Here is a 57,671-nt window from a genome sequence, read left to right on the forward strand (position 1 = left end):
GAGGAAGCCAGGAGAGCCAGCATGGATGCTGGCGAAAGGTGCAGCCGGGACAGGGAAAGTCCCGTCTGTGCCGGTCCGTCAGGCTGACGAGTGAAGTGAAGGTACCGCGTCAGCGGCGCGAGGACAGCCAGCCCAGAGCGGCACCAGACTGCGTTATCGCCCTATGCTGAATGGCCAAGCATGCGTGATTAACACGTGATTTTGTGAATAACTCGAGGAAGCAATTTAATCGTGAGGTAAGGGCGACCCAGCGGCCGCCCTGCGGAGTTAGAACGACATGGTTACGCCAGCATAATAGGCGCGGCCCGGTTCGTTATAGGTGATTGCACCGGTCGCTTCGCGGTAAATTTGTTTATCAAACAGGTTGGTGATACCTGCATTCGCGCGAAGATTTTTAGTGATGTCGTAGTTCACGTTAAGGCCGACCACGGAATAGGGCTTGATTTCTTTAGTGGTCATGTTGGTCACATCCGTGTTCGTCTCAGCAAACTGGCGCGGTTTCTGACGGCCATACTGCGTCCAGTTGATGTTCGCACTCAGATCCTGCGTTGCTTGCCATTCCAGCTGCGAGTTGATGGTGAACTCTGGAATGATAGAGAGCGGATTACCGGTGTCTTTACTTTCGGAACGGAACATATAGGTTGCGTTGGTGCGCCATTCCAGCGTATCGGCAACTAATGGAATGGTTAGGTTACCTTCCAACCCTTCAACAATTGCTTTACCGCCGTTTTCCCAGCGCAGCACGTTGTAGCCCGCCTCAGAGTAGACAGGATCAGTGCCCGCGACGATTTTGTTTTTGTAATCGTTACGGAAGTAGGTGATGCCCGCCACATAGCCTTGGTTGCTGAACTCAATGCCAATCTCTTTGTTAACGCTGGTTTCCGGATCCAGATCGCCATTGCCCAGCAGATAGCATTGCGTCAGACCGATTGGGCAACCGTTGCCGCGTGTAGAAAGTAAATAACCCGGCGTTGATTGATAAAGGTTTGGTGCTTTAAAGACGCGCGCGATACCGGCTTTCAGCGTGAAGTTGTCGCCGAGTCCCTGAGAAATGTTAAGGCTTGGACTCCAGTTTGCACCAAACTGATCGTGATAATCGAAGCGAAGCCCAGGAATTACCTCGGTGCTCTCAGTCGCAGCGATATTGTCCTCGAAGAAGAGCGAACTAATGGTCGCGTTGTTTTTGCTGCTGCGCTGAGATGGATCGCCAGAGCTGCCAGGAAGCGTGACGCCGGTTGCGGTTTGCGTGAGCATTGAAGCCGGATCGTTCAGCTCATCACGGTTCCATTCCGCTCCGAGGGTGACGGTCTGATCCACCAACAGTTGCAGCGGGAAGCTGACCTCTCCACCGGCGCGGTAGCTCTCCAGTCGGCTGGTGGCAAACTCATCGGTGTTAATCATCCCTTCAGTACGGCCCGCAGTCCCTTCCTTAAGGCGTGTATTATTGGTCTTCTCGTAATTGAAGTTTAATTTCGAGGTTCCCCAATCCCAGATGCCGTTATGCGTTATGCCGTAGGACTGGCGATAAAGGCGATTGGTTTCTGCGCCATACAGCGACTCTACCAAACCATCAGCGCTGGCATTACTGTTGCTGTTCTGCGTGTCACCGGCGTATATGTTGCCTTGACGGCTATAGCCATAAGAGAAATCAATAACCTGCAATGGCGTGATTTTCCATGACAGCACGCCGTTGATGTCTTTATTGCGTACGCCTTCACGTCCCGCTGCGTATGAACCATTTTCAGCCGTGTTGATGTCAAACGCATCTGCATCGGTGCGGTTGATATTGCCATAAAGACGCATGGTTAACGCGTCACCCGCCAGTGGGCCACTCAGGTTAAAGTTGGCGCGACGCGTGTCACCCTCTTTACTGTTTTCGGGCTGATTGGTGAACAGTGACAGCGATCCATGCCAGTCGTTGGTCGGGCGCTTAGTGATGATGTTCACTACGCCGCCCGCCGCACCGGAGCCATAACGCGCGGCGGCTGGGCCGCGAATGACTTCGATACGTTCTACCATCTCCGCTGGCACCCAGTTGGTATCGCCACGCGAGTCACGTTCGCCACGCCAGCTGTAACGCACTGAGTTACGTGAACTTACCGGCACGCCATCGATCATGATTAAGGTGTTTTCCGGGCCCATGCCGCGAATATCGATCTGACGGTTATTACCACGGCTTCCGCTGGCGCCGTTGCCGGTCAGATTGACGCCAGGCATTTTGCGGATGATGTCGGAGAGATCGTTAACCGGCGGGCTTTTCTTGATGTCTTCAGCGGTGATGGTGGAAACGCCAGGCTGCTGTTTCAAACCCTGTTCCGCCGTGACGATCATCGATTCATCGTCAGCCAGTTTTTCCGTGGGTTCTGCGGCATAAGTAGGTGAGTTGAGTAGGGCTGCCACAATCAAAGCAAGCGGGCTCTTCCTGACATACAAAGTTACATTCACTTAAATCTTCTCCCTGAAGTATTAACACTTGTAAGCAAATGCGCATGATAATGAGAACGCTTATCATTGTATATGCTGTGTTAGGCGCTCTCCTTTATTTCTCCATGATTGGTGAACTTTGTGGGCGAAGCGTGAAGAAATGTAAAGTGAAGAGAAAATGGAAAAAAACATCAGGATAAAGCCGAAGACTTAAGTGTGAAGTAGGGAATGCCCTACAAATCAATATGATGTTAGCAGTGGTAACGCACGGTAATTATCTGGTTTTACGCTTAAGATCGTCTCAGTGTCAGAAATGGACGCTGAAAACTGTCGATAACTAAGGAGAAAGTGTGCGCCAGATCATACAAACCTTTACATTCCTGATCATCATTTTGCAGCCTTTATCCCTCGCCGCTATGGCCGAGAAAATGGATTTTTGGTTACAACCCCAACATGGCGGTAACAGTTTTAACCGCCTACCTCCTCATCAAGACTATTTCGCAACACTGCATAACTACGGTGCTTCTTGGGTGCGATTATCCTGGGATAAATGGCCGACGAAGCAGCGTGATTTCCTGCTGGGTAACGCTGACGGCTATCAAGGATTAGTTAAAGAAGACGTGGCTACGCTTAAAACCGTGCTGGATAATGCGCAAGCGGCTGGGCTAAAAGTGGTGATTACACCTCTGTCGTTGCCCGGTATGCGCTGGTCGCAGAACAATAGCGGCCAGTTTGATGATCGCCTTTGGCAAAACAAGCGGTTCTGGCAACAGAGCGCACATTACTGGCGTGACTTGGCTGAAGCGTTAAAAAACCATCCCGCGATTGCTGCTTACAACATCATCAATGAACCCGCCCCAGAGAAAATGGGCGGACTGGCAGAACACGCTTCCACTGCTGACATGCAGAAGTGGTATCAGCGAAATCAAGATGGCGCGCGCGATTTGCCTGCCTTTTATCGCGAGGTTATTGCTGCCATTCGTGAAGTCGATCCACTCACGCCGATCATGGTGGATAGCGGCTGGTTTGCCGCAGCCGATGCTCTCAGCTATTGGCCGCAACCGTTAGAAGATAAGCGAGTACTGTACAGTGTGCATATGTATGAACCCTATGCCGCCACCAGTGCCCCTAATGCGAAGCGAAAAACACCTTGGCCTTATCCGGGCACAGTACCTTACGCTGGAACTCAGCAAAAGTGGGATGCGCAACGTGTAGCGGAATACTTAGCGTTGCCGTTTGATTGGGCGAAAGCGCAGGGTATTGCCAAGCATCAGATGGTGGTCGGTGAGTTTGGCTGCATTCGCAGCCTGGCAGGATGCCCGCAATATCTGGAAGATGTGCTCACCGTGCTGGACAAGCAACAAGCTCACTGGGCGTTCTACAGTTTTCGTGAAGATAGCTGGGATGGTATGGATTATGAATTGGGAAGCCAGAAAGTACCGTGGCAATACTGGCAGGCCGCGGAGAAAAATTTGCCCGATACCGTGCCACGTCGTGCTACGAAAGAATTTGAGCCTATTCGCAAACGCTTAGACCAATAGCGTCTTGTTAAGAAGAAAACGGTCGATAGCCGCGGCAAAAGCAGGCTATTGACCCCTCTGGTAAATCCGAATATCCCTTCGCATCCCGCGTAACGCCTGACGTACGGAACCATTAAGCTCAAGCTGTCGCGTTCTATTCCCGAAATCCGGCAATAGATATCCGTTTTTCGCATTTGTGATCGCTGCATATCTTACTGAGAATGGCAGCGGGACGTTAAGAGGATGAAAATTCCTTTCAGCCGTAAGGTGAGAGAGGAGAAAAATACATCGCTACCTCAACGCCTTTTCCCTGTTGGGAAACATTTTATATATCAGGAGAAAGGTTCCAGTGAAACTCGCTAAAGGTATCACCTTGCTTGCACTTGCGCTGAGTGCGCATACCGCGTTTGCCGCCGATCAATCCGTCCCGACCGACAGTTCACTCCATGTTCAGGCCGATCCTGCGCTGAAAAGCCTGGTGCCAGCGGATGTGCTGAAGCGTGGCTATATCGTGGCAGGAACCAACCCTAACACGCCGCCGACCACCTTCTATAAAGAAGACAACAAAACATTGGCCGGTCGTGAAATCGATATTATGAATGCCGTGGGTGAGCGCTTAGGGATTCAGGTCCAGTGGCGTGACACCGGCGGTTTCGACAACATTATTCCTGGCCTGAAAACGGGTCGTTATGACGTGGCGCTGTCTAACATCAATGCCACCGCGACGCGCGCTAAGATCATCGATTTTGTCAGCTACTACGACGCAAGTCTGCTAGGCATCATCTCGCGTAAAGATGCCAACGTGGCACCGTTCAAAACCCTGGATGCCGTGTGCGGCTTGGAAGTTGGCGCTGGTTCAGGCACCACGCAGGTAACGCGTCTGGAAGAAGCCAGCAAAGCTTGTGAAGCCGCGGGTAAAAAACCGATCAAAGTATCCGTATTCCCGGACCGTCCAGCCGGTGTTCAGGCTGTCGTCAGTGGTCGCGTGCCGATGTTCCTCGGCCCTTACGAAGGTCTATTGTGGCAGGCGAAGGTGATTAAACCCATCACCCTGAGCGGCGAAATCACCGTGCATGACGCGCCGGTTTCTGTGGCTTTCCAGAAAGATTCTGCGCTAGAACCTGCGGTGCAAGCGGCGCTTAACTCTCTGATCAAAGATGGTAGCTACAAGAAGATCCTCGACAACTGGGGCATTGGCTTTGGCGCGGTTAAAGAATCCAAACGTAACCAGGAAATCTTTCAATGAGTGATGTACGTGACCACACCGATGATTTGAAAATCGTCGGCAAACGTTACTACGGACGCTGGCTAAGTGCGCTGGTGGTGCTGTTGTGCGTCGTGGCGATGGCGCACTCCATGATTAACAATCCACGCTTCGAATGGGGCGTGATTGCAGAAAACTTTACCGGCGAATCGATCCTGCAAGGCGTCTTAATGACGCTGCAGCTCACGGCCATTTCGGTGGTGCTGGGCTTTGCTTTTGGTACGGTGCTGGCGCTGATGCGTCTTTCATCGAACCCGGTGCTGGTGGGCGTTAGCTGGTTTTACACCTGGTTCTTCCGTGGTGTACCGATGCTGGTGCAGCTTTTCCTGTGGTACAACATCGCCGCGCTTTATCCGACCATTTCGCTATCAATTCCGGGACTTGGCGAGTTGTGGAGTACCCAATCTAACGCATTAGTCAGCCCATTCAGTGCGGCAGTCATTGCCTTGGTGATGCATCAGTCGGCTTATGCAGCTGAGATTGTGCGTGCCGGTATTCAAAGCGTTGGCAACGGCCAGCTGGAAGCGGCGCGTGCGCTCGGCTATCGGCCTTCGCAGATCTTCCGTCATACCGTCTTACCGCAGGCGATGCGTGCCATCATGCCGCCAGCAGGTAATGAAATTATCGGCCAGTTGAAAACCACTGCTGTGGTATCGGTGATCTCGCTGCAGGATGTGCTGTTCTCCGCGCAGATTATCTATCAACGTACCTATGAGGTGATTCCGCTGCTGTTAGTGGCAACCTTATGGTATCTGCTGATGACATCGGTGTTGTCGATTGGTCAGTTCTATGTCGAACGCTATTTTGGACGCGGTGTTACGCGTCGTGAAAAACGCAGTCTGTTCAAATCCTTGCCGGGTTTCTCCGCACAGAAAGTTGAAAGGAGCGTGAGCAATGGCTGAAGCAATCGCGTTACGTAAAGTCACCAAACGCTTCTCTGGTGTCACCATTCTGGATGAAGTGAATCTCGATATTCCTGCAGGGTCCGTGACCGTGATTCTTGGCCCCTCGGGGTCGGGTAAATCTACACTGCTGCGCTGTATCAACCATCTGGAAAAACTCGATGGCGGTACCATTCGCATTGGCGGCGAAATCATTGGCTATAAGCAGAAAGGCCAGGCGCTGCACGAATTAAGTAGCAGTGAGATTGCCCGTCAGCGTGCTGAAATTGGCATGGTATTTCAGCAATTCAACTTGTTCCCGCACCGTACGGTTTTGCAGAACATCGTTGATGCGCCCATGCGTGTGAAAAAACAGAACCGCCAGCAGGCGACCACCAAGGCGCTGTCGTTATTGAAGCAGGTGGGTTTAGCCGGCCGTGAAGATGAGTGGCCGCAGAATCTTTCAGGCGGCCAGCAGCAGCGTGTCGCTATTGCCCGCGCGCTGGCCATGGATCCTGGTGTGATGTTGTTTGATGAACCGACTTCAGCACTCGATCCTGAACTGGTAGGCGAAGTGCTACAGGTTATTCAACAGTTGGCGCACTCCGGCATCACCATGGTGATTGTGACGCATGAGATCGGTTTTGCTCGCGAGGTGGCCGACAACATTGTCTTTATGGAAGATGGCAAAATTGTGGCGGCGGGTCCCACTCAGCAAGTCCTCGACGACCCGGAAAACGGGCGCGTAAGAAACTTTATTGCAACGGTGCTTTAAGCACCGTTTTTCATTTTTGACAGCCAGGAACAGTGATGACGCAAAAACCAGTTATGCATAGCGCCCACTGGGGTGCTTTTCATGCTCAGCAATCGGGCGATCAGCTCACCATTGAACCCTTCAAGGGCGATCCCGACCCGAGCCCGCTGCTACAAAATTTCCGCACTGCACTCAATCATCCCGCCCGCGTTTCGCGTCCTATGGTACGTCGCGGCTGGCTGGAAGATGGCCCAGGCCCTGATCAGCGCCGGGGTAATGATGAATATGTGGCCGTGAGCTGGGAGCAGGCTTACGAATTAGTGGCGCGTGAACTGAAGCGCGTGGGCGACACTTTCGGCCCGGAAGGGATTTTTGGCGGTTCTTACGGCTGGTCAAGCGCCGGCCGTTTTCATCATGCACAAAGCCAAGTGCACCGTTTTCTCAACACCACACTGGGCGGTTATGTGCGTTCAGTGAACAGCTACAGTTCGGGCTCTGCTTCGGTACTGTTGCCGCATATTGTCGGTGACATGAATGAGATTGCGCGACGTGGCGTGAGCTGGGAAGAGATTGCCCAGCACAGTGAAATCGTCATCGCCTTCGGCGGCCTGGCACTGAAAAACTCCCAGGTGGCAAGCGGCGGATTAAGCGAGCACACAGAACGTGGCTTTATGCAGCAGGCCGCACTGCGCGGCACGCGGTTTATCTCGGTGAGCCCGCTGAAAAGCGATCTACCTGAGGAAGCCAAAGGGGAGTGGCTGGCCTTACGTCCAGGCACCGATGCCGCTTTTATTCTCGGTGTGCTCTCGGTACTGATTGACGAGAAACTGACGGATGAAACCTTTCTCAGCCGCTATACCGTGGGCTGGCCGGAGATGGTCGCTTATATCCGTGGTGAAGAGGATGGCACGCGACGAGACGCCAATTGGGCAGCAGAGATTTGCGGCGTCAGCGCAGCATTTATCGCTGATTTTGCCCGCCAGTTACCCGGTAAACGTGTGTTGGTCACCGTTGCGCATGCACTGCAACGTTCTGAGCACGGTGAACAACCGGTGTGGCTTGGACTGGTATTGGCCGCGGCACTGGGCCAACCGGGTTTATCGGGCGGCGGTTACACCTACGCGCTGGGCGCGTTGGGTCATTACGGTAAGCATCACAACCTGGTGAGTTTCCCGGCGTTACCGCAGGGTAAAAATGGTATCGATCGTTTGATCCCGGTGGCGCGAATTTCAGACATGTTGCTCAATCCAGGTAAACCGTTCGACTACAATGGCCGCCGCTTGACCTATCCGCATATTCGTCTGGCTTATTGGGCGGGTGGCAATCCGTTCCACCATCATCAGGATCTGGCACGGTTGCGGCAGGCATTCTGTCAGTTAGATACGCTGATTGTGCATGAGATTGCCTGGACCTCCAGTGCGCGTCATGCCGATATCGTGTTGCCCGCAACCATGACACTGGAGCGTGAAGATATCGGCGGTGCGCCAACCGATCGCCATCTCTTTGCTATGCAGCCGGTCGCGCAACCGCACGGTGAAGCCAAAGACGATTACACCATTTTTGCCGAGCTGGCTCGCAGGCTGGGTTGTGAAGAGGCGTTTACAGAAGGTCGCGATACACGTGGCTGGCTGAAACACCATTACGCGCAATTGCAGCAAAAGCTGGCAACGCACCAAGTCGAGATCCCCGATTTTGAACGATTCTGGCAGCAGGGCGTGCTGGAATTGCCGCAGCTCAAAGACGGTGGACGAATGATGAATGCCTTCCGTGCCGATCCGGATGCTGCACCACTGCCAACACCGAGCGGAAAAATTGAAATCTACTCGGCGACTATCGCCAGTTTTGATTATGAAAACTGTCCCGGACATCCGGTGTGGCGAGAGCCGCAGCAAAAGCCAGATGCCGACCATCCGTTCTGGCTCATTGCCAATCAGCCTGCAACGCGTCTGCACAGTCAGTTGGATTTCGGCGATTACACCTGAGCGGCAAACGCGATGGGCGTGAGGTGTGCAGCCTGAATTCGGATGATGCAGCATCTTTGGGTATTCAAGACGGCGAGATTATTGAGCTTTACAACCCGCGTGGTCACGTACTCGCCAGCGCGCGCGTGACCGACACGGTGATGCCGGGCGTGGTGCAGTTGCCAACGGGTGCCTGGTACGATCCGGTCGATCCCACCGCGCTGAGGCCGTTATGCCGCCACGGCAATCCGAATGTACTGACGCTGGATATTGGCACCTCGTCACTGACTCAGGGCTGCAGTGGCCAGATCACTGTGGTGCAGGTGCGTAAATACGCCGGGGAACTGACGCCGGTGCAGGCATTTATCCCGCCGCAAAGTTAGCATAAGCAATGGGCGGCCGTATGGCCGCCCCAGAACATCAATCTTCTAACTGCAACCACATCACGCGCAGACGATGCCCATCAGGATCGATAGCCGTGAAGGTGTAGCCAAAATCCATCACTGCTGGCGACTGAACAATGGTGATTTCACGGAACGCCCCCCATTCGTTGTAGAGGAAATCGACATCCGCTTTCTGCTGCACTTTGAAAGTGATTTCACCGTTAGCCGAAAACTGTTGCGTATCCACCGGCGGTTGAACAGTGTATTTGGACCACAAACCCAGTTTGAATCCGTTCTCAAAAATAAACATCGCAAAAGTGGGGGTGACGTTAATCGGCTTGATATCAAACAGCGATGCATAAAAATCAGCGCTTTTGACGACGTTCGGTACATAAAGGATGGACATATCAGCAGTAAACATGGTTTTTCTCCTTGTGGGTTTACGGCTGCATAGTACGGGGCGGCTGTGACAGATTCTGTCAGTAGCCACAGGTACACTGGTTTATTCCCTTATCCTGATTCGATGACCCTTTATGCTCCGAGAGGTGAGACCCGCTAAGTGGGTCATGGTAGTGGAGTGAGAGTGAAGGAAACATCTTCTTCAAACCAGCTTAATTCTCGAGCTCATACTGAACGGAGAGCTGTCCTTTCTTCTCTTTGACTTTTACGATGCGGATTTCACCGATTCCCGAAGTTTTCTTCACGTGCGTTCCGCCACACGCATAAGGCTTTAACTCTCCCCATGTGACCATGCGCTTGCCATCTTCATCATTGAGTATCAACTCAAGGTCACGTGCCACCATCTCTGCCGCAGCGGCGGCAAAGTTCTCCGCAGTCACTGGCATGGTGAGCGCGATTGCATCAAACACAATTCGCCCTTCACCCGGACGGTGATTACCTTTGTTACCCTGCCAACCATATTTTTCGCCTGCCACGCCAATAAGGTGACCAGCCGAATGATAGCGCGTGTGGATGAGACGCAGATCCGCATCCACTGAAATATGCACGACCCCTTCTTCAACTGCGGCGTCAGTGATGTGAATGACATTGTCACCTTCCTGTACGGCCTGAATCATATTAACGCCACCGATCGTGCCCTTGTCTGAAGGCTGACCGCCACCCTGTGGATGGAACAGGGTGGCCGTGAGGATGACATTAAAACGGCCGTCTTCCTGCGGGGTACAGTTGATGACCAGTGTGTCCATCTCAAGTGTGTCGCTGTGGTAATAAATTCGATCTGTCATGCTGTTTACCTTAAAAATCAACCTTTAGCAGGGGGAGGGGGTATTAACCGTTAAAGCTGCTGAGAGAATTCACGGTTGCTGTTGAGCCGCCACATACAATGACCAGTACGTTCTTATCATTCTTCAGGTTTAGCTTTTGGCCATACAGCGGGGCGAGAGCAGCACCACACGCGGGTTCAACAAGCATACGATGATCGTCCAGGAAGGTGAGACAGGCATTGACTGCTTCACGGTCGGTGACGACAACGGGCACCACAGTACGTTTTTGCGCAAGGTCAAAGGCGCGCTGGCATACCTGCCGTGCGCCCAGTGAAGTGGCAACGCCGTTCAGTGCCGTGACTTCAACCGGTTTGCCTGCTTGCAGTGCAGCATGATAGGAAGACATACCCTGCGTCTCTGCGGCATAGACCGTTACATTATCCAGACCATTACGGCGTAGGCCTTCATCAACGCCTGCAAGCAGGCCGCCCCCGCCTACCGACAGGATCACCGCGTCTGGTCTGATACCCTCAGCAACGACTTCGTCAATCATCGAGGCGTGCCCCTGCCAGAGAAGCGGATCGTCAAAGGGGTGCAGAAATGCATCCTGATCCGTCAGCAGCGCCAGCGCCAGCTCATTGGCTTCAGACCACATTTTCCCGTGCACAATGACTTCAGCCCCTTCCAGCTGCAGCAGATGTCGCGCACGGTCAGACGTGGTTTCAGGTACCACCACGATGACGGGTACGCCAAGCTGGCGACCCGCATACGCAACCGCGAGCCCGGCATTCCCACCGGATGAAGAGATAAAGCGGCGGGCACCCTTTTCTAAATGCTGCTGGCATGCAAAGCCAATGCCGCGAATTTTAAAAGAGCCAGAAGGCTGGGCGGCCTCCATCTTCATCCATACGCGGGTACCGTTCAGCTGACCCAGCGGCAGAGACTCCAGCAGTGGGGTTTTAATACTCAGTGACATTTGTCAGCTCCAGTTAAAATTAGGATCAGGCCAGAGCCTGAACTTCCATCTCAACGTCAAGACCATAAGCCAACTGGCTTACGACAGTTGAACGTGCCGGGAAACCTTCGGGAAAGTAGGTGCGGTAAATTTCATTAAACGCGCTGAAGTGCGCCATGTCTGAAATCCACACGGTGACTTTGACCAGACGATCCAGTGAAGAACCGCAGACCTCCAGCGTCTCGCTGATATTTTTCATAATCAGGCGCGTCTGCTCTTCAATGGTTCCGGGAACCGGCTCGCCTTGGGCATTCATTGCCACCTGACCGGACAGAAACAGGAAGCCGTTAGCCTCGACAGCACGTGCAAACGGATAAGGCATCGGACTGGTATATCTTTTCATATCGTCTCCACATAACCAGCTGCCTTCAGCTGTCGGTATTTTTCAGTTCATCGAGGTAGTTATAGATGGTGTAGCGGGTCACACCGAGAGCATCAGCTGCTTTTTCCACGCCCCCCTTCATCAGAAAAATGCCCCGTTCCTGCATTTGCTGCACGGCCAGTATCTTGGCTTTTTTAACATCTGAGCGCCGGCTTCCCGGATTAAGCCCGGTCGCATTACTGATAATTTCATTCATCAGGTCTTCGATACTGTCATGGGCCTGCTCGGCATTCTGCGCTTCATCAACCGGAGCGGGCTGCTGTATTTTTACGCCCGATAATGTCTGCAGCAGCGTCAGGGCGTTCTCAATGCCGTTGTTATCAACGTTGACACACAGCGCTGCAAATGGACGGGAGTCACGCCCCCGGTAAATTACTGTGCTGCTCCGCAACGGCGAACCTTCACGCGAGAAGGTTTCATAATCCGGCAAAAGCGTAACGGGCTCCTGGCTTTTCTCGAGGGCGGTAATAAACGCTTTGTCTTTTCTCAGTCCGGCCAGAACCGAATCCCCCTTTTTACGCCCGGTCACATGGGCATTGGCGATTTCGGCGATCGAGAACTCAGGATTGCGCAGATCGTGCAGGACGATCTCAGTGTTGCCCGGCAGCACGCTGCCAATCGCACGAACTGCAGCCGCGAGCATTTGCAGCATTTCCTGCTCATAGGACAGTTCGTCAGCTTGTTTAGTCATCACTTTTCCACATTGTTTCATTCAACACATTGTGGGATATGCTATCAGCATAACACCGAAATCATCAACACATTGTTGATTTCGGTTTGCCGAAAGATAGTTCAGAAGCAGAATATGGGTTAGCGGGTTTCATGGCGGGTCATTAACCGAAAACGATTAAAGATAGTGATACTGGTGATAGGGTTAACCAGACGCCCATCTCGGATAAAAGTCATTCATTATCGCGCGGATGATCACTTCTGGCTGCCATAAATCCAGGGAATGCGCTGCAATGTCTGAACCATGCAGACCACCTGCACAGACTCTGGTGACGGGGCTGGTTATACATCATGAAGGCGCCCGCCACGAAGGCAATGAGTTCGGCTGAGTGCAGTAAACCATCGTAAAACAGGCTGAAGGCGGGAATTCCACTGTTAAAGAAGTGATGCCAGACCAACAGCTGATGAAATGTGATCTCATCCACTGCCGCCATTGAGCTAATTCCCAGCGGAACGGCAGAGAGTAAGGAACACTTCAGGTCGAAATTTTCAGACTGGTTTAATAATGACAAATTAGTCTCCAGTAGGGGGCACAGGTTAAATCACACCTGGATGAAACTCGCCATAACAAATGGCTCAGCAATCCATTGCCTTTGAAAAGGTGATCAAGATTTCTTTTTATGCCATTTATCGTCGCTTCCTTTTTCGTACGTATGCTTGACTGCAGCCCAGGCCACTTTATGTGACACTTCCTCAAGGGAACTGTCATCCTTGCGGTCTTTTTTGTCTTTATACTCGTTCCAGGCACTATTAAAAGCTTCAAGGTAAATGTCCTGCGCATGTGCAGGAAGGACATGCCTGACGCTGTCTGGCAGGGAATCTCGTGATTTATATGGCATGTTTACCTCCTCTGGTTAGTGAATTAAGCCTGGTTCACTTGTGATAATTTTCAATGTGTATTTCAGGGAGCATAAAGAATATGAGTATTAATTATGCGTTGATGAGACTGGTTCTACCCGCGGATTATGCGCCTCTGGCTTTTCTAATCGTGTTTGAAAGATATCTACTCGCTCCCGGTCAGTTCAGATACTTGGAAAGGGGTGCTGACATACCGTAATTTTGTTGCCATTGACGCTACCCCAAGTGGTAAATCTGAGGTCACTTTAAAATCCATCATGTTAAATGGTTATCAAATTTTAAATTCCAAAAACCATTTGTAAAAAAATCATCTACTATTTTAGTAAGTGGAATAACTCTCCATTGCTACAGGTGGTTTTATTTTTCTACTTTTTACCGCTTCCCTTTTTATAAAGGGCATCATCCGCCTCCTGAAGAGTATAAATGTCGTAAGTGGTTATATTTCCTGTTTCTTCGAGCAGTTCCTGGTTATGAATACAAAGATTAATCTAAGGAAAACAGCTATGACTTACATTCACGAAGAATCTACCGTTAACAACGCGTATCCCGATACTCGTCTGCCCCTGCGCACCGCGAATACCAGCGCTGTATCATGGGGGGCCATCTTTGCCGGCGCGACAGCCGCGGCATCCCTTTCTTTGATTTTGATAATGCTCGGTGCCGGTTTAGGTCTGACTTCCGTTTCGCCATGGGAAGGTCGTGGACTTGACGCAGGTACAGTAGGTATTACCGCTATTGCCTGGCTGACCTTTACTCAGGTTGTTGCCTCAGGTATGGGGGGGTATTTATCTGGACGGCTGCGCACGAAATGGGTTGATACACACACCGATGAAATTTACTTCCGTGACACCGCACATGGGTTTTTGTCCTGGGCGGTGGCAGCGATTATATCTGCTGCGTTGTTAACCAGCACGGTGGGTTCCATCGTTGGAGGAGGGGCTAAAATCGTGGGTACCGTTGTGGGGGGGGCAGCAGCAACCACGGCAGCAGGGGCCGCTGGTATGGCGAGCGGGTCGTCTGGATCACAGGGCTCGTCAATGGATTACTTCATTAATTCCATGTTCAGGGATAACGCTTCTGCCACTCCTCAAAACAACGCAGCCAATCCTGATCCTGCAACGCCATCGACTTCTCATCAAGAGGTTTCACCTGCGCAGTTAAGAGAAGTGTCCGGAATATTTGTTAACAGCATGACCACCGGAGCCTTACCGCAAGAAGACCGTCAGTATGTCGCCGGGCTGATTGCTCAACACACAGGTATCAGTCAGCAAGAGGCCGAAAAGCGGGTTCAGAGCACCTATGACAAAGCACAGGCTAAATTAAAAGATGCGAAGGATAAAGCGCAGCAAGCAGCAGATACCGCGCGTAAAGCCACAAGCTATCTTATGCTCTGGATATTCATTTCTCTGCTGGCAGGTGCCTTTGTCGCCAGCCTGTGTGCGACCTTTGGTGGTCGTCAACGTGATTTATAATTCTTAATGCTATGAGAGGTTTAAAATGCGCTCATTATTACTGTTGTTTTTAGGTGTACCTATTCCTATCATTATCCTGATTGCACTGTTTGTTCATTAATGCCGATCTAAGAGACATGTCATTAACCAGTCAGGCTTGGACAGATTTATGAAAATTATAAATGCCCGAAAGGGCATTTATAGTTCTCTCAGGCTTAATTGCGCTGCAAAGGATGCAGTCGTCATGGTTGTTCATGAAGAGCAGGTGGCCTTGTAACATGAGGCTGATGAAAAGATATTCTGGTGAGAACTTTAGAGCATCTCCTTTTCAGACACTCCTGAGCTCTGAATTAGCTCAATAATATGTTCGCATTGTGCGCACATCAGATTTCTTTTCATTAAATTTCATGAGTCATTATTTGTTGTTACTCGCTTGGCTTATATCGCGGGTGATTGCATTAATACAGCCTTTCTGCACGCTTCGCTTGGTACCGGTTCGGTTTTATAACGCGAATTAGCCTGATAGTGTGCGAATTGGTGCCGGGATTATACGCGACATACATCGCAGCGGCCCAAAACAGGCAGTCGTTCAGGCAGTGATTCGGTGCTGTACTGCACTGGAAATTAACGTCATCGCAGCGGACATCGAGCGTCCCGAAGAGTGGATGTGACTTGAAGCCGCCGGGGTCATTGATTTTCAGGGAAACCTGTTCACCCATGAAGGTAGCGCTGTGGCATGGCCTGAAACTCGCGCAGCTGCCTGAGCAGGGTAATGGCTGCAAGGGCCACTCGCCAGATGATGATTTTTGCAGCCCATTTATCATGACCGTTATCGTCTCATCGACAACGGTTACAGTTTCGTTCTCGCAAAATGCTTTAGCTGCGTAGGGTTTTACTCTGCAGTTATTCGCTGCTGCATTTCACGCTGGTGCTTATGAAAGTCTTCGCCACATTCCGCTGAGCAAAAGGCGGTGTTAGCCACTATCGGCTCATCAGTGCACCAGATGCAGTTACCATTTCGGCTCACTAAGCGTGGTTTTCGGGCAGACAGAGAAGCCGTCAAATGCGCTTCTTCACGTTCCTGGGCCAGGTCCACATCATCCATAAATCAAAATCCTTGTAGTCGTTTAGTTATCTAATGAGGACTCGTGAGCCTCAGTTCTGTTATGTCATTTAGTACACAGCCACTCAGCATAGTTCATTTGTACAGGGCAGGGCTATGAGGCCAGGTGATTTAGGTATGCACATTACAACGGCGTTGCTTGTGCTGTCTCAAATCATTAACTCCAACTGGACTCGACGCGAAGTCATGGGATCTGGCGGTCTGGAATCGGTGATCACCTGGTTTAATATTCTGTCAGGCTTCGCTCTTATCGTGTGCAGCCTGTTTCTGACAGAGTGGATGTTCTCACAACGCAGCTTTGCCTGGTATTTTGCGTGGATGAAACTAGATTTCAGCGGGTTTATGAGAGACCTGAAAATACTGCGTAATTTTACGCTTCCTGATGCTCACATCGGGGGATTGCTTCAGCCATCCATGGGCTGGGCGTGGTGTCCTTACTGGCTGTATCCCTCACGGGCGGCTTATGGTTTTTACTGAGCAATATGCCTTCGCCCAACGCCTCTCTTGCGCACGTTGTGCTGCAAGGCTTCAATCCGTGAGCGTAAGTTTGAGGACTATCTTACGCAACATGATCCGGCATTGTTTTACAACCTCCAGAGCGTCATGCTGTCGGTTAAAATGCTGAAAAATTTGCTTGAAAACCTCGCAGGTACAATGAAGTACTCCCTTCTGCAAACCGCCTGATAGGTATCAGGCGCAGCCTGAAGCCGGGAAGTAAACTCGGGCTTCAGGCTGAAACCTGTGGTATCGGCTAAGTCATGTCCGCTGCTCGCACACAGCTGCACGTAGGCTAAGCAACGAGACGGCGAACAAAGGACGTCCATTACTCGAAATAGACGTCCAGTGTAAGGAAAGATGTTTAAACCTGGTATTACCCCTTCATCGTCAGCATGGACTCACACCTAGAGCGACTCCCTTACGTGCACTTAACCATGCAAGAAAAGCCAGTCCGAGTGCAATAAAGGACAATATTGCCCCCGCCCAGTTTGGGGAAACCAAGCCAAAGCCGGCAGCAATGGTGGCTCCGCCTGCCCACGCACCTAGTGCATTACCCAAATTGAACATACCGATATTAACGGACGCCGCCATTGTAGGCGCACCGGCGTGGTTGGCCCGATCCATGACTAATTTCTGAATGGGCGATACGGTGGCAAAACCAAATGCAGCCATAAGGAACACGGAGGCGCTGGCGACGAACTGGTTTTCCACACCATTCCAGAAAATAAGCAGAACAATCCCCTGAGCGGCCAGTGTCACAAAGAGCGTGCCAAAAAGGGAACGGTCAGCGAAACGCCCTCCAATCCAGTTCCCGACCGCCAGTCCCAGACCGAACAGAACCATAAGCCATGCCACACCTGAGGCTGAGAAACCTGCTACTTCAGTCATCATAGGCGCGATATAGGTGATTGAGGTGAAAAATGCGGCCGGACCGAAGATCGTAATACCCATAACCAGCAAAACCTGAGGATCAACGAAGGCACGTAGTTCGCTCCGTAATGCAATGGGTTTTCCCTTTTCGATATGGGGCACGAGTGAAGCGATAGCGGCGACCGTCAGCAGTCCTATGCCTGCAATAACCCAAAAGACCAGACGCCAGTCGAAGCTTTGCGCCAGCCAGGTTCCCAATGGCACGCCAACCAGATTAGCCACGGTCAAACCCGAAAACATAAAAGCAATGGCACTTGCCTGGCGACCGGGCGCTACCAGTGATGCAGCGATAATGGAGCCAATACCGAAGAAGGCACCATGATTAAAGGAGGTAATGACACGGCCCACTATGGCCATTGGTAATGTGGGTGCTAAAGCGGTAATGATGTTACCCAGGGTGAATATGACGGCCAGTGCTATCAGCATGGCTTTACGCGGTATCCTCGCCCCCAACACTGTCATCAGTGGTGCGCCGACAAAAACTCCCAATGCGTAGGATGTGGCCATTGTCCCGGCTGACGGGATACTGACTCCAAAGTCAGTCGCTATCTGCGGGAGAATTCCGGCAATCACGAACTCTGTCAGACCTATACCAAATGCGCCGACGGCGAGTGCTAATAATGCGATGGGCATTGAAACTCCAAATTGTGTGCTTAACTGAATATCATTAGGTAAAATCAATTATATTCATATTTTCATTCAGCACTGGAACCCCTATGAGCGCATTTGATAAAGAAACAGATGGTATTCGGCAGGTAAAGCATAAACCTGCAGATCTGGATGCAATTGACCGAAAAATATTAAGCGCGCTGGCCGAGGATGCTGGCCGCAGTTATACAGAGTTAAGCGAAATCGTGAATCTATCGGCTCCGGCAGTTCACGATCGGGTCAAGCGATTGAAACGTGATGGAGTGATTAAGGGGACGGTGGCGATACTGGATGGTTGTAAGCTTGGCAGGACGCTCTTGACGTTTCTTGTCGTGGATACCAGCAGCTACCAGGCGACACGAGCACTTCTGCAGTTTACCCATCGCAAGGAGGTTGAGGAGCTTCATACCGTCGCGGGTGACGGTTGCGTTCTGATTAAGGTTCGGGCTGCTGATACCGAGTCGTTGGAAAACTTTTTAATGGAAATACAGAGTGTCGACGGAGTCAGATCGGTACGCAGTTATATTGCGCTTTCTACCTTCTTAGAGCGAGGTCCCTCTCCTGACTGAGTCAGTAGCAGGTCAATTGAATATTAAGCTGTACCTGAGTGGCGCAGTGCTAAGCGTTTTCATTATAAATGTCGTCCCTGACAGTTTCTCCGGCCGGTTCACGTTTACACGAGACCGATGAGGTCATCTTCGTCGTCTTCCGGCCAGAGCCGGACTGCGTCCTTGAACGTCAGTTCTACTCGTCGTTAAAGCCTGCAAGCGTCTGCAGGTAAGGCACATGCCGTGCAGCGTGCCATGGATCGTTAAAACTTCTCAACCATAAACTGGCTGCTGAAATTTCCGAACGTCTTGCCTGACTGCCGCCGGCTGCGGCCATGTGGTCAAGCTGAGAGATAAGTGATTGCACGCTTATCTCTCGCTCGGCCAGTGCCAGGCTAAGTGCCGCTTCGCCAATCATCACCTGGCTTTTATCGTCGTGTTGAATAGACATTATCCTCCTCCGTTTCAGATTTATGACAACCTCAGTACTAACTGTAGGCATGGACAGCGAACGTGCAGAGGTTAATATTCCGAAAAGTTATGCATCGGCGATTGAGAAGAGGGGATATGTTATGCCGTTTTTTAAACGGTGTAGAAGTGAGTGCACTTTAGAAGTGTGCTGGTAACTTAAAGCCTGTCAGAAGACGACTCTGACAGACTGTTCAAACCTTGAGAAAGGGTATCAGGCAGCAATCAGCATTGCCTGGTCCGGCCCGCAGAGTAAGGCAGGTAAGCCGTCCAAAAGCCGGTGGCGATAGTTCCAGTGCATGAGTTGCGAAATACCGGCACCGCACCACATCAGATGATGCTCGTAGTACCTTTCGGCATTGGCAGGTGCTCCGGTGACTTCAGATGAAATCTCAACCCTGAAGCCCTGACCGGTCAAGCGGATGGCTTCCATCCAGATTTCAGTCAGATCTGTCACGCTGACCGCCTCGAGAAACAGAGGCACGGATTTACGCCTGTGTGCCGCGGACATGATATGGCGGGCGTGTTTAACAACGGCCTGATGGAATCGCGCCTGGCGCTCCTCGGCACCGTTACTCATATCAGTACGAAGCCAAAGGTTGAGCGGCCGGAGATAGCAATTGACGAAATCATCACCGCAATAGTCATTGCCAACAAGACGTATCCGCGCTTCCAATAGTGTGTCTGAAGTGTCCTTCAACTGGTGGTTGAGTTCTTCTTGCCGGCACTCCCAACCACTTCGGGCCGCATTAGGATGACCTTCTAGTTGCTGAGCTACTTCATGAAGCGTATCTCCACGAGAGGTCATATCGAGAACGGTAAAGATGCGGGATAATTGCCCAGCGCTATAGCCATCAGATTGATCAGGAGCGGTGATGAGTCCTGCACGACGCCAAGTGCGGAGCGTGCCAGGAAGCGTACCGGTTATACCGCATACGGTCTCTGTAGAATGGTAAGGCATTATAGTCCCCCTTAGTGGGGTAAATTGCCCGGGCAATGCCCGGCTAGGTGACCAGTGTGGACCCTTGCAAAAGAAATTGATACATAATGCGTATTCTTTATGAAGTTTTACGCTTATAAGCGTAGCGGTCGTCGTTGTCAGCGAAAATATCTGACATGACGACCTCTTCAATTTTATCTCAACCATCTGAAATTCTGGTCGAATCATCATTGACGACTACCTGACTTAACTTTCATGGCGTTCAATGTAAAAGCAGTTAAATAAACCAACGTAATTTATTTAAGCAACTACGCTTATTTTGACGCTTGCACGTCTGAAAATGTTATCTGCCTGGTTTTAGAAAATACCTACAATGAAGCGTATTGTGGTTGAGCTGCCGTAACCCAAATAAGAGGGAATGTTATGACGAAAATGAATTATCAATTCTATACAATAAGCGCACCGGGAAATGATGGGCGCTGTACTTTGCATCGAGGAGAGTGCCTACAGTTGCCTGTGAGAGAAAAAAGGCTTTTCTTGGGTTCGTTTATTTCTTCACAGCAAGCCTCTCAATATGTCAGATCACAACATCATTCATGGCATCTTGCAGAGTGTGTATTTTGTCTTAATTCGAATAGTGTGGCTCAAGATGTCCCTCTGCGAAACTAAACCTATCAGCTCCTTCTTCTTCAGGCTTACGCATTTGCTAGATCTGATTTCTGCGCTATCCCGTAAAGTTGAAGGAGCCCCTGTATTCATGGATTCAGATATCCAGCCAAGGCCACAGGTTCACGAATCCTCCCGGTGAACCGATAGCCCTCAACAAGTCTACTTCAGCATTTCGTTACTCAGTGGTAAATCACTGGCGAACCGCTGTCTTTAACTCTGAATCGGTCAGTGTTGCCCTAACATGCGGCAGGCTTTCAGGATAATTTTTCTGAACAAACTCAATCATCTTTTCACGCACATAGCAGCGGAGATCCCAGGCCGTCGGCGAGTTCTGAGCGGTCATTAATAATCGAATGGTCATGGTTTTGTCACTCGTATCGGTCACCTGGAGCACTTGAGTCTGCTGATCCCATAGCTTGGTTTCACTGAGAATTTTTTCAAAATGCTGTCGGAGAGGCTCAAGGGGCATGGAGTAGTCGAGGTAAAGGAAAACAGAACCTAATATCTGAGCGTTGTTACGCGTCCAGTTCTGGAAGGCGTTCTCAGTAAAATAGGTAATCGGTAGCACCAGCCGTCGCAAGTCCCAGATGCGTACCACAACATAAGTCAGGTTTATCTCTTCAATCCAGCCCCATTCATTTTCAACCACCACAGCATCATCAATTTTAATGGGTTGCGTAAAGGCTATTTGTATCCCGGCAAAAAGGTTCACCAAGGATTTCTGCAGTGCAAAGCCAATTATTATTCCTGCGACACCAGCACCGGCCAGTATCGTTGTGCCAAATTTACGCACACCTGGGAAACTGAGCAGAATGAGAGAAAGACAGAATGAGACCAGTATGACAATGGCCACCTTTTTGACATAGATAATCTGCGTGCGAATTTTACGGGCACGCAGATTATTCGAAAGATTGATGTCATAGCGTATAAAGAGCATATCCTGTGCGACGTTCGTCATCCTGACCAAAACCGAACATATCGACAAGATAATAAATATATTTAGTGTGGTGGTGATAAATGACAGTGACTCTGGTTGAACGGTAATATAATTGACCCCAACGTTAATCAACAGCAGAGGAAAGAAAAGAAACAGGGAGCCACGCAGATGCTTCTCCAGTGATTTAAACAGTTTCCTGTCACGGTTCTGCCAGTAACGAATAAATCTGAGAAGTAAGAAGCGAGCCAGAAAACCTACGGCTAATGAGAGAGTGACGAGCAGTACTGCGGGTACCCATGAAGGTGCTCCAGATAATTCACTAAAGATCAATGGCATCGCTTTCCCTTATTTTTTCAGCCAACAAGTCTAATTGTCAGAGAGTACTTAAAATAATCAGCAACTGTTATCATCTCAGTTGTCTGCGAGTTGCATCACACACTTAGCTTAGTTTATGAAAAAGTAATGAAAAGAATTTGGTACACATTGGTACCTCAATAGCTGACTGGATAGTGGTGGCATTTCCGTCTATTGGAGTTTCAACCAATACCTAAAATACCCCATCGTTCGGTCTATGTTCTGGCTTCGTCCCAGATGACATTTGGTGTTGAATGGAATGCATATCCGCAGAAGTGGCCTACACTCCTACTGATAACGTCAGTCAGGAGGTTAACTCAATGCAACGTTTCCTCTTTTTATTATTGCTGTTCGCAGCTTGGGGAGCTACCGCAGCTGCCTTTGACAGTTTGACCTATGCCCTCAATCAGCAAACGTTGGTGAAAGACTTACGCGCGCAATGCGAAATTAAAGCCTCCGTGCCTGATGAACAGGTCAAGAAAGTATTTATTAGCAGTGAAGTGAACCATAACGCGCTCAGCGCGGCCGCGGCGGCGCTTAAAGAGGGCAAGCAGGCGCAATATCAGCAGCTGCTCAATACGGTACGTTGCCCTGAATTTAACAGCCATTAGTCTGTCAATCGTGAACTTGGCAACGGCCACCTCTGCCCAGACAATTTTGTCTGATAACGCTGCTGACGGTGAAAATTGTTAGCACTCTCCACCATAATCCTGATAATGCACACAGGATTGAATTTTATATGAACGCGGTAAACGGAGAGATGAGATGGTAAATGACTACTTTGCACCCCCACCAATGGGCATGACGTCAGAGCAGCACAAGCGCACCATTGCTGTGGCGGCGGCTTTGGCTGTGGCAAAAGAATCGGTTAGCGCCTCAACGTCTGCCAGTGGCTCCAAGGCTTCATGGGATCTGCAAGCCGTAGCGAATGAGATTGGCAATCTCGCTGATGCTATTCAGGACGCGCTGGAGCCTGACGAAACCATTTAATGGTGAACAACAGGACGGTCTTTTGGGCCGTCGCTGATTTTTCGAAAAAACTTTCGTAAGCCTGCATCCAATCCACCCCCTTCATCCGTATATCCCCATGTGAGCAAATTCTTCGCTCCCTACAACGAGGATCTATGATGAAAAAGCTATTAGCAATTGCCCTGGTATCTAGCTCTCTGTTCACTGCTGCTTCTTTTGCGGCGATGGATTCTGGTTCAGTTATGGTTGGTGGCGCAGCCATGTTCCCGCAGAAAAACATCATTGAAAATGCCCTCAACTCTAAAGACCACACCACTTTGGTGGCTGCAGTTAAAGCAGCGGGATTAGTTGAAACGCTGCAAGGCAAAGGTCCATTCACCGTGTTCGCGCCGACCAACGCGGCTTTCGCTAAACTTCCGGCCGGAACAGTAGACAATCTGCTGAAACCGGAAAACAAAGCCAAGCTCACCAGCATCCTGACTTACCACGTGGTAGCCGGTAAATACGATATGAAAGCGCTGGAAATGAAAATCAAACAAGGTGGCGGTCACGCAGAACTGAAAACAGTCAATGGCCAACCTTTGTGGATCATGAATAACGGCCCGCACAATATTCAATTGAAAGATGGTCAAGGCAACATGGCTAACATCAGCACTTATGATGTAAACCAGAAAAATGGTGTCATTGACGTGATCGATACCGTTCTGATGCCTAAGTAATTGTCTATACTCGGAATGGATTTCTACACCATCCGGGAAAAACATGGATAAGGTTTTGGCAGAACAGCAGGTGAAATTAATGCGGGCGATTGCGCAGGGTGATCGCCACGCATTTGAACAACTGTATCGACTCGCATCGCCCCATCTCTTTGCCATTGCATTGCGTACCTTACGCCAGCGTTCGTGGGCTGAGGAAGTGCTGCATGACTGTTTCATCACCATATGGCAACGTGCAGACAGCTTTGATGCTGAGCTGAGTGCGCCGATGACGTGGATGACTCACATCGTTCGCAACCGTTGTATTGACTGGCTGCGAAGTGGACAAGTGCGCGAGGCGGGAAAATCAGAAGAATTCAATGATCAGCTGATTGCAGATGAGGGTGATGCCTCTCAGGATCAGCTTGATGATTCGCAAGCAGCGCGCTTACGGCATTGCTTGCAACATCTCAGCAGTGAGCAGCGGCAAAGTGTCACGCTGGCTTATTATCAGGGGATGTCTCACAGTGATATCGCGGCTTGGCTGCAGCAGCCCGTTGGCTCAGTGAAAAGCTGGATCCGCCGTGCGATGGAACATCTTCGGGAGTGCGTGGGCTTATGAATACCAATCAACAACAAGATGACGCGCTAGCCTCAGAATATGCTTTAGGCACGTTACGCGGTCACGCCCGGCTCCATTTTGAAAAGCGTCTTCGTCAGGAGCCTGAATTGGCGGCGCGCGTGGCCAGCTGGCAGACGATGCTAGCCGGGTTAGACAGCCACCTTAGACCAGAAATCCCACCAGCGCATGTCTGGAAAAAGATCGCCCTCAGCCTGCCACCACAAAAAAGGATGAAGCGCGTAAACCCTTATTTGGGCTGGCTGGTCGCAGCCGGGCTGGCGGCGTTTACGTTAGTCTCCCAATACACCCAACGCCCTGAAGATTTCTCACCGCTGGTGATTCTGGGGGATGCGCAACAGCATGGGCAATGGGTCGTCAGTCGCAGTAGCGATCTCCACCATCTGAAGTTAACGCCGTTGAAACCTGTCAGTGTCACTGCGGCGAACAGCTTGCAGTTATGGCTGATTCCCGCTGGTAAGCAGCCAGTTTCACTCGGGTTGTTAGCGAATAACACGTCAACGCAGGTGAAGATGAATGACCGAGTGTTGCCGGCTGGCACCGCGATTGCCATAAGCCTGGAGCCACAAGGCGGCTCGCCAACCGGGCAGCCCACCGGACCGGTGCTCTTCAGTGGGGTGTTGTGAATGGATCAGCGATAATCGGGATAGCGCGCCTGCTGATAATCCTTCCAGCGTTTGAGCAACTGGTGCCGGGTGCCTGGATACAGCTCGTTGCTCACCACAATTTCTTGAATGCGGTCCACGCGGAAATTGCGGAAGTCTTGCCGCAGTTCGCACCAGCCACACAATAAACGCACGCGATCAAAATAGCCCAGCACCACTGGCCATAGAGTACGGGTCGAGGTCATCTCTTTCAGGTCGGTATATCGCAACGTGATCTTGTTACGGGTATGGATGGCCTGGCGAATCTCCGGCAGATGTGTTTCGAACAACGCTTCACCGCGCGAGGCAACTAACAGGGATTGATGATCCAGCGTATGGGTTAAATGTTCAGGCAGCACCGCCTGAATTTTTGCCAATGCGTGTTGTGCCGCAGATTTCAATTCTGCATCGGTGTGACGGCTCACCCAATCCAAGCCCAAAGCCAGCGCATCAATTTCATGACGTGAAAACATCAGCGGCGGCAAATGACCGTCTGATTTCAGCAGATAACCTAGCCCGGCACTGCCTTCAATCTCCACCCCTTGTTGCTGTAAACAGATAATGTCGCGATAGACCGTGCGCACACTGATGCTGAGTTGTTCGGCCAGCTGTTGTGCCGTCACCGGGTAGCGATGGCAGCGCAACAGTTGTACCAGTTCGAGCAATCGCTGAGTTTTGGTCATGATGGTTTTACACTACCCACGTAATAACTGGCTCATCACCGCTATATCTTCTGAGGAATGGAGTTTACAGCAGCGTTGCAACAATTGCTGACGTTCTCCGCTCTCATGACGTAATGCCTGTCGCAGCTTCGCCTCAACATCGACGCCGTCCGCCAATGATTGCTGGCGGGTACGTCGCTGCTGCAACTGCGTCCCATCGCGCAAGGCTAGCGTCACCAGATGAAAACGCAATGCAGGATTGATGGCATCCGGCGGCGCAGTGTCGTCCGGTGTGCGGCGCACTTTTGCGGCCAGTGGCATCACTGAATCATTGAGATCCCCTTCAGCGAAATCCTCCAGCCTAAGATCGTCATAGATCAACATCGCTGCAATCACGTATTCGAGACTGAAACGCGCTTCAATACCATTGGAAGGAGCGATTACCGACGCGGCAATATCGCCACCCGGCGGAAAAGCCACGCTGATATCCGTAATATTATCCAGTAAGGCCTCAAGTGATTGGCCGCTTGCTAACCATGACTGGCGCAACAGACGCGCAGCTTCTGCAGCGCTGTGCGTGCCGGCGCAGGTCGGGAAGGGCTTATACTCCAGACCGGGTGAAACAATGCGCCACGGCATGCCCCAATTTGCCACCAGCCTCTCAGGCTGCGCCTGGCTATTACTGCTGGCGGCAAGAAACGCCTCGATCACGCCATGTTGCTTGCCATCAAACCCCGCCAGCGTCAGTTGCGCCGCTGCTACCGCACGCTCAGCTGCCAACCCGGCGTGCAGGGGTTTGACGGCAGAACCAAACTGGGCTCTCAGTCCGCTGGCTTGGGTGGTTGCGATGCCAAGCAATATCGCGGTGCCAGAGACATCCAGTTTTAACAAGCGGGCGAGCGCGGCGGCAACGGCAACGGTGCCCAGCGTCGCGGTATTGTGATTGCCCAGAGCATAGTGCTGCTGGCTGGCGGCGAGCCCCAAGCGACCCGCTACTTCCACGCCGATGGCGTAGGCATCAAGAAAATCGTCAATCTCAGCGGCGTGCAGCGACTGCCAGGCAAACAGCGCAGGCAGAATCACCACGCTAGGATGACCACGAAAATCGGCATGAAAATCATCGTAATCAAGCGCGTGTGCTGCATATCCTAGCAACAGCGCCTGCGAGCGCGGACCGCCATCAGCATAAACGCTGCGCAGGGCGGGCAGTCCACTGTCCGGTACCTGACCTTGTAAAACGGGCCAACTGACGGCCAGGAAATCCTTCACACCTTCTCGTGCTGCATCGCGTGCGTTGGCGTTTGGTTGGCTATGAACGATAAGTTCGGCCAGAGTCGGGGTGATACTCATAACGGCCCCAGACTGTTGATTGCCGCCACCGCCAAATTCGCCAGGTAGCGTGATGTCGGTAACAGCACATCATCGTTAATGCGAAACGCCGGATGATGCAGCGCGTAAGGTTCACCGGTGCCAATCATCATAAAGGCACCCGGCAACTGCTGCTGATAAAAGGCAAAATCTTCACCAATCGGGCTGGCTTCCACCACGCGTGCCTCAAAGCCGCTTGCCGCTGCCTGTTGCAGGGCAAAATCAGCCCAGTGCGCATCGTTCACCACTGACGGCGGACCGGCGTGCCAATTGAACTCCACCTCAGCCGCAAAGGCAGCGCCGATGCCTTGTACGATTTCACGAAAGCGCTGTTCCAGGCGTTCACGGGTTTCCTGAGAAAACGAACGCACAGTGCCTTCCAGCCAGGCACTGTCTGGGATCACGTTCCAAGTGCTGCCGCTATGAATTTGAGTAATCGATACCACCGCGTTATCGCCGGAAGGGGCATTGCGGCTGATCAGGGTTTGTGCCGCCGAGACAATTTGCGCGGCGATCACAATCGGATCGTTGCCCTGATGCGGTTTGGCTGCGTGGCTACCGGTGCCGATGATGCGAATATCGAAGCGATCAACGGCGGCGGTCAGCGGGCCCGCTTTGCTGCCGATCACACCCGGTGGTAGCGAAGGGTCGTTATGAATGCCGAAGATCGCCACTGCATCATTCAATGCGCCTGTCGCGATGACATCCGGCGCGCCTTGACCGGTTTCTTCTGCTGCCTGGAAGAGAATGCGCACCCGGCCAGGTAAACTTGCTTCCTGTTGTTTGAGCAGAATGGCTGCACCTAACGCGGCCGAACTGTGAAAATCATGGCCGCAAGCATGCATCACGCCTGGGCGCTCAGAACGGAAGGTGACATCAGACTGTTCTTCAATCGGCAACGCATCAATATCGGAACGCAGCACTATCAGCGGTCCATCAGCCGGACCTATTTCGGCGACTAAACCGGTTTTCAGCGGCAGGTCCAAAACGCGGATTTGGTAATTTTCTAGCTGCTGGCGAATACGTGCAGTGGTTTCGAACTCCTGATTGGATAACTCAGGAAAACGGTGTAATTCATGGCGGAAGGCAACCAAATGTTCGCCTAATGCGTGTTCATCAACACTCATGATTTGATTCCTTGTTGTGCAGCCTGACGGGTCATCCACGCATCATGCGCAGTGTCATCCAACACTTTCTTCATATATTGGGTGATGTGGCCTTTGCCGAGATCGGTGGTGTGCATCAGCTGGAAACCGCGCTTCTTATACATTTCGATCAGCCATGGATGGCTGGTGGCGGTACCCAGTGAGACTGCTGGCGCGCGCAACTTGTCGAGTAAAATTTCCTGCTCCAGACGATCTTGCACCTGGCGACCATACTGCTGGCCGGGATAGTCGGGATGGGCGCCGAACCAACCAATGTGCGGCAGGCCAAACGGACCTGGTAGCGGTCCCCACGGATAGCGTACGGTGACGGAAGAGACCATGATGCCATCAGCATATAACGCGTAAACACCGTGGCTTTGTAGGTGTCGCAAGGTCTTTTCGCGGTCAGCCGTAGCGGCGTCAAATTTGATGCCAAGGGCCAAAGTGGGTGCGTAGGCCGCATGCATCAGTGCCTGATAAGTCTCTACCTCGTCTTCTCTAACCTGACGAAATTCAAGTGACATAGAATCCCCGTAAAACCGCGCAATGGCGGCAATTATCGTCGCGGTGTTATGTATTGCGCCCTAAATATCGCCGCGACGGAAATGAATAGCGAACCAGCCAAACAGATTATCAGCAATCCAACCCGGCTCTATATGTGAAAAATAGCTAAGCTAATGCAAATTTGTGAAATTGAAATGGCGGCTTTTTCATTGCTTAAATTGCTGTATACCGTAGTATGCATAAATTACATAGCGCTATAACTATTTCGCATTAACTTCATGAAATAAAATAACTTTTCTCGTTATAGCCTTATTCTTAATCAGGGTGACGACGTGTTAGCGATCAAATCTCCACGTGCTTACGCACATGAATCTGGCCTGCGTTCGCGCGCGGGTGAATTTATCAAACCCTACGCCACACACATTCGCATCTTCACTTCTCCTCGGGCGTGGCAAGCGGTCAATCCGGAATTGAGCCAAAGTCTGGAGACCAGCGGAATTCGCTGGGAACTGGAGTATCTGCACGGTGAATGTACAGATGCTGTGATTGAGACGCTAAAAAATAACCTTGAACAGCAACAAGCCGAACTGCTGTTTGCGGTTGGCGGCGGCCGCGTATTGGACGCCGCAAAAGCGGTGGGCAGTCAATTACCCGATTTGAAAGTGATCAACCTCGCCACGCTGGCGGCCACCTGCGCAGCATGGTCACCGGTGGCCATCATTTATAACCAGCAGGGTGGTCACGTGCGTAGCCAGCCGCTAGGGAAAATGCCGGAGCTGGTGCTGGTGGACAGCGAAGTGATTGCGCGCAGCGATGTGCGTTATCTCAAAGCCGGGATTGTCGATGCAGTCGCTAAGTACTTCGAATTTTATCCTTATCTGCGTAACAATCCTCACGACCTGGCGCTCGATCTTAAAGTGATGAGCGCGCAGCGTGCGCTCGATGTTTATCGTCAAATGGGCGCAGCAGCCGTGGCCGCTAATGAAAAGCAGCAGGTCACGCCTGAGTTAGTGAAGGTGATTGATGCCAATATCGTGCTCGCCGGTCTGGCTAATAGCGTGCGCGATGTGCTGCCAACGCCGGGTTTCGCCCACGCAATCCACAATCGTTTGACTCACCAGCCCGAGTTACATCATTGGCTTCATGGCGAAAAAGTCGGCTATAGCTTGCTGGTTCAATCATTGATCGAACACAGCGGTGAGCCGGATGCCGAACTGCTCGCGCTACTGCGTCAGTATGATATGCCGCTGACGTTAGCCCCGTTGAAGGGTGATCGCGCTACGATAATCCGCACTATCGCTGAACAAATTAAATTCCCGGCGGCTAGCGCTGAACGTCTGCCATTCCGCATCAATGCGGATGCACTTGAGCAGGCGCTGCTGGCGACCGAGACCCGTTTTTAACTGTTACCCTTTTACCGACCAGGACAAATTTTATGGCTACTGCTAAATCACCACGCATCCGCTTAGGACTCTTTGTACAACCCGTTGGGCAACACGTCAGCGGTTGGCGTTTGACGGAAAAACTCGGCGATCCTACCGATATCGACTGGCTGATTACTATCGCGAAAAAAGCCGAAGCCGGAAAATTTGATCTGTTCTTTGTCGGCGATGCGCTGGCAACCAGCATGTACCGTTTACCTTCGACCATGGCGCGCCTTGAACCGCTGACCATGCTGTCGGCACTGGCGGTTAATACCAAGCGTATTGGTCTGGCCGCCACAGCCTCCACGACATTTAGCGATCCGTTTACCATGGCGCGCAGCTTCTCCTCGCTGGATCACATCAGCCGTGGTCGTGCGGCGTGGAATGTGGTGACCTCGTTCTCCACTGATGTGGCGCGCAACTTCAGCCGCAACGATATGCCGAACCATGCTGAACGTTATGCGCGTGCTCGGGAATTCCTTGAGGTCGCCGACAAACTGTGGGCAGGTTGGGAAGAGGGTGCAGTTCAGCCGAACAAAGAAACTGGCGCTTACTTTGTGGATGACAAGATTCAACCGATCGATCACCAAGGTGAGCATTTCCAGGTGCAGGGGCCGCTGAATATCACGCGTTCTCCGCAGGGACGTCCGGTAATCATCGAAGCCGGTTCTTCCGCAGACGGTCAGAAACTGGCCGCCGAAACCGCAGAAGTCATCTTTACTGCTGCCGCCAGTCTTGAAGAAGCGCAGACCTTCTACCGTTCGCAGAAAGATCAGGTGATCGCTGCGGGTCGCAATCCAGATCATGTGGTAATCATGCCAGGCGTGATGCCGATTGTTGGGCGTACCCGTGAAGAAGCGAAAGCGCTGTGGAAAGAGCTCAACACCCTGGTCGATATTGAAAATGGCCTGCGCCAGTTGTCACTGCGTTTCAGCATGGATTTGAGCCAGTATCCACTCGATGGTCCGGTGCCAGAAGTCCCGCTTGGCGAAGGTAACCAGAGCCGTGTGAAATTAATGACCGATATGGCAAAGCGCGAGAATCTCACGCTGCGTGAGCTGGCGGCTGTCGCCGCGGGATCGCGTGGTCACCGTGTGATTGTCGGCACGGCGGAAGATATTGCTGATGACTTTGAGCTGTGGATCAAAGAGGGTGGCGCAGATGGCTTCAACATCATGCCTGCCATCATGTCGGAGCAGTTAGATCTGTTCGTTGAGCTGGTGATCCCAGAGTTGCGTCGCCGCGGCTTGTTCCGTGACGATTACGAATTCGCCACCCTGCGCGAAAACCTCGGTCTGCCCGCGCTGTAAATCTCAAAGGAGCTGAACATGGTCACCTTATCCAAGCGTGTGCAGTCCGTGTCGCTCTCTGCTAATGCGGCGGCGCGTCAGTTAACGCGCCAGCTAAAAGAGCAGGGCGTAGATATTCTCGATCTCACTACCGGTGAACCCGATTTTGATACCCCACAGCATATTCGTGATGCTGCCGTTATCGCAATGAATGCGGGAGAAACTCGCTATACGCCAACCAACGGCACCACGCCGTTGCGTAAGGCGGTGCAGGCTAAACTGGCACACGAAAATAGACTGGATTACGCGCTGGGCCAGATTTGCATCGCCAACGGGGCTAAGCAAATTATCTTCAATGCCTTTGCTGCCACGCTGAATGATGGCGATGAGGTGATCGTGCCGGTGCCTTACTGGCCAACCTTCCCGGACAGCGTGCGTTTTAATGGCGGCGAACCGGTGTTGCTGGCATGTCCGCTGGAACAAGAATATAAGCTTCAACCGCAGCAGTTAGCCCAAGCGATTAATGGCCAAACGCGCTGGCTGGTGTTGAACAATCCGGGTAATCCGTCGGGTGCAGTGTACAGCGCGGATGAGTTAACCGCTTTGGCCGCTGTAATGCGCGATCACCCTGACGTGTGGATCATGCTGGATGAGCTGTACGAACACATTCTTTTCGATGGACGCGAGCACGTTAGCTTGTTGCAGGTGGCACCCGACCTTGCCGACCGCATTTTGCTGGTGGGGGGCGTCTCAAAAACCTATGCCATGACGGGCTGGCGGATTGGCTTTGGAGCCGGTCCACAAGTGCTGATTGATGCGATGGTGGTGGTGCAGTCGCAGAACAGTTCAGGTGCCAGCGCCGTTAGCCAGGCTGCAGCGGTAGCGGCCTATGAGGGGGGACTTGAGTTTCTGCCTTCACAGCGCGCTGCTTATCAGGCGCGGCGTGACGCCATCATGGCGCAGTTAAGTCAGGTGCAAAGCATTGAGGTACTGAATCCAGAAGGGGCGTTCTTTATCTTCTGCCGTTGTGCAGGCATGTTGGGTAAAACACGTCCAGATGGTCGGCTACTGGAGAGCGAGCAGGATGTGCTGAACTACTTGTTGGAGAGCGGTGTGTCGGGCGTGGCAGGCAGTGCTTACGGTTTATCGCCCTATTTCCGCTTGTCGATTGCGGCCGATATCGAGACCGTGCGTGAGGCGGGAAAACGCATTGCAGCGGCTTGTGCAGCATTGAAATAATGGCCCTTCCTTCGGTCACCATGAATGTCGTAATGCTTGTCACTTAAGTGCGTTTCGGTCGCCATAAATGGCGCCCCTACATTGTTCGGTGCGGTTTTCGTAGGGTGCGCATTTATGCGCACCGAATAAACGCACAATGTTTAAATCAGGAAATCATCCATTGAGCCGCCAGCATCCAATGCTGTTTTGATTGGCGAAGGGGTGCGACCTTGGCCGGTCCAGAATTTCTCATTACCGTCTTCGTCGATGAATTTATATTTTGCCGGACGCGGTGCGCGTTTGGCTTTAGGTTTAGTTTCAGTCTGTTTTAATTGCGCGAGTTCACTAATATCAATGCCGTCATTGAGCAACATCTCTTTATACAACGCTAACTTCTCATCTTTCTCGCGCTGAGCGGCATTATCCGCTGCGGCTTCTTCACGGCGTTCTGCAACCACCACGGCGAATTTTTCCAGCATTTCGTTTAATACCACAACCTCTATATCACGCGCTTGAGCACGCAGTGTACGAAGATTGTTCAATGCTTTGAGTGCATCGCTCATGAATAAACCCTTATAACTTATATATTGATGATGAAAGGGCGCATTCTACGATATTTTTTCGCAAAATAAAATATTGTCAGGGTAACGGAATTATCCGGAAAATATGCCTCCGGGATGATTTAACTTTATAGAACGCTAAGACAATACGGCCATATTCTGCACGCTGGTCGCGCAGGCGAAGCCGCATAAAATATCGGCTTCGTCGCACAGTTTATATTCTACATGCTGCGATAGAACGGGAAGCAACCGGTAAGCAGTGCCACCACCAATAACACCAGTGAGCTAATAAACGACCAACGTAGAGTAAAACGCTGTGTCTGGGCATAATCGAGTTTTAGCATGCCCACTAATAAGTAGGTTGACGCCACCAGTGGGCTGAGAATATGTACAGGCTGCCCCACTAACGCGGCGCGTGCCATTTCAATCGGCTCGATACCATAATGTCCCGCGGCCTGCACCAACACGGGTAGCATGCCGAAATAGAACACATCATTCGATACCATCCACGTCACCGGAATACTGAGCAAGGCCGTAATCACCGCCAGATACGGGCCGAGAGCCGTGGGAATGGTCTGCACTATGGCTTGTGCCAACGCGTTGGCCATGCCGGATTCAGCAAAAATACCGGTGAACACGGCGGCGGCAAAGATTAAACCGGCCACCGCCAGAATCGCGGGGGCGTGTCGGCCAATCTGCTCCTGTTGTTGGTTCAACTGCGGATAGTTAACGACAAACATCATGGCCGTCGCCAGCATAAACAGATAGGCCATCGGCATCACGTCCAGTACCAAGAGGGTCATTAAGGCAATGGTCAGTGCCCAGTTGAACCAGAAACGCCAGGCCACACGGGGTTTTTCTTCAAACTGAATAGCAGCAGCATGTATCGGGCGTTGCTGCTGAAATCCCAGGCGCTTACGTTCACTGCGTCCCAGCAGGTAGGCCAGAATAAAGGTCCACACCACGCAGGCCAGCAAGGGTATCAACAGCGGTACAAATAGAGTGGCAACATCGGCCTGCACTGCCGCTGCTGCACGTGCAGTCGGTCCGCCCCACGGGAACATATTGCCCAAACCTGTACACTGTAATAACAGCGCGGCAACACTTAATTTCGATAAGCCGATACGTTGATAAATTGGCATAAAGGCAGACAGCACAATCATATATACTGTTGCGCCATCACCATCCAGCGCGACGATAAAACCTAACAGGGCGGTGCCGATAAATATCTTCACCGGGTCACCGTCCACTGCTGAGACGATACGTTTGATGATCGGATCAAACATGCCTGCATCGGTGACGCTCATAAAATAAAGCATCGCAAAGATCAGCATCACGCCCGTGGGTGCAACGGTGCGCAAACCTTTGATCACCATTGCGCCCATATCCGCACCGTGGCCAGATAAGAGTGCAAATATTGTTGGAATAAGAATTAATGCAGTCAATGCGGAAAGCTTTTTGCTCATTAATAAGCCAATAAAGCAGATTATCATAAGCAGACTGATGATCAGCAGCATGACGAGATGTCCTGTCCAGAGGGATATAGCGCATTTGTGGGTAGCAAATACGACGTGTTCGGAATAAATAAAAAACAGCCAATGATTATTTATTGTTCAAATTAACCTTCTGCCATCTCGTCAATCTGGATATATTATCCAGGTTTTTTTTCGATGGTCGCAAGGTAGGGTTACGAAATATATGTGCGTAACCTCTTAGTTTTAATAAATTTAAAATGTCTTACAGTGATAATTCAGTGCAGTGCTATTTACCCTCCTAAATATTCAGGTTGTTCAGGAATAACCCGGCACAGTATGCCGGGATAAACGTTTACTGATGATCGCGGGGTGAAGGTGCGATCGGTAATGCCAAACGGTAAAGTTTGACCGGATACTCCACCGTGGAAGGTTTACCGCCGGTGGTGGCAGGTGTGCGATTGATTTGGCCAGAAGGCATCCACAGCGCGCCCTTTGATACCCACATCGCATCAATCCACACAAGACGCGGATCTTGCACGACGGTCGTCACCTGACCATCGGGCGCGATGCGCTTAATGCTGCGGGTATTGATGTCTGAGGCGTAAATATTGCCATCGGCATCAATCGCTGTGCCGCCGGTACTCCAGGTTTCACGCACTTTTTTGGCATGACGGGCAACCTCGTCTTTTGCAATCTTAGGGTCGTCAAGATAACGGGTTTCAATGCGAGCCAGCGGACCTGGAATGGCTTGATAGTAAAGCCACTTACCATCAGGAGACACTTCCAACTGATCCAGTCCGACGCGCTTTTCGCGACCGTCGCGCAGAATCAGTTTTTTGCCATCGGCGTAAATTGGCTGATGGTCAATGGAGAGTGGATGATTATCCAGTACGCGCCAGCTCTTACCGCTTTTAAGGTCCAGTACGACTAAACCGACCGCACCAGGATCGGTGATATACGCAAAGTCGCCATTAAATCGCACGTCATCAAGATAGCTGGTGGGCTGCAGCGTCGGCGCTTTGATCACGTAGCTCTTCACCACCTCGCCGCTCGTCAGATTGATACGCACCAGCTTTGCACCGCCTGTCACAGCCTTATCGCCGGTACCAATGCCTTTGTTACCCGAATCCATAACCCACAGGTCACCCTCGGGGCCGATACGCAGTGCATTGACGTGGTAGAAGTGGTGTTCAGGGTCGTTGGCATCCCACTGATTCCAGGCGTCGTTCGGGAAGGCTTTCAGTTGATTATTAATCACTTCTGCTAACTGCAAACCAGCGCCTTCGGATTGTGTGAGCGAGGCGAACAGACGATTGTCATGACTGACGGTGATGCCATTCCATACACGAGGGGAGGTCGCGACTTGTTCAAGGCGACTATCCTGCTGGTCAGGTAACTTCACTGGCAGCGTATCTTGCGCCATCACCTGTGCAGAGGTGGCAAAGGCTATCATCGCCACGAGCGTCTTCAGTTTCTGTTTCATCTTTATATCCCTTGTTAATCTTCAGACTTTGACGCAAACAGAGTGTTGCGCTGTTGTTAATGTCGTTCCATCCTGGCAGTGTAGAGTGATAAATTATATTCTCTGATTTTTATCAATCGATTCCTGGTAGGAATGAATGGAACTGAAAGATCTACACTATTTGCTGGCGGTTAAAGAGACGGGACACTTGGGCAAAGCGGCGCAATCCCTTGGCATTACTCAACCGGCGCTAACAAAATGTTTGCAACGACTGGAGAAGTTTTACGCCACACGGCTAATCCTTAAGGTCGGGCGGGGTATGCAACTCACCGAGGCGGGACTTCTACTTTGTGAACGTGCTCAAAAAGTGGTGCACATGATGCAGGTCACTCGTCAGGATCTGCAGGCACTTGGCGCAGGGACCGCGGGGGTGATTCGTTTGGGCGTGGCGGCGACGGCAGCCCAATTCATGTTACCGGTGCTGAGTCAGGATCTGCTGGTGAAAGCACCCACCGCACGGCTGGAAGTGACGGTTGGCATGAATGATCTGCTGCAAAAAAAGCTACGAGAAAACAAGATTGATTTGATTCTCGGTTTTTTACCGCAGGCCAATAGTGAGTTTATCACTCGGCCACTGATTGAAGATCCGGTGGTGATCGCCGCCAGCCGTCAGCATCCTTTGGCAAACATTCACCCGACACCTGAACAACTTCAGGAATATAACTGGTTGCTACCTTCTGACAATGTGGCCACACGCCAATGGTTAGAACAGCGTTTGCGAAGCGGGGGTTATGCGGCTCCCCGGGTGCAAATGGAAAGCAACACCCTTTCTCCGCTGCGTGCGGTGTTGGCTAACACGCAATTGCTTAGCTTCCTCTCAAGGCGTTTATTGCAATCGGAAAGTGGGTTGATTGAAATTCCGCTTCCGCTGGTCATGATGCCGCGTACTTTTGGTTGGCAGTTCCGATCACTAAGTGAACTTTCGCCTGCTTCTCGCTTGATGGTGGAACTGGCGGAAAAGCGGTGGCCTTGGTAGAGCTGTAACAATCTGTGTGCGCATAACCTGTTTTATTTCACAGGTTTGCCACCGTTCCCCGCGTGATAGTTTCTAAAAACAACACTCATTAAATTTTAATCGTTGAAGAATAAGGTTTTTATCGCATTGTAAAAGTGCTGAATAACCCGTAACAATTTCTTGCAATAGAAATCTTAATGCGTATATTTCTCATTTGCTTTCTTAACGGCAACTTTACAGTCGTTCTGTTTGCGCCAGGATGGCGCGGTCAGGTTTCCACCCTGATATTCCTTTTTCAACGCGTTGTTTATGGCAGGAGCCAGCAGACGTCAGCAGGTATGCCGCCAATACAAAATAACGATAAGTTGATTGAGGAATAGTATGTCTTTCGAAGAAAAGCGTGTCGGGGAAATGGGCCGTGCTCCACAGAACGTGCTGCGTGTTTCTCTACTGGCAATGATGGTCGCTTCGGGTATTGCACAAGCTGCAGGTGACGCGAACAGTGAACAAACCCTGACGGTGGATGCCAGCGCAAATGCAGCGGAGCAAGAGCAAGCAGCTAAAGATTACAGCGTACCGGTGACGCGAGCCGGTACCAAAATGGCACTTACTGCACGTGATATTCCTCAATCTGTCAGCATTGTCAGCAAGCAGCGTATGCAAGACCAGCAGCTGCAATCACTGAATGACGTGCTCTCAAATACCACTGGTATTCGCGGCGTCAGCAGTGATATGGACCGCACCAACTACTACTCACGCGGCTTCATCATCGACAACTACATGATAGATGGCATTCCGACGGCTTTCGCCTCACGTTGGAACCTTGGCGATGCCCAAACCGATATGGCGCTGTATGAACGCGTTGAAGTGGTCCGCGGTGCAACTGGTTTGTTGACCGGCCCAGGCAACCCTTCCGCCTCGATAAACATGGTGCGCAAACACGCGGATAGCAAAGCGTTCACCGGTAACCTTGAAGCCAGCTACGGTAGCTGGGATAAACAGCGCTATGTCGCCGATCTCTCTGCACCACTGTCAGCGGAAGGCAATGTGCGTGGACGTGTGGTGGCCGGTTATGAGAATAAAAATAGCTTTATCGAACGCTATGGCTTTGAGAAGAAATTTATCTACGGTGTGGTTGATGCAGACCTGACTGATAAAACCAAGCTGTCAGTGGGCTATGAGTTTACGCAGGTGGATACGGATTCCCCAATGTGGAGTGGTTCGCCTCGCTGGTATACCGACGGTTCGCAAACGCATTTGCGCCGCGGCTACAATACTTCGCCAGAGTGGGCTTATAACAACAAAGAAAACAAAAAGGTCTTTGTTAACCTGCAACAGAACTTCGATAACGGCTGGAACATCACATTAAACGGCACTCACAATGAGATGTTCCTCGACAGTAAGCAGCTGTATATCGATGGCTACTTCGATAAAACGACCGGGGCAGGTTCATCTGCTTACGCAGGTTGGCCGGTGATTGGCGGTACTGGTTATAACACCGGTAAACGAAAAGTCGATTCAGTAGATGCCTTTGCCAGCGGTCCCTATGAGTTATTAGGCCGACAGCATGAATTGATGGTGGGTGTGAACTACAGCCGCCAGGATAATAAATACTACAGTGCTTGGGCTAACATCTCTCCCGAAGAGTTGGGTAACTTCAATAATTTCAATGGGGACTTCCCTGAAACGGATTGGGGACCACGTGAGCCGGCATCAGATACACAATTGGTACGCCAGAAATCAGCCTACCTTGCCACACGCATCTCACTGGCGGATCCCCTGCACGTGATCTTGGGCGCGCGTTATACCAACTGGAATCGTCAGACGTTGAGTAGCGAAATGGAGAAGAACAACATTACTCCGTACGGCGGGGTGATTTGGGACTTCTATGACAACTGGTCGGCTTATGCGAGCTACACCTCGGTCTTCCAGCCACAAGACTATCAGGACGCATCAGGGGGTTACCTCTCCCCGGTCATCGGTAAGAACTATGAAGCTGGTGTGAAATCGGATTGGTTCAACAGCCGTCTGACCACGACGATTTCGGTGTTCCGCAGTGAACTGGATAACGTTGCGGAAGCGACAGGGGCGACCAATCCGGATACCGGCAATGCCATCTATGTTGGCAAAAGCGGGGTAGTGAGCCGCGGCGTAGAGTTCGAAGTGAACGGGGCATTAACGGATAACTGGCAGATGACCTTTGGCGGCACCACTTATGTAGCTGAAGATCGCGACGGTGAAAATTACAACTCACAGCTGCCACGCACTTCGTTCAACCTGTTTACCAGCTATCGTCTGCCGATGCTGGATCAGCTGACCTTAGGCGGTGGCGTGAACTGGCAGTCGAAGACGTATAAAGATGTTGGCGGACCGGATGGCAATGGCACCTGGCGCGCACGTCAGGGCAGCTATGCCTTGGTGGATCTGTTCGCGCGTTACGACGTGACGAAGAACCTGAGTGTGCAGGGCAATCTGAACAACCTGTTCGACAAAGAGTATGACGAGAACGTCGGCAATGGCGGTATCGTTTACGGCTCACCGCGTAATTTCTCAGTGACGGCGTCTTACCGTTTCTAATGGCAGTAAACCAGGTGCGCATTAAATGCGCACCCTACGGAAAGGGATGAATGGCTGCACAGAAATAAGCACCCGACCAAAAGGGATGAATAGCTGTACCGAAATAATCATCCAACAAAGGATGGGTTATCGCTGCAGGAATCCTCTAGGGTTCCTGCAGCGATACCTGTAGGGGCGGCATTTATGCCGACCTGGTTTTTCCGAGGCATCAACGTTCAGCACCCCGCCGCAATATAATCCCCGTTCGCACTCACCGGCACCACGGTTAAAAACAGCACGAGCGCAAACAAAATCAGCAAAGCACCACCCGCTACCCGTGCCAGTTTGAGTAGTTGATGAAGCCGTGGTGAGGCTTCTGCCAGCCACAATTCTCCCGCACGATGTCGAAAGTGACGCACAAACAGCGCCAGTGTCACCAGTGCCATTCCAGTGCCCAGTGCCATCGTCATCACCGCAAACATTCCCCAACGCGTAATGCCAATTACACTGGCAAATAACAGGACCGTCAGTGCACCACTACAGGGGCGTACCCCCGTGGCAATGATGATGCCGAGCCATGATTTCCAGTCATTGACCGGTTCTGTTGTGACTCCATGGTTGTGACCGCAGCCTTCGTGATGGTGATGTTCATGATGGTCTTTCACGCGCCATGCCTTCACCATCATCATGATCCCCAGGCCTGCGATAAACAGTGCGCTGGCTTTCTCCAGATACCAGCGGCTCAAACTGAGATCGCCGGTGGTGAGGTTAAAACCAATGGCCAGGATAAAGACAAAAGCAATGGCACTGACGCCTTGCACCAGGCTGCCGAGGAAGGGCACGCTAAGCGCCACCCCGCGTGGCGGTTTATGGGTAGTGAGCCAGGTGGTGACAATAAACTTGCCGTGGCCAGGTCCCACCGCATGCAAAATGCCATAAATAAAAGTCACGCCAACCAGCCACAATCCCGCGCTGTATTGTCCGCTGTTGATTTGCAGTAAGTGCGTCACCAGCAGGCGATGGAGTTGAATTTGTGTCTGTAACGACCAGGCTTGAAACGCAGTCCACTGCATGAACAGCGCAATCAGTGATGCCAATATCGCCAGTGCGACAAGGGTAAATCCGGTTTTGGTAGCAATCATAGCAATGAACTATCGCGGCCTTGAAAGGCCATTAGCATGCGGGATTTTTTAGTGATTTTGTAGGAGGTAGATTTAAGTGCAGCGAAATAAATCCATAAAGCTGCCTCAGCGTGATAATTTCGCTCAGAACATGTCACCACGACGTTAAACCCGCAGGTGATAAAATTCGTAATATGCTTGGATATCATTTCTGAACAAAAAGGAATCCAAGATTGGCTATTACTCGCCGTATCTTCCTCAAAGCTTTTACCGCCATGAGTATGGCGAAGGTGGCGATGGTGCGCGCCGCTGGCGTACAACCTTCACTCAACCTGGCGCTGACATCGCCGTGGATGGCGAATCAGGTCGCAATCACCCGCCATAACCGACTTTTTTTGGGCTTACCGCGTTATTCTGCCGAATATGCTACCCCTTCTTTGGCTCGTCAGGCGGAAGATGGCAGCGTACAACCTTTTCCAGGTAATAGCTGGAATAGTTGGAAGCCAGGTGATGATGGAAGAGAGGCATTTGTCTACCTAAACTCCGTGCATGTATTTGATGATGAGACTGTTTGGTGTGTTGACCAAGGGTCATTGAGTGCTGGTGTTTTTGGTGAGCAGAACAGTATTCCTGCGCCGGGAGTACAGAAGATTGTGCAACTTGATGCAAATAGCGGTGAGATTCTGCGGATTCTGCGGTTTGATGACCATATTTTGCCGACGGGAGCCCAAATGAACGATCTGCGTTTCCATGGATCGCTGATGTACATCTCCGATTCTGGGCTGGGTGGCATTATCATTCATGATTTACAGAGCGGAAAAACAGTGAGGCGCTTGTCGGGACTCGCGGTAGTGAAAGCCAGTAATAAAGCTCCCCCGGCGATGCTGGCACATGTCAAAGGTGGAAAAACTTTCCATCCACCGAATAGCGACATGATTGAGATAACCGCCGATGGAAAGTGGCTGTATTGGGCCGCGCCGACAGGGCCGCTGTATCGTGTTGAAACCCAATATTTACGCGATACAACGCGTTCAGATGCCGAAGTGGTTACCCATGTTGAAGCCGTTTATGACAATAATTTTTCAGGTGGGTGTTCCATGGACTCCGAGGGGAATATCTTTTTCTCCGAAACGGTCACCAATAACATCACAGTATGGTCGCCGACGGGTAAAACAGCGGTGCTGGTGAGTGATCCGCGTTTGGTGCGACCAGACGGCTCGTTTATTTCACACCAGCGGAAGCTTTATATCCCAGTTAAACAGCCAGTTAAACATCTAATATCTAACGGAAAATCGGAACAACGCTTTCATATCTACAGTGTTGACCTTCCAGATCGCTTAGACAACATCCCTTTAGGCCGAGCCATTACCGGCGCGTAATACCTGTTTTGGCCACCCTCACTACATGGCCAAAAATTCGCCTGTACGATCACACTTTTAACAAATTGCTCACATTTTAGCTTGCCTGATATATCAGATTTGATACTTATAATATCAATCTAGTGAATCCTAAGGATGTGTCTATGTTGCACTTGTCAGCATCGCTTGAACTTGTTCTTGACTGCAAAAACGTGTTGGCGGAAAGCATCCTCTGGGATGACCGAACTGGGCAACTCTGGTGGACGAATATTCACGCCTACGAAGTGTGGCGATGGGACCCAAACCGCAGCGTTTTGCCCACTATTTTTCCCCTTCAAGAGCGGGCAGGGGCTATTGCGTTGTCGGAAGGCGCAGACATCATACTGGCACTGGAAAAAGGGTTTGGACGGCTTAATACGTTTACTGGGGCCATCGAACACTGCGCGGAGGTTGAGGGCGAATTACCTGAAACGCGAATGAATGACGGAAGGATCGATCCCGCCGGGCGCTTTGTGTGTGGCGGCATGCATGAAGGAACACCACAGTTACCTCTTTCATCACTCTGGTGCTGGGAGGGTGGCACCAAAGTGCAGCGAATGCTGCCGGAAGTCGCTTGTGCGAATTCGCTCTGCTGGAGCCCAGACGGAACCCTCCTTTATTTCACCGATATGCCACAAGGAACCATAAAAGCCTATCCCTACAACCCACTGACGGCAGAGATTGGCGAGCCGCATATTTTTGCCAATCTGGCTGAACAACCCGGCTTAGCGGACGGTTCGGTCGTGGATGAAGAGGGTTATTTATGGAATGCGCAATGGGGTGGTGCGCGCGTGGTGCGCTATGCGCCTGACGGCAGTATTGACCGCATTATTCCTTTGCCTGTCGATAACCCTACGTGCCTGACGTTTGGGGGCGAAGATCGTGATGTGTTGTTTATCACCACCGCCTGGTGGGGACTGACTGAAGCACAACGTCAGCAGCAACCTTTGGCTGGCAGTCTGTTTGCTTTAAAACCTGGGGTGCGTGGTCAACGTGAATATCGCTTCAGAGGATAAGGTTCAGTTCCCCTCTCTTTATACAAATATGAGTGAGCATAAATGAAAATAAAATCAGTGAGCTCTCACCTTTTGCGCGTGCCGTTGGGTGATAAAACTTTCTATTCGTCTCAGGCAGCGTTCCCGGAAAGAAACAGTTACCTGGTGCGGATTGAAACCGACACAGGACTGGTGGGATGGGGTGAGGGAGGCCAATACGGTCCGGCTCAGCCGGTGGCGGCAGTTGTGGACCATGTGTTCGCACCGCGCATATTAGGCCGCGATCCCACCGAACCCGTAAGGATATGGGAGGCGCTCTATGCGTTTTCGCGCGATTTCGGTCAACGCGGAACCTATATTGAAGCGTTATCTGCCATTGATATCGCGCTATGGGATATTGCCGGGCAAGCAGCGGGGTTACCTGTTTGGAAATTACTGGGGGGGCGCTTTCGCGACAAAATTACCGCCTATGCCACGGGATGCTATTACCCAGAGGATTTCAGTCATCTCCCTTCGCAGTTAACGGCTTTGCATGAAGAAGCTGCGGGTTATGCCAACGCAGGTTTCGGTTTGCTAAAGGTGAAAATTGGCTTGCTCTCACTCGAAGATGATATCGCCCGCTTACGCACTATCCGCGAAGCCGTTGGCCCAACTATTGGCCTACTGGTCGATGCAAACCATGCCTACAACGCTGCAACCGCTGTGCGCATGGGGCGCATGATGAAAGACCTGGGCGTACTGTTTTTTGAAGAACCGGTGGTGCCAGAAGATCGCGAAGGCTATCGCAAAGTGCGTGCAGAAAACCCTATCGCGGTGGCCGGAGGTGAGTGTGAATTCACCCGTTATGGATTTCGGGATTTCATCGCCAGCGGTTGTGTTGACATTGTGCAACCCGATTTGGCCGTCTGTGGCGGTTTCACCGCTTTTACCCAGATTCTCACACTGGCGAATAGCTGGGGCGTGTCAACGGTGCCTCATGTCTGGGGATCGGGCATTGCGGTTGCCGCTGCACTGCATGCCGTAGCCACCATTCCGGCGTTTCCTTTTACTGCAAACGCGATACCGCTACTGAATCAGCCGGTCATTGAATTTGACCGCAAACACAACCCACTGCGTGACGACCTGTTACACCAACGCTTCGAACTGATTGATGGCTGCCTAGCGGTACCCGATGCACCCGGTTTGGGAGTCACGGTGCGTGACGACATACTCGACCAATATACTTATTGAGGAGAATCACCATGAGATATCAGGGGAAAAACGTATTAATCACCGGTGCTGCAGCTGGACTTGGCCAAACAATCGCCACGTCGTACGCCCGTGAGGGGGCATCCATCGCCATTATCGATTTTGCCGATGCCAGCGACACGGTGGCAAAAGTGCAGGCCAGCGGCCAACAGGCTGTGGCGTTTAAGGCAGATGTGCGTGATCAAGACGCCGTTCAAGCGGCAGTGAATCAAGCGGCGAACGTCTTTGCCGGCCGCATCGACGTGCTGATTAACAACGCCGGTTTCAACGGTCACTACAATCTGGTGGAGAATATGCCGCTGGCGCAGTGGCGAGAAACGTTGGACATCAACCTCACCGGTACCCTGCTGGTGACACAAGCCGTCATTCCCTTTATGAAAGCTCAGGGCGGCGGCGCGATTGGTATTACCGCTTCCAATGTGGCTCGGCGCGGGTTGCCTTATCGCGCTGATTACGTCTGTTCAAAGTGGGCGTTGTTAGGGTTGAACCAGACACTGGCGCTCGAATTGGTTGATCATCATATTCGCGTCAATGCCGTTTGCCCCGGACCAATTGAGGGCGACCGTATTGAAGATGTGATGGTGCGCCAGGCTGAGGCTGAAGGTAAGAGCCTCAAAGAGATGCGCAAAGCTTGGGAAGAGGCCGCACCAATGAAACGCTTTGTGACGGCGGAAGAAGTGACCGCTGCGATGATGTTTTTAACCAGTGATGCAGCCAGCGCCATGACGGGGCAGGCACTGAATGTCACTGGTGGATTCTTAATGACCTGACAGCAATCTCAACTACAAACCTCACCCTACAATCGAGGAAGTCAAAATGAAAACAACAAAAACCTACGCCCTCGCTGGCGCGATGACGCTCGCTCTACTTTCGGCTTCTACAGCCAGTTGGGCAAAGGAACTGGTGGCCTTTTCACAGGCGGGGATGGAAAACGAATGGCGCGTAATGGATACCAAAGACATGGAGAAAACCTTCAAAGACGCGGGCTATGACTTTGTCTGGACCAACGCTAACTCTGACCCGGCTAAACAAATCTCCGACATTGAGGATTTGCTGGCGCGTCAACCTGCGCTCTTGATCGTGGCTCCCATCGAATACGAACCTCTAGCCCCCGTGCCGGACATGGCCACCAAAGCAAATGTGCCGTTGATCGTGGTAGACCGCGCCTTGCCAGGTGAACCGGGTAAAGGCAAATGGTTGGCCTTGCTCACCACCAATTTTGTCGATACCGGTGAACTGGTAGGAAAAGATGTGGTGAAAGGATTGACGGAAAAGAACGGTGCGCCTAAAGGCAACTTGCTGCATATCACGGGTAATAAAGGTGCCTCGCCGGTGGTGGATGAGCAGAAAGGGTTGGATAACGTGCTGAGCAAATACCCAGATATCAAATTCGTTGCCAGCTGTGATGGGCTTTATTCCCGAGAGCCGGGCCGTAAATGCGTTGAAGACCTGTTTCAGGCATTCCCAAAAGGCAAGATTGACGGCATCGTTTTTGACAGCGATGACATGATGATAGGCGGAATTCAGGCCATTAAAGCCGCTGGCAGAAAGGAGTTGTTAGGGAATCTGTGGGGCAAAGATGGCACAGTTGATGGCCTGCAAGCGATGATCAACGGTGAGGCACGCTTCAGCGTGCAGACCCCGCCTTTCTTCGGCGCGAAAGCGTTGGAAGTCTTCAAACTGTTCCGCGCAGGTAAGCCTATCGAGCCAAAGACACAATATGTACCCAAGGAGATTTTCCAGCGAGATACCGAGCAGAATCGAGCGCGTTTGCCACTGCGTATTCAGGAATTGAAAGCGATGGGTGTTGGCTGCTGCTAAATCCGGTTAACGCAGGTGACCGTGACGGCTGCCTGCTTTCTCATTGGCAACAACACCAGGGAATACGATATGCAAGCTCAAATGCAACCATTGGCCAGACTTGAAGGCATCAAAAAAAGTTATCCGGGTGTTAAGGCACTGAGCGGAATAGATTTTGATCTGTTATCCGGCGAAATCCATTGTCTGGTCGGCGAGAACGGCGCGGGGAAATCGACGTTGATGCGTGTGCTCACCGGGGCCACACAGCCCGATAGCGGCACAATTTATATCGATGAGAAACCTACAGTACTGGATGCCAAAACCCGTCTCGATCACGGTATCGGTATCGTCTGGCAGGAACTGGATTTAATTCCTGCGATGAGCGTCGCCGAAAATATCTATATCGGACATGAACCCATGCTAAGCCTGGGACGTATTGATCATCAGATACTGCGTCAAAATACCCAAAAGCTTCTGAGTAACTTTGACCTGGATGTCTCACCTGATACGCGAGTCGATCGCCTTGCACCGGCTCAACAGCAGTTGGTGCAGATTGCCAAAGCGCTCAGCCATAACAACCGCATTTTGATTCTCGATGAGCCAACGGCTTCGCTAACCAATAATGAAGTCGCCAACCTGTTTGATCTGCTGCGCAAATTACGGCAGCAGGGACTGGGCATCGTTTATATTTCTCACCGTCTGGAAGAGTTAACTGCTATCGGGGATCGGCTCACCGTGCTGCGCGATGGACACTTTATTCTCACCGCTCAGGTCGCCTCACTCAGCCATAACGACATTATTAAAGCAATGGTAGGGCGCCCCCTTGCAGAACAGTTTCCACGCGGTTCCCGTAAAACTCAGGCTATTGGCTTAGAGGTGAAAGAGTTAGGGCGCCACGGAGAGTTTGAAGAGATAAGTTTTAGCGTCAATCAAGGCGAAGTGCTCGCAATTGCCGGCATTATTGGTGCGGGTCGCAGTGAACTGCTTGAAACCCTGTTTGGCTTGCGTAAAGCAGACAAAGGCAGCATCAGCATCAATGGTGTCGCGGTGAATATCCGGCACCCCCGTGACGCAGTGCGACTCGGTTTAGGGCTGGTACCGGAAGAACGCCGCGAAAGTGGACTGATTCTTAACCGCGCAATTAACGATAACCTTATTTATCCCATCATTAACCGGCTGGGCAATATTTTGCATTTTAGCCGCAGTCAAATGCGGGCGGTGAGCGACCGTCTCATCAAACAGTTATCCATTAAAGCACCTTCAGGACAGGCATTAGCGGGGAGTTTGTCTGGAGGGAATCAGCAGAAAATCGTGATTGGCAAGTGGTTGGCCGCTGGCGTGAAAGTGCTGCTGCTGGACGAGCCGACGCGCGGCGTAGATGTGAATGCCAAAGCAGAAATTTATCGGTTGATTGATGAGCTGGCACAAACCGGTGTCACCGTGGTGGTGGTGTCATCTGAATTACCTGAAGTGTTGGGCATTTCGGATCGCGTACTGGTGATAGCACAGGGGCGCCAGACCGCACTACTCACTACCGCAAATACCAGTCAGGAAGAGATTATGGCTTTTGCCGTTGCTAGCAAAGCCATGCCGCAGCAGGAGGAAGCATGAATTCAACCCTTTTAAACAAAAAAGAGACACTCTCTCTGCATCGTCCTCTTGGCGAAAGTATGCTCAAAAAATTGTTTTCAGCTTGGGCACTGGTACTCATCTGGATAGCTATGGCCATTGTGGCCTCGATTATCTCCCCGGTTTTTCTGACCAGTATCAACATCACTAACATTCTTAATCAGGCCTCAATACTCGGTATTCTCGCCTGCGCACAGTTTCTGGTGGTACTGATTGGCGGATTTGATCTGTCCGTCGCGGCGATTCTGGCGCTTTCCTCAGTGATATTTGCCAGCGCGGTGCCTGTTTCAACGGGATTGGGCATGATGTTGGGATGCCTGGCGGGCGCGGCGCTGGGGCTGTTGAGTGGCATTGCTGTCACCTGGGGACGGGTACCGCCAATGATTGCGACATTGAGTGTCATGGGCATTGCGCGTGGGATGGCGTTCGTGGTGTCAGAAAAGAGCGTTGCTGTACCGATGGCAAAACTGGCGAGCTATAAATTCAGTTTTTCGGTGCTCTCGCTGCCAGTACTGACATGGCTGATTGCGGCTGTCGTACTTTACTGGATGCTGAGTTCGCTACGTTTTGGCAGAAATCTGTATGCCATTGGGGGGAACGAGCGTGCTGCAGGTCTGGCTGGGATCGGTGTGCGTACCCATAAGATCATCGTATACACCTTGGCCGGTGCTTTATCGGGTTTGGCTGGGTTGATGCTGGTGGTACGCACTTCATCGGGGGTGCCACACGTGGGTCAGGGTTGGGAGCTGGATTCCATCGCCGCGATTGTCATCGGTGGAGCGCGCTTGTTTGGTGGTGAAGGCAATATTCTCAAGGCCATGATGGGCGTGATTATCTATCAAACCATCGCCAATGTGATGAACCTGGCCAGCCTCGACCCTTTCTATCAAGATATTGTCAAAGCGCTGGTCATTATTATCGTCGTCGGTGCCACAGTGATGCGTGCAGAAAAGGTGTAGGAGAAGAACATGACAACACAAACAGCAAAAACGGGCTCGAACCTGCGCAATCCGGCTTTCTGGCAAGACAACGGTACCGTGGTGGTGCTGATCGCTTTTATTCTGGTCGCGACGGCGGTATCCGGCGGGGTGTTTATCCGTCCGGAAAACTTAATCACCATTGCCTATCAGGCCTCGATTGTCGGTGTGCTGGTGCTTGGCCAATCATTAGTGGTGATATCCGGCGGATTAGATCTCTCTATGGTCGGTATTTTAATCCTTTCGGCAGTGATTATGGGCGGTGCGGGATCGGAACAACAGTCTATGATGCTACTCGGGGGCTTGCCTTATATCGGCTTGTGGCCAGCTGTGGTTGCCGGATTTTTGACGGCGCTGGTGTTTGGCTTGCTCAATGGATTAATGGTCACCCGGCTGCATATTCCTGCTTTTATTGCCACGCTGGCGAGCACCTTGCTGCTCAGTGGTATCATTTTACTCACCACCGGCGGCGCACCGATCTACTATCCCGATCCTTTTTTCACCCAATTTGGCAATAGCATTTGGTTTGGCCTGCCAGCGCCGATTTATCTCTTTGTCTGCATGACCGTTATTGCCTGGTGGATGCTTAATCGGACCCGCTTCGGCAGAAAACTTTACGCCATCGGCGCAAATGCGCGTGCCAGCCATTATTCAGGAGTGAGCGTTAATAACGTGCGTTTGTGCGTTTACATGCTGAGTGGTTTGTCTGCAGGAGTCGCAGGATTCATGTTCCTGAGTCGAACCGGCTACATCGCCGCGGCTTCAGGCGGGGATATGCTGATGACCACTATTGCTTCTCTGGTGGTTGGGGGGGTCAGCTTGTCGGGTGGCTTTGGCGGGGTCAAGCATGCCATCTCAGGTGTATTGTTACTGGCTGCGCTCAGTAACTTGATGAACATCCTGCTGATTTCGCCCTATGTGCAAAATGCGATAAATGGCTTTGTGATTCTGATCGCCGTGTCAATATATAGCCATATTCATCACGATCGGGCATAGGTAAAATAGGGTGGACTTGTTTCACCCAATATCGCTACGTAGACTGATATATAATATTTCAGCGCCTTAGTGGCTAGCTGTTTAATGAGTGATGTATTGGATGACGCAAATGACAAAAAACACAACTGATGCGCTTCCCGCGATTTCTCTGGAAACACTCGGCAACCAAATTGTCGATGCATTGAGTCAGGAAATCATTTCGGGTCGATTAACGCCCGGGCAGCGTGTTGACCTCAGCTACTACGCAGCACAATGGAATATCAGTATTACGCCAGTGCGCGATGCCGCGCGAAAGCTGGAAGCGCTTGGCTTAATAGATATTTTTCCACGTCGTGGGGTATTCGTAGCCACGCTGAATGCCAGGGACGTGAAAGAGTTGTTTGATGTGCGTATTGCGCTGGAAAGCGCCACGATTCGGCTGGCAACACCGAATATTCCACGTGAAGAGGCAGAACAAACCCGTGCGCTCTATCTACAGGCAGGGGAAACTTTGCATCAACAGAGCGTTGAGCATTCCTTGCCAGCCGTTGATTTGCTCATTCATAAGCTGGCACTGCAGTATTGCGATAATGCCAGATTAAGTAAAATGATGCAGGAGATGTGGAGCCAGATTGAATGGTGTCAGAACACTGTCGCCTCGCAGCTGCAAGAGCCTTTTTTGACGACGTTACCCGAACATATTGCGGTTTGCGATGCCGTGATAGCAGGGGATGCGGAAGCGGCTTCACGGGCGATGCATCGCCATCTCACACTGACTTCTGAACGTATTCAGCGTTTACTGATTCACTCTGGTTAAAAGAGATCACAGCAGACCCCAGTAGGCACCATATTCCGGCAGAATATGTCCCTGTAAAGCGTCTAAAGCGGTGTCGTAATCGTTTTCACGTAGCGCTTTAACAATCGTCACATGTTGCTGATAAGAGCGATTCATATGCTCATCATTGCTGCCCATGTAGTGCCGAATGGTCGCCATGCGTGAAGAGATCAATATGTAAGCCTGGGTCAGGTAAGGATTTTGGCACCAGTTAAAAAGCGCCTCATGGAACAGGTTATCGAGCCGGATATATTCGACTGTTGATCCGTTGCTGATGCAGTAATCCATGTTATCGAGAATGGCGGAGATCTCCTGCACCAACTGTTTGGGATTCTTCTTCAGCGATAACGACATGGCTTTTGCTTCGACATAGAAACGAAATTCCAGAAGATCCTTGAATTCCACATCATTCAAGCTAAACACAAACGTGCCACTTTTAGGTTTGATCTGAACCAGACCTTCGCTTTGTAGACGACGCAGCGCATCACGCACTGGCGCTTTACTGGCTGCAAGCCGGGTCGCCAACGCGGATTCTGATAGTTTGCCGCCCATAGGCAGCGAACCATTAATAATCATGTCCTTGATTCGCTTATACACTACATCTTTCAGAAGGTCCTGCGCCATGCTGTGTTACGTCTCCATTGCCTGCGGGTTGCCTAAACGGCAGAAGCAGTCTTTATACCAGATAACCGCATGGTCGGACATGCACTGAAAGCGTATCGCGCATCCATCCGGATGCGCGTGATCAACAAAAACGGAACTCAGTTGAGAGAATGTACAAACGCCTCAACACTGGTACGGGTAGGAATAGGTGCCACCGCACCGTAGCCCGTGGTGGTGAGCGCCGCCGCCGCATTAGCATAACGCAGCGCTTCAGCAGGCGCGTTTCCAGTCAGGAACTGGGTGAGGAAAGCGCCTGAGAAGCAGTCTCCTGCACCTGTGGCATCAACAGTTGCCACACGATGTCCCGCCACGCGCAATCGCTGTTGCGGGCTGGCATACATAGCCCCTTCACTCCCCATCTTCAGTACCAGATGTTTAACCCCCAGGTTGAGATAGAAATCGGCGATAGCATCGGCATCTTCTAGCCCGGTGAGAAGTTTTGCCTCATCAAGGCTCGGCAGGCAGATATCGACCAGACGCGCCACTTCATGAATGACGGCACGCGCACGCGCTAGCGGCCATAGCTTCAGGCGCAGATTGGTGTCAAATGAAACCTGTGTGTCAGATTGACGCGCCAGATCGATAGCAGCAAACACACTGTCACTGGCAGAATCACTGATAGCGAGCGTAATCGCTGAAGTATGCAGCAGGTGCGCCTGCTGAATGGCGGCCTGCGGCAAATCACTTGGGCGAACGAGCGACGCGGCGGACCCTTTACGATAAAACGTAAAATGATGCCCCTCTTCGTCATGAGTAATGAAGTAAATCCCGGTTGGCGCATCGTTGTGGCGGAGCACGAAGTCGGTATTGACGCCTTCTTGCTGCCATAAGGCGATAAACTTATCGCCAAAAACATCTTTTCCCAGTTGCGTCAGCATGGCGACTTTCGCGCCTTGTCTGGCGGCACTGACCGCAAAATTCGAGGTATCACCACCAAAACCGCTGAGATACTTGGTGGGAATTTCACCCTGAGGCAGTTCGCTAAATTCATAAAGCGGTTCGCCGAAGGAGAGAATATCAATGGTTTTCATAACAGAGATCCTGTGGAGTACGCCCTGAAGATCTTCAGGGCGTATAAAGGCAGGGGTATTAAATACGACCGTACTTCGCCAGGCCTTCACGCAGTGAGCCAGACGCAATGATCAGTTTGGCCTGTTCCAGTTCACGGCTGTCAATGGAAACAGACAGTTCAAGTACGGCTTCAACATGCTCTTGCGGTACACAGACTACGCCGTCCACGTCGCCAATGATTAAGTCACCAGGATGCACGGTTACATCACCCATTTGCACTGGCTTGTTGGATGACAGCGTTTTGAACCGACCCAGTGTCGTGCCTGGTGTCACCGTTTTGGCAAATACGGGGAAGTCGTAATCGCGGCGGATTTCAATTAGATCGCGCACGCCACCCATCAGCACGGCACCTTCATGTTTATTCGCCACCGCACCTGCCGTCATTAACCCGCCCCAAACCGCAACCGTTTCCAGTGCAGCGGCACCGCCAATCACAATCACAGAACCTGCTTCAGATTCATCAATCGCATCAAGCGCATGCTGAGGTGGGACTTTCTCTTCAGTGACGTCTTCAAGAATAGTGACGGCTGGGCCAACGATTTTTTTATCGTTGATACGGTTCTTCACCTCGAACGGCAGAAACATGGTTTTGCCAACGATAATGTCGCAAGCATCGGCAATGGATGCGGTTGAATAAATGGCGCGATAACCGTCAATGATTTCTTTGCTGTACATTATTTACTCCTTAGATATCGGAAATTTTATGGGTTAACCCAGTTCAGTGGTTTGTTGCCTTCGAAAATACGCAGGACTTCCTGCGCGGCTTTCCGCTGTAGTTCGGTCACGGACTCTTCCGTGAACCAGGCAGTGTGATCGGTGCAAATAACATTCGGTAATGTGAGGAGAGGGTGGTCCTGACGCACAGGTTCCTGTTCAAACACGTCCAGACCCGCGGCGAATAAGCGGTTTTCTATCAGCGCCTGATAAAGGGCATTCTCATCGATTAACCCCCCGCGCGAGGTATTCACCACGATGGTTGTCGGTTTCATTAAGGCCAACTGTTCTGCGCCTATCAGGTGGCGGGTCTTCTCTGACAGTGGGACATGCAGCGAAATCAGATCTGCTTGCTGGCATAACTGCTCAAGCGTGACTTTCTCAACACCCGCAGCCATGGCATCGGCATCATTTAACAGGGGATCGCAAACCAACATACGGCTAAAACCGATGCCGCTTGCTTTGGCGGCCAGGCAACGAGCAATGCGGCCAAAACCGACAATTCCGAGCACTTTGCCACTCAGGCGATACATCGGCTCTGCCTGGCCAATGTTCCACTGACCTGCATGAACCTGCGTGTTACGTGAGGTAATACGTCGAGTGGCTGCTAACAGCAGAGCCAGCGCATGCTCTGCAACATCTTCCGAGCCGTAGTCGGGCACATTGGCGACATAAATACCTTTCTCTTTCGCCGCCGCTAAATCCACGTTATCGACACCCACGCCATAGCGCACAATTGCCTGACATTTATCCAGCAAGGCGATGTACTCCAGTGGCAGCGGTGCCTCACGAATCATCAAAGCATCAGCTTGTAACAGGGCTTTTGCGCGCTCTTCCTGAGAAGCACTTTTGGGCACCACGATGAATTCAGGATTGAATGCAGCGAGGACTTTGATCTCTTCCTGGTAGTGTTCATAGCCCGGTTCGAGTACCACAATCTTTTTCATGATCATCTCAATCTGACATGTTAGTTTTAATTTATGGTGACGAATTTATACTGGGGTAACAAGAGTTGTTACCTTAAATAGTGATATTCATCACGTTTTTTTGGTTAATCTGAAATGTTAGTTTGTCACTGTAGTGGCGGATGATGGCGCGTCTTTTCGCTGCAACCATTTAATGATCATGACCGTGCAAAGGCCGCCAACCAGCATCACAATCGCCAGATAGATCATCGGTGCAGATGCACTTTGCATTTGGTCGCGCACCAGAGGGATGGTGTTTTGCGCGAAAAATCCGCCCAGATTTGCCAATGAGTTAATGGCGGCTAACCCCGCGGCGGCAGAGGCCCCAGAGAGAAATTTCGCCATGTTCCAGAAACAGGGTTGAATCGCAAACACGGACAGCACCACGCCACAGATAAAGGCAAAACTGATCGCGGGTTGTGAAAAGAAGTAGACCGATCCGACCAGACACAACGCGGCGGTAAACATCGGCATTGCAACGTTAATAAATGGATTATTTGTACGGTCCGGATTTTTCGTCAGCCAGCGCAGCAGCAGCATCACCAGCGCCCAGGGGATCATGTTAAGGAAACCATTGGCCATATCGGATACTCCAAAGGATTTGACGATAGTCGGCATCCAGTAGCTGATGCCATAAGCGCCAAAGCAGATGAAGCCATAAACCAGAGCCAGCGCTAACACGCGTTTATCCGTCAGCGATTTGAACAGCGTATCGACGGACTTATCCGCCTGCTCACGACGTTCAGCTTCCAGACGACCGATTAACCATTTTTTCTGTTCTGCAGACAGGAAGTTTGATTGTTCAGGCGTACCAGGGAAGAAGAAGAGTACAGGAAGGACTAAAACCAGAGCCAGTAGACCGGTGACCAGGAACAACCACTGCCAGCCTTCGTAACCCATGATGCCGTGCATGCTGAGCAGTGAGCCGTTAAGAGGTGCGCCAATCATATTGGCAAACATGCTGGCGGTGACCAGAAATCCGACAATCCGCGGACGATACTTGGTGGGGAACCACTGCGTAGAATAGAAAATCAGTCCCGGGTAGAAGCTGGCTTCTGCAAGGCCCAATATAAAACGCAACGAGTAGAACATGGTCAGGCTTTGCGTAAAGGCTAATGCAATCGTAATGATGCCCCAGGCGCAGAGGCTGAGGGCGAACCAGCGTTTTGCCCCCACTTTGGAAAGAATTAAATTCCCTGGCACACTAAATAGCAGGTAGCCAATGAAAAACAGTGAAGCACCCAATCCAAATGCAGATTCGCTCCAGCCCAGGCTGCTCACCATTTGCAATTTCGCAAAGCTGATATTCTGTCGGTCGATGTAGGCGACGACATACATCGCCAGCATCAGTGGAACCAACATCATGATGGTTTTACGTATCGTCGATTTTTCAATCTCATCAACGCTGTCAGACGCTGAAGGGTGTGTAAGTGAACTCATGGCGTTAACCCTGTTTCTTATGTTGTTTGAGAGCTCAGAGGAAATGATGAACTGAGCCGCCGCTCCAGAGGTACTTCTGGAAGTATGTAGAAGAGTGGATATATCAATCTGACATGTTAGATAATCTATCATCACGACATGGTTGCGCATGGTGATTGTTGGTTTTTTGTAGTTGCGATCACAACAACACATTGAATTAGAGAATTTATGTGATCAAAGTCTCAACGGATTGGACATCTGGCGTACAAATTGCTAACACCGAATACTTACATCTTCACCTATATGTGACATGTTAGATTTTGTGTGATTTAAAATGATATTTATCAATAAATTAAAAAAAATACGCCATGATTGAGATTGATAGAGGGAAGGGGAAGTGGACTGTAAATAACACGGTGCGGCGGGTTAATGTTAAGGGGACTTACCTTTTATGAAAAATGACATGTGATATAAATTAATGTGATATCCACAATAAAATTTAGTGATATTAAGTTTATTCTTCGAAATTTATTTTCTTGTAAGAAATTAAATGCATATAAATCATTATGATAAATTTAATTTTTGTTTCATCATTCCTTATTGTGTCTGATATTTATCGTCCTCTGACAGGGGATTTGATTTCATTGAAAATATTTTCTGTGAAGCGCAATGCGTTTTATAAATTTTAGTATCGAAAAAATAAACCCCGCGATGCTAGATTCTGACATGTCAGAATCGTCTGGCTTTAGACAGGGGAACATCAAATGGTTAATAAGAACTTTTCAGCGCAGGTTGCACTTTTACCCATGCTGGTGGCGGGTGTTTTCTCCGCTATGCCGCTGGTGGCAATGAGCGCCGCGCAACCCAAGCTTGAGGTGGTCGCAGAATGGAATCGTCTGCCTTATGACTTGGGCAATGCTGATGCAGAAGCCGCGTGGCAAAAGAATGACACTAAAGCGATGCTGCACGGCGTCAAAGTGGATGCTAAAGGTAATATCTATGTCAGCACCGCTCGCTGGGGTGGCCCAAAAGTACCGGCAACCTTATCGCGCTTAGTGAAGAAAGAGGGCAAGTGGCTGCTACAGCCTTTCCCTAACGTTGAGATGAACGACGTGAAAAATCCACTGGGATTGAAAGCCGTACTCGGCTTTGAAATCGATCGCAACAATGTGATGTGGATTCTGGACCAGGGACACATTGCAGGGGCACCAAACAAAGCGGGTGATGAGAAACTCATCGCCTGGGATTTGAACAGTAATAAGGAGGTGGCTCGTTATACCTTCACCAATGACCAGGTCGATTTTACCTGCTCATTCCTGAATGATGTGGCGGTCGATAACGATCGTGGCGTGGTATACATCACCGATTCCGGCATTATGTGTCATCCGTTGAAAGGTGCGCTGCTGGTCTACAACATGAAAAGCGGCCAGGCGAAAAAAGTGCTGACGAACCCGGAATGGGTCAACGATCAGCCTGGCTTCACCTTTAGCATTCATGGCGAAAAAGTCCTGAAAGATAAAGAGGGTAAAGCGAATCCAATGCTCACGGGCGCGGATGGCATTGCGTTATCGGGTGATAAGAAAACCCTGTATTGGACCAATCTGACCGGCAATCGCTTAATGAGTGTGCCAACGGCACTGCTGCGTGATTTCTCCAACAGCGAAGCGCAGATTGAAAAGGGTATTAAAGTCGTCAATACCCTGCCTTCAAACACGGATGGTATGACGGCAGATCGTGCGGGCAACCTTTACATGACGGCACTCACGCTGAATGGGCTGATGAAACGTGATGCGAAAACCGGCAAGGTTACACCCTACGTGACAGATGAAGCCATTGCCTGGCCGGATACCATTGGCTGGGGTGGTAAAGGCGATCTCTATTTTGTCAGCAACCATCTGAACTCATGGGTAGGGGGCGAGATGAATTTTGATAATCCAGCAGTGCCAAACTTCCGTATTTATAAAGTACATGTCGGTGGACAACCATATACTGCAAAGTAATTAACAAGAAAAGGCAGGATAACCTGCCTTTTTTACGGTTGTTAAAGCTGACCCTGCAGGGGTTGTCCCGCTCCAGCTAAACTCTCACCTTCACGCACAATCGGTTTCTTCACCAGGAACCAGTAACACAGGCCGCTCATTGCTGCGATCACGCCGCCGCTGATAAATGCCATAGCGTAAGAGCCGGTTGTGTCGGCGATAAAACCGGTCACCAAAGGTGATAATGCACCTGCAAAAAAACCGCCAAAGTTCTGAATACCGCAAACGGTTCCCACG

At 51.2% G+C, this 57,671-nt stretch carries 54 protein-coding genes and 2 pseudogenes (1 of these 56 running past the window's edge); 29 read left to right on the top strand and 27 right to left on the bottom strand.

All coding sequences use genetic code 11. The annotated features are described in order from the left end of the window. Positions 1–267: 267 nt before the first annotated feature. On the bottom strand, positions 268–2,433 hold the full coding sequence (locus HA51_RS00005; protein WP_425435677.1) for a TonB-dependent siderophore receptor: 2,166 nt from the start codon (positions 2,431–2,433) through the stop codon (positions 268–270). Positions 2,434–2,774: 341 nt separating this feature from the next. Here HA51_RS00005 and HA51_RS00010 point away from each other — a divergent pair, with 341 nt between their 5' ends. From HA51_RS00010 to HA51_RS00030, 5 genes and pseudogenes are all read left to right on the top strand, one after another. Beyond that, positions 2,775–3,965, top strand: a complete 1,191-nt coding sequence (locus tag HA51_RS00010; protein WP_245840110.1) for a glycoside hydrolase family 5 protein — start codon at positions 2,775–2,777, stop codon at positions 3,963–3,965. Between the two features lie 328 nt (positions 3,966–4,293). Beyond that, positions 4,294–5,190, top strand: a complete 897-nt coding sequence (locus tag HA51_RS00015; protein WP_084931078.1) for an ABC transporter substrate-binding protein — start codon at positions 4,294–4,296, stop codon at positions 5,188–5,190. Further along, on the top strand, positions 5,187–6,110 hold the full coding sequence (locus HA51_RS00020) for an amino acid ABC transporter permease (protein ID WP_084931079.1): 924 nt from the start codon (positions 5,187–5,189) through the stop codon (positions 6,108–6,110). Before HA51_RS00015 ends, HA51_RS00020 begins: the two co-directional genes overlap by 4 nt. Next, positions 6,103–6,864, top strand: a complete 762-nt coding sequence (locus tag HA51_RS00025; RefSeq protein ID WP_084931080.1) for an amino acid ABC transporter ATP-binding protein — start codon at positions 6,103–6,105, stop codon at positions 6,862–6,864. Before HA51_RS00020 ends, HA51_RS00025 begins: the two co-directional genes overlap by 8 nt. A gap of 35 nt (positions 6,865–6,899) precedes the next feature. Beyond that, positions 6,900–9,187, top strand: a pseudogene (locus HA51_RS00030) (molybdopterin guanine dinucleotide-containing S/N-oxide reductase). Between the two features lie 37 nt (positions 9,188–9,224). Here the strand turns inward: HA51_RS00030 and HA51_RS00035 are convergent. The 7 genes from HA51_RS00035 to chaB form a co-directional block, all read right to left on the bottom strand. Then, on the bottom strand, positions 9,225–9,608 hold the full coding sequence (locus HA51_RS00035; protein ID WP_084931081.1) for a VOC family protein: 384 nt from the start codon (positions 9,606–9,608) through the stop codon (positions 9,225–9,227). A 190-nt stretch (positions 9,609–9,798) separates the two neighbouring features. Then, positions 9,799–10,431 (bottom strand): alanyl-tRNA editing protein, encoded by a 633-nt coding sequence (locus HA51_RS00040; RefSeq protein WP_084931082.1) that lies wholly within the window; start codon positions 10,429–10,431, stop codon positions 9,799–9,801. Between the two features lie 43 nt (positions 10,432–10,474). Next, positions 10,475–11,386: a pyridoxal-phosphate dependent enzyme gene (locus tag HA51_RS00045; RefSeq protein WP_084931083.1), complete on the bottom strand. Its 912-nt coding sequence runs from the start codon at positions 11,384–11,386 to the stop codon at positions 10,475–10,477. 25 nt (positions 11,387–11,411) lie between these two features. Beyond that, positions 11,412–11,768 (bottom strand): RidA family protein, encoded by a 357-nt coding sequence (locus HA51_RS00050; RefSeq protein ID WP_084931084.1) that lies wholly within the window; start codon positions 11,766–11,768, stop codon positions 11,412–11,414. A gap of 25 nt (positions 11,769–11,793) precedes the next feature. Then, on the bottom strand, positions 11,794–12,498 hold the full coding sequence (locus HA51_RS00055; RefSeq protein ID WP_084931085.1) for a helix-turn-helix transcriptional regulator: 705 nt from the start codon (positions 12,496–12,498) through the stop codon (positions 11,794–11,796). A 211-nt stretch (positions 12,499–12,709) separates the two neighbouring features. Continuing rightward, the gene (locus HA51_RS00060) at positions 12,710–13,048 is read right to left on the bottom strand and encodes a DUF2243 domain-containing protein (RefSeq protein ID WP_084931086.1); all 339 of its coding nucleotides are present in this window, start codon (positions 13,046–13,048) and stop codon (positions 12,710–12,712) included. Positions 13,049–13,141: 93 nt separating this feature from the next. Next, positions 13,142–13,375 carry a putative cation transport regulator ChaB gene (chaB, locus tag HA51_RS00065; RefSeq protein ID WP_084931087.1) on the bottom strand — a complete coding sequence of 78 codons (234 nt, stop codon included), beginning with the start codon at positions 13,373–13,375 and terminating at the stop codon, positions 13,142–13,144. 522 nt (positions 13,376–13,897) lie between these two features. Between chaB and HA51_RS00070 the strand changes: the two genes are divergently transcribed. Together HA51_RS00070 and HA51_RS00075 are read left to right on the top strand one after the other, a co-directional pair. Continuing rightward, the gene (locus tag HA51_RS00070) at positions 13,898–14,866 is read left to right on the top strand and encodes a hypothetical protein (protein ID WP_084931088.1); all 969 of its coding nucleotides are present in this window, start codon (positions 13,898–13,900) and stop codon (positions 14,864–14,866) included. 497 nt (positions 14,867–15,363) lie between these two features. Continuing rightward, positions 15,364–15,609, top strand: a pseudogene (locus HA51_RS00075) (EAL domain-containing protein); the annotation flags it as partial. A 128-nt stretch (positions 15,610–15,737) separates the two neighbouring features. On the opposite strand, the gene HA51_RS00080 reads toward HA51_RS00075, so the two are convergent. Further along, positions 15,738–15,950: a DUF2116 family Zn-ribbon domain-containing protein gene (locus tag HA51_RS00080; RefSeq protein ID WP_045814613.1), complete on the bottom strand. Its 213-nt coding sequence runs from the start codon at positions 15,948–15,950 to the stop codon at positions 15,738–15,740. A gap of 135 nt (positions 15,951–16,085) precedes the next feature. Here HA51_RS00080 and HA51_RS00085 point away from each other — a divergent pair, with 135 nt between their 5' ends. Continuing rightward, complete coding sequence (locus HA51_RS00085; RefSeq protein WP_084931089.1) at positions 16,086–16,445, top strand: hypothetical protein; 360 nt, start codon at positions 16,086–16,088, stop codon at positions 16,443–16,445. 408 nt (positions 16,446–16,853) lie between these two features. On the opposite strand, the gene HA51_RS00090 is transcribed toward HA51_RS00085, so the two are convergent. Further along, the gene (locus tag HA51_RS00090) at positions 16,854–18,029 is read right to left on the bottom strand and encodes an MFS transporter (RefSeq protein WP_084931090.1); all 1,176 of its coding nucleotides are present in this window, start codon (positions 18,027–18,029) and stop codon (positions 16,854–16,856) included. 83 nt (positions 18,030–18,112) lie between these two features. Between HA51_RS00090 and HA51_RS00095 the strand changes: the two genes are divergently transcribed. Beyond that, positions 18,113–18,613 carry an Lrp/AsnC family transcriptional regulator gene (locus HA51_RS00095; protein ID WP_084931091.1) on the top strand — a complete coding sequence of 167 codons (501 nt, stop codon included), beginning with the start codon at positions 18,113–18,115 and terminating at the stop codon, positions 18,611–18,613. Between the two features lie 175 nt (positions 18,614–18,788). Here HA51_RS00095 and HA51_RS00100 read toward each other — a convergent pair whose 3' ends face one another. The 3 genes from HA51_RS00100 to HA51_RS00110 form a co-directional block, all read right to left on the bottom strand. Beyond that, entirely contained in the window at positions 18,789–19,043 is a 255-nt protein-coding gene (locus tag HA51_RS00100) for a hypothetical protein (protein WP_084931092.1), read from the bottom strand. A 231-nt stretch (positions 19,044–19,274) separates the two neighbouring features. Further along, a complete protein-coding gene (locus HA51_RS00105; protein ID WP_084931997.1) occupies positions 19,275–20,021 on the bottom strand; it encodes a MerR family transcriptional regulator in 747 nt (248 codons plus the stop codon). 838 nt (positions 20,022–20,859) lie between these two features. Further along, positions 20,860–21,942, bottom strand: coding sequence for a mechanosensitive ion channel family protein (locus HA51_RS00110; RefSeq protein WP_084931093.1), 1,083 nt, complete (start codon positions 21,940–21,942; stop codon positions 20,860–20,862). A 338-nt stretch (positions 21,943–22,280) separates the two neighbouring features. On the opposite strand from HA51_RS00110, the gene HA51_RS00115 reads away from it, so the two are divergent. From HA51_RS00115 to HA51_RS00135, 5 genes are all read left to right on the top strand, one after another. After that, a complete protein-coding gene (locus HA51_RS00115) occupies positions 22,281–22,571 on the top strand; it encodes a YicS family protein (RefSeq protein WP_084931094.1) in 291 nt (96 codons plus the stop codon). A 154-nt stretch (positions 22,572–22,725) separates the two neighbouring features. Further along, positions 22,726–22,950 carry a hypothetical protein gene (locus tag HA51_RS00120; RefSeq protein WP_084931095.1) on the top strand — a complete coding sequence of 75 codons (225 nt, stop codon included), beginning with the start codon at positions 22,726–22,728 and terminating at the stop codon, positions 22,948–22,950. 137 nt (positions 22,951–23,087) lie between these two features. Continuing rightward, entirely contained in the window at positions 23,088–23,648 is a 561-nt protein-coding gene (locus tag HA51_RS00125) for a fasciclin domain-containing protein (protein ID WP_084931096.1), read from the top strand. 43 nt (positions 23,649–23,691) lie between these two features. After that, entirely contained in the window at positions 23,692–24,246 is a 555-nt protein-coding gene (locus HA51_RS00130; protein ID WP_084931097.1) for an RNA polymerase sigma factor, read from the top strand. Beyond that, positions 24,243–24,890 carry an anti-sigma factor gene (locus HA51_RS00135; RefSeq protein WP_084931098.1) on the top strand — a complete coding sequence of 216 codons (648 nt, stop codon included), beginning with the start codon at positions 24,243–24,245 and terminating at the stop codon, positions 24,888–24,890. The genes HA51_RS00130 and HA51_RS00135 overlap by 4 nt, the downstream gene beginning before the upstream one ends. A 5-nt stretch (positions 24,891–24,895) precedes the next feature. Here the strand turns inward: HA51_RS00135 and HA51_RS00140 are convergent, their stop codons facing one another. Genes HA51_RS00140 through HA51_RS00155 form a run of 4 tightly spaced genes read right to left on the bottom strand, consistent with a single transcriptional unit; the run spans position 24,896 to position 28,607 of the window. Beyond that, entirely contained in the window at positions 24,896–25,591 is a 696-nt protein-coding gene (locus HA51_RS00140; protein ID WP_084931099.1) for a helix-turn-helix transcriptional regulator, read from the bottom strand. 12 nt (positions 25,592–25,603) lie between these two features. Continuing rightward, positions 25,604–26,920 (bottom strand): MmgE/PrpD family protein, encoded by a 1,317-nt coding sequence (locus HA51_RS00145; protein ID WP_084931100.1) that lies wholly within the window; start codon positions 26,918–26,920, stop codon positions 25,604–25,606. Further along, positions 26,917–28,065 (bottom strand): amidohydrolase, encoded by a 1,149-nt coding sequence (locus tag HA51_RS00150; RefSeq protein ID WP_084931101.1) that lies wholly within the window; start codon positions 28,063–28,065, stop codon positions 26,917–26,919. Before HA51_RS00150 ends, HA51_RS00145 begins: the two co-directional genes overlap by 4 nt. Next, a complete protein-coding gene (locus HA51_RS00155; RefSeq protein WP_084931102.1) occupies positions 28,062–28,607 on the bottom strand; it encodes a GNAT family N-acetyltransferase in 546 nt (181 codons plus the stop codon). Before HA51_RS00155 ends, HA51_RS00150 begins: the two co-directional genes overlap by 4 nt. A gap of 312 nt (positions 28,608–28,919) precedes the next feature. Here HA51_RS00155 and HA51_RS00160 point away from each other — a divergent pair, with 312 nt between their 5' ends. From HA51_RS00160 to HA51_RS00170, 3 genes are read left to right on the top strand one after another with little or no spacing between them, the layout of a single operon-like run. Next, positions 28,920–29,990, top strand: coding sequence for an iron-containing alcohol dehydrogenase family protein (locus HA51_RS00160; RefSeq protein ID WP_084931103.1), 1,071 nt, complete (start codon positions 28,920–28,922; stop codon positions 29,988–29,990). A 32-nt stretch (positions 29,991–30,022) separates the two neighbouring features. Next, positions 30,023–31,321: an LLM class flavin-dependent oxidoreductase gene (locus HA51_RS00165; protein WP_084931104.1), complete on the top strand. Its 1,299-nt coding sequence runs from the start codon at positions 30,023–30,025 to the stop codon at positions 31,319–31,321. An 18-nt stretch (positions 31,322–31,339) separates the two neighbouring features. Then, positions 31,340–32,539: an aminotransferase class I/II-fold pyridoxal phosphate-dependent enzyme gene (locus HA51_RS00170; RefSeq protein ID WP_084931105.1), complete on the top strand. Its 1,200-nt coding sequence runs from the start codon at positions 31,340–31,342 to the stop codon at positions 32,537–32,539. Between the two features lie 140 nt (positions 32,540–32,679). Here HA51_RS00170 and HA51_RS00175 read toward each other — a convergent pair whose 3' ends face one another. The 3 genes from HA51_RS00175 to HA51_RS00185 form a co-directional block, all read right to left on the bottom strand. After that, positions 32,680–33,081, bottom strand: a complete 402-nt coding sequence (locus HA51_RS00175; protein WP_084931106.1) for an H-NS family histone-like protein — start codon at positions 33,079–33,081, stop codon at positions 32,680–32,682. A 218-nt stretch (positions 33,082–33,299) separates the two neighbouring features. After that, entirely contained in the window at positions 33,300–34,595 is a 1,296-nt protein-coding gene (locus tag HA51_RS00180) for a CitMHS family transporter (protein ID WP_084931107.1), read from the bottom strand. A gap of 310 nt (positions 34,596–34,905) precedes the next feature. Beyond that, the gene (locus HA51_RS00185) at positions 34,906–36,036 is read right to left on the bottom strand and encodes an L-dopachrome tautomerase-related protein (RefSeq protein WP_084931108.1); all 1,131 of its coding nucleotides are present in this window, start codon (positions 36,034–36,036) and stop codon (positions 34,906–34,908) included. 136 nt (positions 36,037–36,172) lie between these two features. Here HA51_RS00185 and HA51_RS00190 point away from each other — a divergent pair, with 136 nt between their 5' ends. Both HA51_RS00190 and fhuE read left to right on the top strand, forming a co-directional pair. Beyond that, the gene (locus HA51_RS00190; RefSeq protein WP_084931109.1) at positions 36,173–37,051 is read left to right on the top strand and encodes a LysR family transcriptional regulator; all 879 of its coding nucleotides are present in this window, start codon (positions 36,173–36,175) and stop codon (positions 37,049–37,051) included. Positions 37,052–37,411: 360 nt separating this feature from the next. Next, positions 37,412–39,607 carry a ferric-rhodotorulic acid/ferric-coprogen receptor FhuE gene (gene fhuE, locus HA51_RS00200; protein WP_084931111.1) on the top strand — a complete coding sequence of 732 codons (2,196 nt, stop codon included), beginning with the start codon at positions 37,412–37,414 and terminating at the stop codon, positions 39,605–39,607. A gap of 215 nt (positions 39,608–39,822) precedes the next feature. On the opposite strand, the gene HA51_RS00205 is transcribed toward fhuE, so the two are convergent. Next, entirely contained in the window at positions 39,823–40,728 is a 906-nt protein-coding gene (locus HA51_RS00205) for a nickel/cobalt transporter (RefSeq protein ID WP_084931112.1), read from the bottom strand. A gap of 212 nt (positions 40,729–40,940) precedes the next feature. Between HA51_RS00205 and HA51_RS00210 the strand changes: the two genes are divergently transcribed. From HA51_RS00210 to HA51_RS00250, 9 genes are all read left to right on the top strand, one after another. Further along, positions 40,941–42,086, top strand: a complete 1,146-nt coding sequence (locus HA51_RS00210) for an L-dopachrome tautomerase-related protein (RefSeq protein WP_084931113.1) — start codon at positions 40,941–40,943, stop codon at positions 42,084–42,086. A 143-nt stretch (positions 42,087–42,229) separates the two neighbouring features. Beyond that, the gene (locus HA51_RS00215) at positions 42,230–43,120 is read left to right on the top strand and encodes an SMP-30/gluconolactonase/LRE family protein (protein ID WP_084931114.1); all 891 of its coding nucleotides are present in this window, start codon (positions 42,230–42,232) and stop codon (positions 43,118–43,120) included. Between the two features lie 42 nt (positions 43,121–43,162). Then, the gene (locus HA51_RS00220) at positions 43,163–44,329 is read left to right on the top strand and encodes a mandelate racemase/muconate lactonizing enzyme family protein (protein WP_084931115.1); all 1,167 of its coding nucleotides are present in this window, start codon (positions 43,163–43,165) and stop codon (positions 44,327–44,329) included. Between the two features lie 11 nt (positions 44,330–44,340). Continuing rightward, positions 44,341–45,117, top strand: a complete 777-nt coding sequence (locus HA51_RS00225; protein WP_084931116.1) for an SDR family NAD(P)-dependent oxidoreductase — start codon at positions 44,341–44,343, stop codon at positions 45,115–45,117. Positions 45,118–45,163: 46 nt separating this feature from the next. Next, a complete protein-coding gene (locus tag HA51_RS00230) occupies positions 45,164–46,168 on the top strand; it encodes an ABC transporter substrate-binding protein (RefSeq protein ID WP_084931117.1) in 1,005 nt (334 codons plus the stop codon). Between the two features lie 69 nt (positions 46,169–46,237). Further along, positions 46,238–47,758 carry a sugar ABC transporter ATP-binding protein gene (locus tag HA51_RS00235; RefSeq protein WP_084931118.1) on the top strand — a complete coding sequence of 507 codons (1,521 nt, stop codon included), beginning with the start codon at positions 46,238–46,240 and terminating at the stop codon, positions 47,756–47,758. Continuing rightward, positions 47,755–48,735, top strand: a complete 981-nt coding sequence (locus HA51_RS00240) for an ABC transporter permease (protein WP_084931119.1) — start codon at positions 47,755–47,757, stop codon at positions 48,733–48,735. Before HA51_RS00235 ends, HA51_RS00240 begins: the two co-directional genes overlap by 4 nt. A 9-nt stretch (positions 48,736–48,744) precedes the next feature. After that, on the top strand, positions 48,745–49,749 hold the full coding sequence (locus tag HA51_RS00245; RefSeq protein ID WP_084931120.1) for an ABC transporter permease: 1,005 nt from the start codon (positions 48,745–48,747) through the stop codon (positions 49,747–49,749). A gap of 109 nt (positions 49,750–49,858) precedes the next feature. Then, the gene (locus HA51_RS00250; protein ID WP_158087341.1) at positions 49,859–50,545 is read left to right on the top strand and encodes a GntR family transcriptional regulator; all 687 of its coding nucleotides are present in this window, start codon (positions 49,859–49,861) and stop codon (positions 50,543–50,545) included. A 6-nt stretch (positions 50,546–50,551) separates the two neighbouring features. On the opposite strand, the gene HA51_RS00255 is transcribed toward HA51_RS00250, so the two are convergent. The 5 genes from HA51_RS00255 to HA51_RS00275 form a co-directional block, all read right to left on the bottom strand. Beyond that, a complete protein-coding gene (locus HA51_RS00255; RefSeq protein WP_084931122.1) occupies positions 50,552–51,187 on the bottom strand; it encodes a GntR family transcriptional regulator in 636 nt (211 codons plus the stop codon). A 137-nt stretch (positions 51,188–51,324) separates the two neighbouring features. Then, a complete protein-coding gene (locus tag HA51_RS00260; RefSeq protein ID WP_084931123.1) occupies positions 51,325–52,257 on the bottom strand; it encodes a sugar kinase in 933 nt (310 codons plus the stop codon). A gap of 58 nt (positions 52,258–52,315) precedes the next feature. After that, positions 52,316–52,972, bottom strand: a complete 657-nt coding sequence (locus tag HA51_RS00265; RefSeq protein ID WP_084931124.1) for an RraA family protein — start codon at positions 52,970–52,972, stop codon at positions 52,316–52,318. A 26-nt stretch (positions 52,973–52,998) separates the two neighbouring features. After that, positions 52,999–53,958, bottom strand: coding sequence for a C-terminal binding protein (locus HA51_RS00270; protein WP_084931125.1), 960 nt, complete (start codon positions 53,956–53,958; stop codon positions 52,999–53,001). Positions 53,959–54,075: 117 nt separating this feature from the next. Next, a complete protein-coding gene (locus tag HA51_RS00275; protein ID WP_084931126.1) occupies positions 54,076–55,416 on the bottom strand; it encodes an MFS transporter in 1,341 nt (446 codons plus the stop codon). A gap of 743 nt (positions 55,417–56,159) precedes the next feature. Between HA51_RS00275 and HA51_RS00280 the strand changes: the two genes are divergently transcribed. Beyond that, positions 56,160–57,395 (top strand): L-dopachrome tautomerase-related protein, encoded by a 1,236-nt coding sequence (locus HA51_RS00280; protein WP_084931127.1) that lies wholly within the window; start codon positions 56,160–56,162, stop codon positions 57,393–57,395. A 41-nt stretch (positions 57,396–57,436) separates the two neighbouring features. Here the strand turns inward: HA51_RS00280 and HA51_RS00285 are convergent, their stop codons facing one another. Beyond that, positions 57,437–57,671: the end of an MFS transporter gene (locus tag HA51_RS00285; protein ID WP_084931128.1), read on the bottom strand. 1,106 nt of this gene lie beyond the right edge of the window; only the last 235 of its 1,341 coding nucleotides appear in the window; the start codon falls outside the window, past its right edge; its stop codon occupies positions 57,437–57,439.

Origin of the sequence: Pantoea rwandensis (genome assembly GCF_002095475.1) — a bacterium.
GTDB classification, from domain to species: domain Bacteria; phylum Pseudomonadota; class Gammaproteobacteria; order Enterobacterales; family Enterobacteriaceae; genus Pantoea; species Pantoea rwandensis.

What these genes read in the sequence shown, in the direction of transcription:
- HA51_RS00020 (WP_084931079.1), top strand. Translation starts at nt 5,187, where the DNA reads ATGAGTGATGTACGTGACCACACCGATGATTTGAAAATCGTCGGCAAA.
- HA51_RS00025 (WP_084931080.1), top strand. Translation starts at nt 6,103, where the DNA reads ATGGCTGAAGCAATCGCGTTACGTAAAGTCACCAAACGCTTCTCTGGT.
- HA51_RS00035 (WP_084931081.1), bottom strand. Translation starts at nt 9,608, where the DNA reads ATGTTTACTGCTGATATGTCCATCCTTTATGTACCGAACGTCGTCAAA.
- HA51_RS00040 (WP_084931082.1), bottom strand. Translation starts at nt 10,431, where the DNA reads ATGACAGATCGAATTTATTACCACAGCGACACACTTGAGATGGACACA.
- HA51_RS00045 (WP_084931083.1), bottom strand. Translation starts at nt 11,386, where the DNA reads ATGTCACTGAGTATTAAAACCCCACTGCTGGAGTCTCTGCCGCTGGGT.
- HA51_RS00050 (WP_084931084.1), bottom strand. Translation starts at nt 11,768, where the DNA reads ATGAAAAGATATACCAGTCCGATGCCTTATCCGTTTGCACGTGCTGTC.
- HA51_RS00055 (WP_084931085.1), bottom strand. Translation starts at nt 12,498, where the DNA reads ATGACTAAACAAGCTGACGAACTGTCCTATGAGCAGGAAATGCTGCAA.
- chaB (WP_084931087.1), bottom strand. Translation starts at nt 13,375, where the DNA reads ATGCCATATAAATCACGAGATTCCCTGCCAGACAGCGTCAGGCATGTC.
- HA51_RS00070 (WP_084931088.1), top strand. Translation starts at nt 13,898, where the DNA reads ATGACTTACATTCACGAAGAATCTACCGTTAACAACGCGTATCCCGAT.
- HA51_RS00080 (WP_045814613.1), bottom strand. Translation starts at nt 15,950, where the DNA reads ATGGATGATGTGGACCTGGCCCAGGAACGTGAAGAAGCGCATTTGACG.
- HA51_RS00085 (WP_084931089.1), top strand. Translation starts at nt 16,086, where the DNA reads ATGCACATTACAACGGCGTTGCTTGTGCTGTCTCAAATCATTAACTCC.
- HA51_RS00090 (WP_084931090.1), bottom strand. Translation starts at nt 18,029, where the DNA reads ATGCCCATCGCATTATTAGCACTCGCCGTCGGCGCATTTGGTATAGGT.
- HA51_RS00095 (WP_084931091.1), top strand. Translation starts at nt 18,113, where the DNA reads ATGAGCGCATTTGATAAAGAAACAGATGGTATTCGGCAGGTAAAGCAT.
- HA51_RS00100 (WP_084931092.1), bottom strand. Translation starts at nt 19,043, where the DNA reads ATGTCTATTCAACACGACGATAAAAGCCAGGTGATGATTGGCGAAGCG.
- HA51_RS00105 (WP_084931997.1), bottom strand. Translation starts at nt 20,021, where the DNA reads ATGCCTTACCATTCTACAGAGACCGTATGCGGTATAACCGGTACGCTT.
- HA51_RS00110 (WP_084931093.1), bottom strand. Translation starts at nt 21,942, where the DNA reads ATGCCATTGATCTTTAGTGAATTATCTGGAGCACCTTCATGGGTACCC.
- HA51_RS00115 (WP_084931094.1), top strand. Translation starts at nt 22,281, where the DNA reads ATGCAACGTTTCCTCTTTTTATTATTGCTGTTCGCAGCTTGGGGAGCT.
- HA51_RS00120 (WP_084931095.1), top strand. Translation starts at nt 22,726, where the DNA reads ATGGTAAATGACTACTTTGCACCCCCACCAATGGGCATGACGTCAGAG.
- HA51_RS00125 (WP_084931096.1), top strand. Translation starts at nt 23,088, where the DNA reads ATGAAAAAGCTATTAGCAATTGCCCTGGTATCTAGCTCTCTGTTCACT.
- HA51_RS00130 (WP_084931097.1), top strand. Translation starts at nt 23,692, where the DNA reads ATGGATAAGGTTTTGGCAGAACAGCAGGTGAAATTAATGCGGGCGATT.
- HA51_RS00135 (WP_084931098.1), top strand. Translation starts at nt 24,243, where the DNA reads ATGAATACCAATCAACAACAAGATGACGCGCTAGCCTCAGAATATGCT.
- HA51_RS00140 (WP_084931099.1), bottom strand. Translation starts at nt 25,591, where the DNA reads ATGACCAAAACTCAGCGATTGCTCGAACTGGTACAACTGTTGCGCTGC.
- HA51_RS00145 (WP_084931100.1), bottom strand. Translation starts at nt 26,920, where the DNA reads ATGAGTATCACCCCGACTCTGGCCGAACTTATCGTTCATAGCCAACCA.
- HA51_RS00150 (WP_084931101.1), bottom strand. Translation starts at nt 28,065, where the DNA reads ATGAGTGTTGATGAACACGCATTAGGCGAACATTTGGTTGCCTTCCGC.
- HA51_RS00155 (WP_084931102.1), bottom strand. Translation starts at nt 28,607, where the DNA reads ATGTCACTTGAATTTCGTCAGGTTAGAGAAGACGAGGTAGAGACTTAT.
- HA51_RS00165 (WP_084931104.1), top strand. Translation starts at nt 30,023, where the DNA reads ATGGCTACTGCTAAATCACCACGCATCCGCTTAGGACTCTTTGTACAA.
- HA51_RS00170 (WP_084931105.1), top strand. Translation starts at nt 31,340, where the DNA reads ATGGTCACCTTATCCAAGCGTGTGCAGTCCGTGTCGCTCTCTGCTAAT.
- HA51_RS00175 (WP_084931106.1), bottom strand. Translation starts at nt 33,081, where the DNA reads ATGAGCGATGCACTCAAAGCATTGAACAATCTTCGTACACTGCGTGCT.
- HA51_RS00180 (WP_084931107.1), bottom strand. Translation starts at nt 34,595, where the DNA reads ATGCTGCTGATCATCAGTCTGCTTATGATAATCTGCTTTATTGGCTTA.
- HA51_RS00185 (WP_084931108.1), bottom strand. Translation starts at nt 36,036, where the DNA reads ATGAAACAGAAACTGAAGACGCTCGTGGCGATGATAGCCTTTGCCACC.
- HA51_RS00190 (WP_084931109.1), top strand. Translation starts at nt 36,173, where the DNA reads ATGGAACTGAAAGATCTACACTATTTGCTGGCGGTTAAAGAGACGGGA.
- fhuE (WP_084931111.1), top strand. Translation starts at nt 37,412, where the DNA reads ATGTCTTTCGAAGAAAAGCGTGTCGGGGAAATGGGCCGTGCTCCACAG.
- HA51_RS00205 (WP_084931112.1), bottom strand. Translation starts at nt 40,728, where the DNA reads ATGATTGCTACCAAAACCGGATTTACCCTTGTCGCACTGGCGATATTG.
- HA51_RS00215 (WP_084931114.1), top strand. Translation starts at nt 42,230, where the DNA reads ATGTTGCACTTGTCAGCATCGCTTGAACTTGTTCTTGACTGCAAAAAC.
- HA51_RS00220 (WP_084931115.1), top strand. Translation starts at nt 43,163, where the DNA reads ATGAAAATAAAATCAGTGAGCTCTCACCTTTTGCGCGTGCCGTTGGGT.
- HA51_RS00225 (WP_084931116.1), top strand. Translation starts at nt 44,341, where the DNA reads ATGAGATATCAGGGGAAAAACGTATTAATCACCGGTGCTGCAGCTGGA.
- HA51_RS00230 (WP_084931117.1), top strand. Translation starts at nt 45,164, where the DNA reads ATGAAAACAACAAAAACCTACGCCCTCGCTGGCGCGATGACGCTCGCT.
- HA51_RS00235 (WP_084931118.1), top strand. Translation starts at nt 46,238, where the DNA reads ATGCAAGCTCAAATGCAACCATTGGCCAGACTTGAAGGCATCAAAAAA.
- HA51_RS00240 (WP_084931119.1), top strand. Translation starts at nt 47,755, where the DNA reads ATGAATTCAACCCTTTTAAACAAAAAAGAGACACTCTCTCTGCATCGT.
- HA51_RS00245 (WP_084931120.1), top strand. Translation starts at nt 48,745, where the DNA reads ATGACAACACAAACAGCAAAAACGGGCTCGAACCTGCGCAATCCGGCT.
- HA51_RS00250 (WP_158087341.1), top strand. Translation starts at nt 49,859, where the DNA reads ATGACAAAAAACACAACTGATGCGCTTCCCGCGATTTCTCTGGAAACA.
- HA51_RS00255 (WP_084931122.1), bottom strand. Translation starts at nt 51,187, where the DNA reads ATGGCGCAGGACCTTCTGAAAGATGTAGTGTATAAGCGAATCAAGGAC.
- HA51_RS00260 (WP_084931123.1), bottom strand. Translation starts at nt 52,257, where the DNA reads ATGAAAACCATTGATATTCTCTCCTTCGGCGAACCGCTTTATGAATTT.
- HA51_RS00265 (WP_084931124.1), bottom strand. Translation starts at nt 52,972, where the DNA reads ATGTACAGCAAAGAAATCATTGACGGTTATCGCGCCATTTATTCAACC.
- HA51_RS00270 (WP_084931125.1), bottom strand. Translation starts at nt 53,958, where the DNA reads ATGAAAAAGATTGTGGTACTCGAACCGGGCTATGAACACTACCAGGAA.
- HA51_RS00275 (WP_084931126.1), bottom strand. Translation starts at nt 55,416, where the DNA reads ATGAGTTCACTTACACACCCTTCAGCGTCTGACAGCGTTGATGAGATT.
- HA51_RS00280 (WP_084931127.1), top strand. Translation starts at nt 56,160, where the DNA reads ATGGTTAATAAGAACTTTTCAGCGCAGGTTGCACTTTTACCCATGCTG.